This window comes from Pseudomonas sp. DSP3-2-3 (assembly GCF_049898225.1).
GTDB lineage: Bacteria > Pseudomonadota > Gammaproteobacteria > Pseudomonadales > Pseudomonadaceae > Aquipseudomonas.
Genome location: NZ_JAFCXH010000024.1, coordinates 1 through 57,671 on the forward strand (window position 1 = coordinate 1; position 57,671 = coordinate 57,671).

The 57,671-nt window shown below is 59.6% G+C and carries 47 protein-coding genes and 2 pseudogenes (1 of these 49 running past the window's edge); 14 read left to right on the forward strand and 35 right to left on the reverse strand.

The genetic code is table 11. The features are described from left to right. From ACP7E4_RS22850 to ACP7E4_RS22860, 3 genes and pseudogenes are all read right to left on the reverse strand, one after another. Positions 1–1,162: pseudogene (locus ACP7E4_RS22850) on the reverse strand (hypothetical protein); the annotation flags it as partial. A gap of 231 nt (positions 1,163–1,393) precedes the next feature. Then, on the reverse strand, positions 1,394–2,113 hold the full coding sequence (locus ACP7E4_RS22855; protein WP_426117877.1) for a 16S rRNA (uracil(1498)-N(3))-methyltransferase: 720 nt from the start codon (positions 2,111–2,113) through the stop codon (positions 1,394–1,396). 107 nt (positions 2,114–2,220) lie between these two features. Beyond that, complete coding sequence (locus ACP7E4_RS22860) at positions 2,221–3,627, reverse strand: adenosylmethionine--8-amino-7-oxononanoate transaminase (RefSeq protein WP_426117876.1); 1,407 nt, start codon at positions 3,625–3,627, stop codon at positions 2,221–2,223. Between the two features lie 211 nt (positions 3,628–3,838). Between ACP7E4_RS22860 and ACP7E4_RS22865 the strand changes: the two genes are divergently transcribed. After that, entirely contained in the window at positions 3,839–5,698 is a 1,860-nt protein-coding gene (locus ACP7E4_RS22865; RefSeq protein ID WP_426117875.1) for an FAD-dependent oxidoreductase, read from the forward strand. A gap of 123 nt (positions 5,699–5,821) precedes the next feature. Here ACP7E4_RS22865 and ACP7E4_RS22870 read toward each other — a convergent pair whose 3' ends face one another. Beyond that, positions 5,822–6,055, reverse strand: coding sequence for a hypothetical protein (locus tag ACP7E4_RS22870; protein WP_139110428.1), 234 nt, complete (start codon positions 6,053–6,055; stop codon positions 5,822–5,824). 601 nt (positions 6,056–6,656) lie between these two features. On the opposite strand from ACP7E4_RS22870, the gene ACP7E4_RS22875 reads away from it, so the two are divergent. Continuing rightward, positions 6,657–7,205: a cytochrome b gene (locus ACP7E4_RS22875; protein ID WP_426117874.1), complete on the forward strand. Its 549-nt coding sequence runs from the start codon at positions 6,657–6,659 to the stop codon at positions 7,203–7,205. Positions 7,206–7,231: 26 nt separating this feature from the next. Further along, positions 7,232–7,810: a YceI family protein gene (locus tag ACP7E4_RS22880; protein ID WP_331149509.1), complete on the forward strand. Its 579-nt coding sequence runs from the start codon at positions 7,232–7,234 to the stop codon at positions 7,808–7,810. A 284-nt stretch (positions 7,811–8,094) separates the two neighbouring features. Here the strand turns inward: ACP7E4_RS22880 and ACP7E4_RS22885 are convergent, their stop codons facing one another. The 20 genes from ACP7E4_RS22885 to ACP7E4_RS22980 all read right to left on the reverse strand — a co-directional run bounded on the left by ACP7E4_RS22885 (position 8,095) and on the right by ACP7E4_RS22980 (position 26,389). Then, positions 8,095–9,321, reverse strand: coding sequence for a beta-ketoacyl-ACP synthase (locus ACP7E4_RS22885; RefSeq protein ID WP_426117873.1), 1,227 nt, complete (start codon positions 9,319–9,321; stop codon positions 8,095–8,097). Continuing rightward, positions 9,321–10,049, reverse strand: coding sequence for a 3-oxoacyl-ACP reductase FabG (gene fabG, locus ACP7E4_RS22890; RefSeq protein WP_426117872.1), 729 nt, complete (start codon positions 10,047–10,049; stop codon positions 9,321–9,323). Before fabG ends, ACP7E4_RS22885 begins: the two co-directional genes overlap by 1 nt. Beyond that, entirely contained in the window at positions 10,046–10,501 is a 456-nt protein-coding gene (locus ACP7E4_RS22895; RefSeq protein ID WP_426117871.1) for a 3-hydroxylacyl-ACP dehydratase, read from the reverse strand. The genes fabG and ACP7E4_RS22895 overlap by 4 nt, the downstream gene beginning before the upstream one ends. After that, positions 10,498–11,694: a beta-ketoacyl-[acyl-carrier-protein] synthase family protein gene (locus ACP7E4_RS22900; protein WP_426117870.1), complete on the reverse strand. Its 1,197-nt coding sequence runs from the start codon at positions 11,692–11,694 to the stop codon at positions 10,498–10,500. The genes ACP7E4_RS22895 and ACP7E4_RS22900 overlap by 4 nt, the downstream gene beginning before the upstream one ends. After that, entirely contained in the window at positions 11,691–12,200 is a 510-nt protein-coding gene (locus ACP7E4_RS22905; RefSeq protein ID WP_426117869.1) for a hypothetical protein, read from the reverse strand. Before ACP7E4_RS22905 ends, ACP7E4_RS22900 begins: the two co-directional genes overlap by 4 nt. Beyond that, the gene (locus ACP7E4_RS22910; RefSeq protein WP_426117868.1) at positions 12,197–12,931 is read right to left on the reverse strand and encodes a class I SAM-dependent methyltransferase; all 735 of its coding nucleotides are present in this window, start codon (positions 12,929–12,931) and stop codon (positions 12,197–12,199) included. The genes ACP7E4_RS22905 and ACP7E4_RS22910 overlap by 4 nt, the downstream gene beginning before the upstream one ends. Then, a complete protein-coding gene (locus tag ACP7E4_RS22915; protein ID WP_426117867.1) occupies positions 12,928–14,175 on the reverse strand; it encodes an NAD(P)/FAD-dependent oxidoreductase in 1,248 nt (415 codons plus the stop codon). The genes ACP7E4_RS22910 and ACP7E4_RS22915 overlap by 4 nt, the downstream gene beginning before the upstream one ends. Next, entirely contained in the window at positions 14,162–15,334 is a 1,173-nt protein-coding gene (locus tag ACP7E4_RS22920; protein WP_426117866.1) for a sodium:proton antiporter, read from the reverse strand. The genes ACP7E4_RS22915 and ACP7E4_RS22920 overlap by 14 nt, the downstream gene beginning before the upstream one ends. Beyond that, entirely contained in the window at positions 15,331–17,691 is a 2,361-nt protein-coding gene (locus ACP7E4_RS22925) for an MMPL family transporter (protein ID WP_426117865.1), read from the reverse strand. Before ACP7E4_RS22925 ends, ACP7E4_RS22920 begins: the two co-directional genes overlap by 4 nt. Next, a complete protein-coding gene (locus ACP7E4_RS22930; RefSeq protein WP_426117864.1) occupies positions 17,663–18,247 on the reverse strand; it encodes an outer membrane lipoprotein carrier protein LolA in 585 nt (194 codons plus the stop codon). The genes ACP7E4_RS22925 and ACP7E4_RS22930 overlap by 29 nt, the downstream gene beginning before the upstream one ends. A 104-nt stretch (positions 18,248–18,351) precedes the next feature. After that, positions 18,352–18,777, reverse strand: a complete 426-nt coding sequence (locus ACP7E4_RS22935) for an acyl-CoA thioesterase (protein ID WP_426117863.1) — start codon at positions 18,775–18,777, stop codon at positions 18,352–18,354. Next, positions 18,767–20,314 carry an HAL/PAL/TAL family ammonia-lyase gene (locus ACP7E4_RS22940; RefSeq protein WP_426117862.1) on the reverse strand — a complete coding sequence of 516 codons (1,548 nt, stop codon included), beginning with the start codon at positions 20,312–20,314 and terminating at the stop codon, positions 18,767–18,769. Before ACP7E4_RS22940 ends, ACP7E4_RS22935 begins: the two co-directional genes overlap by 11 nt. Then, positions 20,295–21,239 (reverse strand): glycosyl transferase, encoded by a 945-nt coding sequence (locus ACP7E4_RS22945; protein WP_426117861.1) that lies wholly within the window; start codon positions 21,237–21,239, stop codon positions 20,295–20,297. The genes ACP7E4_RS22940 and ACP7E4_RS22945 overlap by 20 nt, the downstream gene beginning before the upstream one ends. After that, complete coding sequence (locus ACP7E4_RS22950; protein WP_426117860.1) at positions 21,236–21,970, reverse strand: glycosyltransferase family 2 protein; 735 nt, start codon at positions 21,968–21,970, stop codon at positions 21,236–21,238. Before ACP7E4_RS22950 ends, ACP7E4_RS22945 begins: the two co-directional genes overlap by 4 nt. Before the next feature lie 137 nt (positions 21,971–22,107). Continuing rightward, the gene (locus tag ACP7E4_RS22955) at positions 22,108–23,811 is read right to left on the reverse strand and encodes an AMP-binding protein (protein ID WP_426117879.1); all 1,704 of its coding nucleotides are present in this window, start codon (positions 23,809–23,811) and stop codon (positions 22,108–22,110) included. A gap of 14 nt (positions 23,812–23,825) precedes the next feature. After that, positions 23,826–24,386: a hypothetical protein gene (locus tag ACP7E4_RS22960; RefSeq protein WP_426117859.1), complete on the reverse strand. Its 561-nt coding sequence runs from the start codon at positions 24,384–24,386 to the stop codon at positions 23,826–23,828. Beyond that, positions 24,383–24,637 carry an acyl carrier protein gene (locus ACP7E4_RS22965; RefSeq protein WP_020291852.1) on the reverse strand — a complete coding sequence of 85 codons (255 nt, stop codon included), beginning with the start codon at positions 24,635–24,637 and terminating at the stop codon, positions 24,383–24,385. The genes ACP7E4_RS22960 and ACP7E4_RS22965 overlap by 4 nt, the downstream gene beginning before the upstream one ends. Before the next feature lie 9 nt (positions 24,638–24,646). Beyond that, entirely contained in the window at positions 24,647–24,907 is a 261-nt protein-coding gene (locus ACP7E4_RS22970; RefSeq protein ID WP_426117858.1) for a phosphopantetheine-binding protein, read from the reverse strand. Continuing rightward, positions 24,888–25,694 carry a lysophospholipid acyltransferase family protein gene (locus ACP7E4_RS22975; RefSeq protein WP_426117857.1) on the reverse strand — a complete coding sequence of 269 codons (807 nt, stop codon included), beginning with the start codon at positions 25,692–25,694 and terminating at the stop codon, positions 24,888–24,890. Before ACP7E4_RS22975 ends, ACP7E4_RS22970 begins: the two co-directional genes overlap by 20 nt. Continuing rightward, complete coding sequence (locus tag ACP7E4_RS22980) at positions 25,670–26,389, reverse strand: beta-ketoacyl synthase chain length factor (RefSeq protein ID WP_426117856.1); 720 nt, start codon at positions 26,387–26,389, stop codon at positions 25,670–25,672. The genes ACP7E4_RS22975 and ACP7E4_RS22980 overlap by 25 nt, the downstream gene beginning before the upstream one ends. A gap of 262 nt (positions 26,390–26,651) precedes the next feature. Here ACP7E4_RS22980 and ACP7E4_RS22985 point away from each other — a divergent pair, with 262 nt between their 5' ends. Next, the gene (locus ACP7E4_RS22985; protein ID WP_331151941.1) at positions 26,652–27,419 is read left to right on the forward strand and encodes a ParA family protein; all 768 of its coding nucleotides are present in this window, start codon (positions 26,652–26,654) and stop codon (positions 27,417–27,419) included. A gap of 199 nt (positions 27,420–27,618) precedes the next feature. On the opposite strand, the gene ACP7E4_RS22990 is transcribed toward ACP7E4_RS22985, so the two are convergent. Continuing rightward, positions 27,619–28,023 carry a PAAR domain-containing protein gene (locus tag ACP7E4_RS22990; protein WP_426117855.1) on the reverse strand — a complete coding sequence of 135 codons (405 nt, stop codon included), beginning with the start codon at positions 28,021–28,023 and terminating at the stop codon, positions 27,619–27,621. Positions 28,024–28,170: 147 nt separating this feature from the next. Further along, on the reverse strand, positions 28,171–28,605 hold the full coding sequence (gene trxC, locus ACP7E4_RS22995; RefSeq protein WP_426117854.1) for a thioredoxin TrxC: 435 nt from the start codon (positions 28,603–28,605) through the stop codon (positions 28,171–28,173). 394 nt (positions 28,606–28,999) lie between these two features. Here trxC and ACP7E4_RS23000 point away from each other — a divergent pair, with 394 nt between their 5' ends. The 3 genes from ACP7E4_RS23000 (at position 29,000) to ACP7E4_RS23010 (ending at position 31,264) form a co-directional block, all read left to right on the forward strand. Further along, complete coding sequence (locus ACP7E4_RS23000; protein ID WP_426117853.1) at positions 29,000–29,443, forward strand: hypothetical protein; 444 nt, start codon at positions 29,000–29,002, stop codon at positions 29,441–29,443. Between the two features lie 106 nt (positions 29,444–29,549). Further along, positions 29,550–30,371 carry a hypothetical protein gene (locus ACP7E4_RS23005; RefSeq protein WP_426117852.1) on the forward strand — a complete coding sequence of 274 codons (822 nt, stop codon included), beginning with the start codon at positions 29,550–29,552 and terminating at the stop codon, positions 30,369–30,371. A 53-nt stretch (positions 30,372–30,424) separates the two neighbouring features. Next, positions 30,425–31,264, forward strand: a complete 840-nt coding sequence (locus tag ACP7E4_RS23010) for a hypothetical protein (RefSeq protein ID WP_426117851.1) — start codon at positions 30,425–30,427, stop codon at positions 31,262–31,264. On the opposite strand, the gene selO is transcribed toward ACP7E4_RS23010, so the two are convergent. The 3 genes from selO to ACP7E4_RS23025 form a co-directional block, all read right to left on the reverse strand. Beyond that, positions 31,248–32,711: a protein adenylyltransferase SelO gene (gene selO, locus ACP7E4_RS23015; protein ID WP_426117850.1), complete on the reverse strand. Its 1,464-nt coding sequence runs from the start codon at positions 32,709–32,711 to the stop codon at positions 31,248–31,250. The genes ACP7E4_RS23010 and selO overlap by 17 nt on opposite strands. Before the next feature lie 188 nt (positions 32,712–32,899). Next, positions 32,900–36,307: a mechanosensitive channel MscK gene (mscK, locus tag ACP7E4_RS23020; protein WP_426117849.1), complete on the reverse strand. Its 3,408-nt coding sequence runs from the start codon at positions 36,305–36,307 to the stop codon at positions 32,900–32,902. A gap of 35 nt (positions 36,308–36,342) precedes the next feature. After that, positions 36,343–38,085, reverse strand: a complete 1,743-nt coding sequence (locus tag ACP7E4_RS23025) for a potassium/proton antiporter (RefSeq protein WP_426117848.1) — start codon at positions 38,083–38,085, stop codon at positions 36,343–36,345. A 205-nt stretch (positions 38,086–38,290) separates the two neighbouring features. On the opposite strand from ACP7E4_RS23025, the gene ACP7E4_RS23030 reads away from it, so the two are divergent. Both ACP7E4_RS23030 and ACP7E4_RS23035 read left to right on the forward strand, forming a co-directional pair. Further along, positions 38,291–40,918, forward strand: a complete 2,628-nt coding sequence (locus ACP7E4_RS23030) for a dermonecrotic toxin domain-containing protein (RefSeq protein ID WP_426117847.1) — start codon at positions 38,291–38,293, stop codon at positions 40,916–40,918. A 92-nt stretch (positions 40,919–41,010) separates the two neighbouring features. Then, positions 41,011–43,398 carry a dermonecrotic toxin domain-containing protein gene (locus tag ACP7E4_RS23035; protein WP_426117846.1) on the forward strand — a complete coding sequence of 796 codons (2,388 nt, stop codon included), beginning with the start codon at positions 41,011–41,013 and terminating at the stop codon, positions 43,396–43,398. Here the strand turns inward: ACP7E4_RS23035 and ACP7E4_RS23040 are convergent. From ACP7E4_RS23040 to putA, 3 genes and pseudogenes are all read right to left on the reverse strand, one after another. Next, positions 43,395–45,197: an acyl-CoA dehydrogenase gene (locus tag ACP7E4_RS23040; RefSeq protein ID WP_426117845.1), complete on the reverse strand. Its 1,803-nt coding sequence runs from the start codon at positions 45,195–45,197 to the stop codon at positions 43,395–43,397. The genes ACP7E4_RS23035 and ACP7E4_RS23040 overlap by 4 nt on opposite strands. A gap of 108 nt (positions 45,198–45,305) precedes the next feature. Further along, positions 45,306–45,561: pseudogene (locus tag ACP7E4_RS23045) on the reverse strand (DUF6124 family protein). 488 nt (positions 45,562–46,049) lie between these two features. Continuing rightward, a complete protein-coding gene (gene putA, locus ACP7E4_RS23050; protein ID WP_426117844.1) occupies positions 46,050–50,003 on the reverse strand; it encodes a trifunctional transcriptional regulator/proline dehydrogenase/L-glutamate gamma-semialdehyde dehydrogenase in 3,954 nt (1,317 codons plus the stop codon). Between the two features lie 450 nt (positions 50,004–50,453). On the opposite strand from putA, the gene putP reads away from it, so the two are divergent. Beyond that, positions 50,454–51,944 carry a sodium/proline symporter PutP gene (gene putP, locus ACP7E4_RS23055; protein WP_331151954.1) on the forward strand — a complete coding sequence of 497 codons (1,491 nt, stop codon included), beginning with the start codon at positions 50,454–50,456 and terminating at the stop codon, positions 51,942–51,944. A 176-nt stretch (positions 51,945–52,120) separates the two neighbouring features. Here the strand turns inward: putP and ACP7E4_RS23060 are convergent, their stop codons facing one another. Then, on the reverse strand, positions 52,121–52,792 hold the full coding sequence (locus ACP7E4_RS23060) for a polysaccharide lyase family 7 protein (RefSeq protein ID WP_426117843.1): 672 nt from the start codon (positions 52,790–52,792) through the stop codon (positions 52,121–52,123). 318 nt (positions 52,793–53,110) lie between these two features. Between ACP7E4_RS23060 and ACP7E4_RS23065 the strand changes: the two genes are divergently transcribed. Genes ACP7E4_RS23065 through ACP7E4_RS23075 form a run of 3 tightly spaced genes read left to right on the forward strand, consistent with a single transcriptional unit; the run spans position 53,111 to position 56,147 of the window. Further along, the gene (locus ACP7E4_RS23065; RefSeq protein WP_426117842.1) at positions 53,111–55,240 is read left to right on the forward strand and encodes a putative bifunctional diguanylate cyclase/phosphodiesterase; all 2,130 of its coding nucleotides are present in this window, start codon (positions 53,111–53,113) and stop codon (positions 55,238–55,240) included. A 53-nt stretch (positions 55,241–55,293) separates the two neighbouring features. Then, the gene (locus tag ACP7E4_RS23070; RefSeq protein WP_426117841.1) at positions 55,294–55,794 is read left to right on the forward strand and encodes a M48 family metallopeptidase; all 501 of its coding nucleotides are present in this window, start codon (positions 55,294–55,296) and stop codon (positions 55,792–55,794) included. A gap of 56 nt (positions 55,795–55,850) precedes the next feature. Further along, positions 55,851–56,147: a winged helix-turn-helix domain-containing protein gene (locus ACP7E4_RS23075; RefSeq protein ID WP_426117840.1), complete on the forward strand. Its 297-nt coding sequence runs from the start codon at positions 55,851–55,853 to the stop codon at positions 56,145–56,147. A 15-nt stretch (positions 56,148–56,162) separates the two neighbouring features. Here ACP7E4_RS23075 and ACP7E4_RS23080 read toward each other — a convergent pair whose 3' ends face one another. After that, on the reverse strand, positions 56,163–56,621 hold the full coding sequence (locus ACP7E4_RS23080) for a GNAT family N-acetyltransferase (RefSeq protein ID WP_426117839.1): 459 nt from the start codon (positions 56,619–56,621) through the stop codon (positions 56,163–56,165). A gap of 278 nt (positions 56,622–56,899) precedes the next feature. On the opposite strand from ACP7E4_RS23080, the gene ACP7E4_RS23085 reads away from it, so the two are divergent. Next, positions 56,900–57,637, forward strand: a complete 738-nt coding sequence (locus ACP7E4_RS23085) for a substrate-binding periplasmic protein (RefSeq protein WP_426117838.1) — start codon at positions 56,900–56,902, stop codon at positions 57,635–57,637. Here the strand turns inward: ACP7E4_RS23085 and yccS are convergent. Continuing rightward, positions 57,618–57,671 carry the 3' portion of a YccS family putative transporter gene (yccS, locus tag ACP7E4_RS23090; protein ID WP_426117837.1) on the reverse strand. 2,145 nt of this gene lie beyond the right edge of the window, so only the last 54 of its 2,199 coding nucleotides appear in the window; its start codon lies off the right edge, out of view — the gene reads right to left on this strand; the stop codon is at positions 57,618–57,620. The genes ACP7E4_RS23085 and yccS overlap by 20 nt on opposite strands.

Sequence of the window (57,671 nt, forward strand, 5' to 3'; positions counted from 1 at the left end):
GCAACACGTCGGGCGCAGGCGGTTGAGCCGTCCACAGGCCCGCATCGCCTTGGGTATTCGGATCGACAATGTGCTCAAGGCATTGTGCCCAGGCGCCGACTTCCAGTGGCAATGGCACGTAAGGCGCGGTCCCCGCCTCGCATTGCCGCACATGTTTGCGGGCAGCGCTGAAAGCGTCTGCCAGGAACTCTCCGCTCAGGTCGCACAGGTAGCGCGCAGGCTGGTCGAGCATCCATTCAAAACCGGTCTGCCGCGCGCGTTGTGGCGCCGGAATGGATAGCGGGAACGCGCTCCTTTTGAGGTTAAGCCACGTGACATGGGCTATGCTGGCCGTTGCCTGATTATCCTTGTCACGCACATCAAAATTGCTGAAAGCGTCCAGCATGGCCATGCCATCCGGTCGGTGGGCAAAGACGGTTTTGGAGCGTTGTTTCGAGACCCGCAAGTCCGGGCTTTGACAGCGCTGACGGCGCAACGCCGAGTCGCTTTCCAGACGCTGCAACCGAGCCCCGCTCAGTTGCACCTCGCTGAAACACAGCTGCGTGTCTACCGGTCGATCATTCCAGTTGGCGGGCAACCATATGTCGTCCAGGGCCTTGCCGGTGGCGAGCCGCGCGTCTTCAACGTATCCCTCGCCCTCGCGGAATTTATCCAGCTCGATATCGTGATACGTCGTGCGCTCGGCGCTGATCCGGACTTCCAGTTCCCGCCACAGCTTGCCGTCGACGAAGACATAGATAAACCCGGCGCGGCACAACACCGGAGTGCCATGATCGTAGGCGCTGTTGACGCCGGGCAGCGCCACAAAGGGCAGCACCGGGACGATCTGGTTCCACTGCTGATCCAGTTGCCGCGGCGTGATCCGGGTTTCAGGGAGCGGTAACAGAATCGGCTTGCCGTGCTCGGCCTCGATCTCCAGCATCAGGCGATGTTTGGGTTCGCCAGACCAGTCCCAGACATGCAAGGCGCTGGCCGCACACATGTAGGCGGTTACGGTTTCGGGACGGTCTTGCGCGGTCAGTGCATCCAGCCGTTTGCGGGCGTCCTCCTCGTAGAAAGCCAGGCGCTGGGTCGAGGGATGGTTCTTGCCGACTACCTGGACGATGAGTTTATTGATTTCGCAGCACGGGCCACGGCTCAGGGTGCCAACGGGATCAGGCATGTCAGGACTCCTGTCCTGTCACGAAATGCTGGCAGCGGGATTGGATGAGCACGGGCAAGTCCTTGTCCTTGGAAAAGGCAGGACTTTGCATCTTTATGGTTAAAGCGTAAGTCAGCGATGGATAGTCAAGATTGTAGGAAATTTCCGATATCAATGACTTCAAGTGCAAATGCGCCGCCAGAGCCTCAGCGGCGCATGTAGAGGCTGCTCAAGTAGCGTCAAAGATCAGGCTTAAAAATCCCCCCACAACTGCTGCGCCACGCTCAGCGCTACGACCGGTGCAGTTTCGGTGCGCAGGACGCGTGGGCCGAGGCGGGCGGCGTGGAAGCCGGCGTCCTGGGCCTGATCGACTTCAGCGTCGTTCAAACCGCCTTCCGGGCCGATCAGGAATGCCAGCGAGTTCGGCTTGCTGTGACTGGTCAGCGGTTCGGCGACCGGGTGCAGGACCAGTTTCAGGTCGGCTTCGGTACGTTTGAGCCAGTCGGTCAGGGCCATCGGCGGATGAATCACCGGCACCACCGAGCGGCCGCACTGTTCGCAGGCGCTGATTGCAATCTGTTGCCAATGCAGCTGGCGCTTTTCCGCGCGGTCGTCCTTGAGGCGCACTTCACAGCGCTCGCTGACAATCGGCGTGATCTGCGTGACGCCCAGTTCGGTGGCTTTCTGAATCGCCCAGTCCATGCGTTCGCCACGAGACAAACCCTGGCCCAGATGAATCAGCAGCGGCGATTCGGTCTGGCCGGCGAAGGTTTCATTGAGCTGCACGCGCACGCGTTTTTTGCCGACTTCCAGCAAGGTGCCGCGAAACTCCTGCCCCGAGCCGTCGAACAGTTGCAGCGCATCACCCTCGGCCATGCGCAACACGCGCCCGATGTAATGCGCCTGTGCTTCAGGCAGTTCGTGTTCGCCGAGGCTCAGGGGGGCGTCGATGAAAAAGCGTGACAGTCTCATGGTGGGTCTCTGAAAAATGTGAAGGTCTGCGTTATTGCCTTCGCGAGCAAGCTCGCTCCCACAAGGATTACCTTTTCCTGTGGGAGCGAGCTTGCTCGCGAAGATGCCTAACCCGGATCACGGAAGTCCGGGTGGAAGTTCTCACGCACGGCGACGCTGATGCTGCTACGTGTCGCAATGTCGATGCCCTCGGTCGCCACTTCAGCGAGGAAGTCGATCTGTTCCGGGGTGATCACGTACGGCGGCAGGAAATACACCACGCTGCCCAGCGGTCGCAACAGCGCGCCGCGTTCCAGGGCATGCTGGAAGACCTTCAAACCGCGGCGCTCTTGCCATGGATACGCGGTTTTGGTCGCCTTGTCCTGCACCATCTCGATGGCCACGGCCATGCCGGTCTGGCGCACTTCGGCCACATTCGGGTGGTCCGCCAGATGCGCCGTGGCGGTTTTCATGCGCTGGGCCAGGGCTTTGTTGTTCTCGATGACGTTGTCTTGCTCGAAAATATCCAGCGTAGCCAATGCCGCCGCGCACGCCAGCGGATTGCCCGTGTAGCTGTGGGAATGCAGGAAAGCCCGCAAGGTTGGATAGTCATCGTAGAACGCGTCGTACACGTCATCGGTGGTGATGCACGCCGCCAGCGGCAGGTAACCGCCGGTCAACGCCTTGGACAGGCACAGGAAATCCGGGCGGATGCCAGCCTGTTCGCAGGCGAACATGGTGCCGGTACGCCCAAAACCCACGGCGATTTCATCGTGAATCAGATGCACGCCGTAGCGGTCGCAGGCATCGCGTAGCAGTTTGAGGTAGATCGGATCGTACATGCGCATGCCGCCCGCGCCCTGGATCAACGGCTCGACGATGACCGCTGCAACCGTGTCGTGGTGCTCGGCGAGGGTGTGTTCCATGGCCGCGAACATGTTGCGCGAGTGTTCTTCCCAGCTCATGCCTTCGGGGCGGTGATAGCAGTCGGGGCTCGGCACCTTGATAGTGTCCAGCAACAGCGCCTTGTAGGTTTCGGTGAACAGCGGCACATCGCCCACCGACATCGCGGCCATGGTTTCGCCGTGATAGCTGTTGGTCAGGGTGACGAAGCGCTTTTTGTCCGGTTTGCCGCGATTGAGCCAATAGTGAAAGCTCATTTTCAAGGCAACTTCGATGCACGACGAACCATTATCGGCGTAGAAGCAGCGAGTCAGGCCGTCCGGCGTCATCTTGACCAGACGCTCGGACAGTTCGATCACCGGCTGATGGCTGAAACCCGCCAGAATCACGTGCTCCAGTTGGTCGACCTGATCCTTGATGCGCTGATTGATGCGCGGGTTGGCATGGCCGAACACATTGACCCACCAGGAACTGACTGCGTCCAGGTAACGTTTGCCTTCAAAGTCCTCCAGCCAGACACCTTCGCCGCGTTTGATCGGGATCAGCGGCAGGTTTTCGTGATCTTTCATCTGGGTGCAGGGGTGCCACAGGACCGCGAGGTCGCGCTGCATCCACTGATTATTCAAGCCCATTGGTTATCTCCGAGTGACGACTCGCATGGCGCGAGGACGAACAATCGCGCAAGCCTATGCAATGCCCGGCTGCGGGACAACCTCTTGTGCGTAATGGCATCGTGCTTAGAGCGCTGGCAGGCCCGCAATGGCTGGCGTATCCTTCGCGGCTCTTCGACGTCTCGGGCTTGGTTTTCCGAAACTTCCTACGTTTTATTTCGGAGTTCGCTGAATGCTTTCTGGTTGGCTGCGCGCCTGTGCGCTATTGGTAGTTGGGCTGGTCAGCGTTTCGGCGCTCGCTATTGAAAAACAACACACAGCCATCGTCGTCGGTGGCGGACTGGCGGGCCTGACGGCGGCCTACGAGCTGCAAGGCAAAGGCTGGCAAGTCACGCTGCTGGAAGCCAAACCCAACCTGGGCGGCCGCTCCGGTCTGGCCACCAGCGAGTGGATCGGCAACAGCAAGGCTCAGCCAGTGCTGAACCAGTACCTGAATCAATTCAAACTCAGCAGCGTGCCCGCGCCTGAATTTGTGCGCACACCGAGTTATCTGATCGACGGTGTTTATTTCACCAAGGCCGAACTGGCCCTCAAGCAACCGGCCACCGCCGAAGCGATGAAGCGTTACGAGGAAACTCTCGATAACCTCGCGCGTTCGATCAGCGATCCGGAAAATCCAGCCGCCAACAGCACGCTGTTTGCCCTGGACCAGATCAACGTAGCGAACTGGCTGGATCGTCTGTCCTTGCCAGCTACCGCACGTCAGCTGATCAATCAGCAGATTCGTACCCGCTATGACGAGCCTTCGCGCCTGTCGCTGCTGTATTTCGCACAGCAATCACGGGTCAATCGCGACATTGAAGACCGTGATTTCCGCGCCGCTCGTCTGCCCGGCGGCAGCGCTGTGCTGGTCGAATCGTTCGTGAAGCAGATCAAGGCAATCAAAACCAACTCGCCGGTTTCCGCGATCATCCAGGAAAAGGATGGCGTGACGGTCAAGGTTGGCGCAGTCGGCTACAGCGCTGACTACGTTGTCGTTGCGGTGCCGTTGCGCGCGTTGAACAAGATCCAGATGACTCCAGCGCTGGATGCTCAGCACATGGGCGCCATCAAGAGCACCAACTACGGCTGGCGCGACCAGATCATGCTCAAGTTCAAGACGCCGGTCTGGGACAGCAAGGCGCGCCTGTCGGGCGAGATCTACAGCAACACCGGCCTGGGCATGCTCTGGATCGAGCCTGCACTTAAAGGTGGCGCCAACGTGGTGATCAACCTGTCTGGCGATAATGCCCGCATCATGCAGTCGTTCGGCGACAAACAGCTGGTGGACCAGGTGCTGATTCGTCTGCACGCGTTCTACCCGCAGGCGCGCGGCGCTTATACCGGCTATGAAATCCGTCGTTACAGCGTCGATCCTTCGACAGGCGGCGCTTACCTGGCATTTGGTCCGGGGCAGATCAGCAAATACTGGCGCCTGTGGGAAAAGCCAGTTCAGCGTGTAGCTTTTGCTGGCGAACACACCGACACAATGTTCCCGGGTACGCTGGAAGGCGCCTTGCGCACGGGGCAGCGTGCAGCCAGCCAGGTGCAGGATCTGGCGGCTGGCAAGTCGTTCGAACCGGTCAAGATTGTTCCAGCGGCAGCTCCGGCACCGAAAGCGTCCGGCGGCAATTTCTTCAGCAACCTGTTTGGCGGTTCGTCTGACAAGGCTGAAGCGAAGAAACCAGAACCGGCCAAACCAGCCGACACCGCCAAGCCGCAAGAGAAGAAGGGCTTCTTCTCGCGTCTGTTCGGTGGATCCGACGAGCCAGTTGCTCAGCCTGTCGAGAAAGCGCCAGAGCCAGCACCTGCTCCAGTACCGGTAGCGCCAGTGGTTGCTCCGGTAGTTGAGCCGGCCAAGGCTGAGCCTGCGAAGGTCGAGCCGGCGAAAAAAGCGCCAGTGAAGAAGACGCCGACCAAAGAGCCTGCGAAGAAAGCACCGGCCAAGCCAGTGACGCACAAGGCTCCGGCCAAGACCGAAGCTGCCAGGAAGGCTCCGGCCAAAGCCAAGACCGAAGCAGCACCGGCGCCAGCGGCCGATCCGAAAAACTGATCTGCTGAGGCCTGTCCAAGTCCTCTCCCACCAAAGAGGGACAGCAACAATGAAAAGGGCGCGGTTTTCAGACCGCGCCCTTTTTTGTCTGTTCTGCACTGCATCACTGCTGCAACTGCACCATCATTTGGCTTCGGTGGTGATGAAGCTTTTATGCCCTTCAGTGCGCCGCGCTTCTTTCAACATCCACTGTGGCTCGCCTCGGCATTTGTATTTCACGCCCTTGCGGCGCGCCATGGCGCTGACTGTTTCCATACATTCTTCTTTCGACGCATAAGCCTCGCCAGGCCTACGCTCATCCACACAACCTTCCATTCCACTGCACATTGTCATAACGACAAAATAAACAGTCATCATCGCGGTGTTGCTCCATTGATCGCTGCGATCTAAACGTCCTGCGCCGGCCCTCGTTAACAGTCTGAGGCACTGATAGCAGTGATTGATTTGGCACGTGAAGGGCGGTGACAGGCGCTTCCCTTTGCAGGCCTGGGAAGAATGCTGAGGCTTATTAAGTGGCCTAACAATGGCCCAAGGCTTCCATCCGTCGGAATAACGTCACTATTATTGCTTTTGCTGGAGGGCGTCATTTTGGCGTTACAGGTTTACGCCATAAAATTGACTTTTCAAGAGTTTGCTAGAGTTGTAGCCTGACTGGCTCGCTGATGCCTGGCTGGCGGACCGGGAGAAAAAACAGGCGCGCGCTGCCGCTCATCTGGGCCGATTGGCCGATGGTCATGGCGTGGTTTTGTTGGATTCGATTTGTCAGGATGCTACATACCTGTAACAACGCTGAAGCGGTTGGAGCAGTCTGGAGGTGGTAAAGCGGGACAGGAAGCCTCTGTGAGCCGAATACGAATCAGGTAACAATCGTATTTCTCGATATTTCAGAGCGAAATTTTGCGCTTTCATTCGATAGATAAAAAGTTAGTCTGGTATCACTTCCTACAAGGTAATGGCAATGCAGCTACGCAACTCTTCCTCTCGCTACGGTCTGGTCAGCATGGCGCTGCACTGGGGTGTAGCTGTCGCAGTGTTTGGTCTGTTTGCGCTGGGGCTGTGGATGGTCGGGCTCGATTATTACGACAGCTGGCGCAAGGCCGGTCCTGATCTGCACAAGAGCATTGGCATCACGTTGTTCGCGTTCATGTTGATCCGCATCGTGTGGCGCTTACTCAGCCCACCACCGCCGTCGCTGGCCAGTTATGGCAAGTGGACCCGGATCGGCGCGACATTTGGTCATCTGTTTCTGTATGTCGGTCTGTTTGCCGTGATGTTCGCCGGTTACCTCATTTCCACCGCCGACGGCGTGGGGATTCCGGTGTTTGGCTTGTTCGAGGTGCCTGCTTTGATCAGCAGCCTTCCCGATCAGGCGGACAACGCGGGCACGGTTCATTTGTATCTGGCCTGGGTGCTCGTGATCTTCGCGGGGCTTCATGGTCTTGCTGCGCTGAAACACCACTTTATCGATCGCGATGTGACCCTCAAACGTATGTTGGGCCGCACCTGATTTCTCAACCAAGAAGGGAATACCGCATGTTGAAGAAGACTCTCGCCGCTCTGGCTCTGGGTACCGCATTATTGTCCGCCGGGCAGGCGATGGCCGCTGATTACACAATCGACAAAGAGCAGCAGCACGCTTTTGTCGATTTCAAGATCAGCCACTTGGGCTATAGCTTCATCCACGGTACGTTCAAGGACTGGAGCGGTACATTCAGCTTCGACGCCGCCAAGCCTGAAGCCAGCAAAATCAACGTTGATCTGAAGACTGCCAGCCTGTTCACCAATCACGCTGAGCGCGACAAGCACATCAGCAGCAAGGACTTCCTCGACGTTGCCAAATACCCGGACGCGAAGTTCGTTTCCACCGCGGTTAAATCCACCGGTGATAAAACCGCTGACGTAACCGGCGACCTGACACTGCACGGCGTTACCAAGCCGATCGTGATCAAGGCGACGTTCAACGGTGAAGGCAAGGATCCATGGGGCGGCTACCGTGCCGGCTTCAACGGTACTTCCACGCTTAACCTGAATGACTTTGGTATCAAAGGTCCAGGTCCAACATCGCAGACACTGGATCTGGACATCAGCTTCGAAGGCGTCCAAGCCAAGTAATTACTGGCTGCTTGAAAAAACGCCGACCTTTGGGTCGGCGTTTTTGTGTGTATCTATGTCTGGGGGCAACCGCCAGGCACCGCAGACGTATTGTCTGAACCTACGCCTTCCCGGCTAAAGCCGGTCCCACTGGATCGCGCTGATTTGTGGGATCGGATTTATCCGGGAAGACGGCATTCCAGTAGACGCAAATGGATTGGCTGTACATTGCAAATTCTGTTGGAGCGAGGCTTGCCCGCGAACATAGAATCTCCAACAGATCCTGCTTTCGAGCAATCTTGATCTCACCGCCACCGCTTAAAGATCAACGAGGTATTCACCCCGCCGAACGCGAAGTTGTTGTTCATCACGTATTCATGGCTCATGGCCCGGGGTTCGCCGCGCAGGTAGTCGAGTTCGCCGCATTGGGGGTCGATCTGGTCGAGGTTCATGGTGTGGATGTAGCGGTCGCGGTTGAGCATTTCGATGCAGAACCAGGATTCCAGCGCGCCGCATGCACCGAGGGTGTGGCCGAGGAAGCTTTTCTGCGAGCTGATCGGCATGCGTGGGCCGAACAGGCTGCTGGTGGCCAGGGTTTCGGCGATGTCGCCTTGTTCGGTCGCGGTGCCGTGGCCGTTGACGTAGCCGATGGCTTCGGGCGGCAGGTTGGCGTCTTCCAGGGCCAGCTCCATGGCGCGGCGCATGGTGACTTGCTCCGGGCGGGTGCTGTGGGCGCCGTCGGCGTTGCTGCCGAAACCAACCAGTTCGGCGTGGATATGCGCACCGCGCGCCAACGCATGTTCCAGTTCTTCAAGAACCAGCATGCCGCCGCCTTCGCCGATCACCAGGCCGTCACGGCCCGCGTCATAGGGGCGCGGGCTGGTCTGCGGCGCGTCGTTTTTCAGGCTGGTGGCGTACAGCGCGTCGAAGACCATGGCCTCGGTCGGACACAGCTCCTCAGCACCGCCCGCCAGCATCAACGGCAAACGGCCGAACTTGATCGATTCATAGGCGTAGCCGATGCCCTGGCTGCCGCTGGTGCAGGCGCTCGACGTGGGAATCAAGCGGCCAGTCAAACCAAAGAAGATGCTGATATTTGCCGCCGTGGTGTGCGGCATCATGCGCACGTAGGAGTTGGCGTTGAGGCCTTCGGCGACCGAATTGAGCAGCATGTTGCCGAACGCCTTGATCTCGTCGGTGCTGCCGGTGGACGAACCGCACGCGGTGCCCATGCGACCGTCACGAATGATCGGGTCGTTGAGCAGCCCGGCGTCGATCAACGCCTGCTCCGACGCGCCCACGGCCAGGCGCGAAACCCGGCCCATGCTGCGCAGTTGCTTGCGGGTCCAGTGCGTCGGCACCACGAAGTCATCGATAGGTCCGGCCAGGCGAGTGTTGAGTTCGGTGAACCGGTCCCACTCGTCCATGCGCCGAATGCCGCTGCGATTGGCGTTGAAGTTGGCTTCGATGCTGGCCCAGTCGCTACCCAGGGAAGTGATGCCGGACATGCCGGTGACGACGACGCGCTTCATCAACACAGACCTCCATTGACGGCCAATACCTGCCGAGTGATGTACGACGCTTCGGCCGACATCAGGAAATTCACGGCACCCGCGACTTCTTCCGGGGTGCCCATTCGCTGGGCCGGGATCATCTTCATCAGTTCATCCACAGGCACGTTTTCGTCGAGCATAGCGGTGTCGATCAAGCCCGGCGCGACGCAATTGACGGTGATCTTGCGCTTGCCCAGTTCGATGGCCAGCGCCTTGGCGGCACCGATGACACCGGCCTTGGACGCGCTGTAATTGACCTGGCCACGATTGCCGATCAACCCCGACACTGAGGTAATGCACACAATACGCCCCGCCGCGCGACGGCGGATCATTGGCATCATCACTGGATGCAGGACGTTATAGAAACCATCGAGATTGGTGCGCAGCACTTCGTCCCAATCGTCATCGGTCAGCGCCGGGAACGCGCCGTCGCGGGTCAGGCCGGCATTGAGCACTACGCCGTAATAGGCGCCGTGGGTTTCCACGTCGGCTTCGAGAATGGCTTTGCAGCTGGCGCGGTCGGACACATCGAATTGCAGGATGCGCGCCTGCCGCCCCATCGCATGGATTTCCGCCTGCACCGCTTCGGCTTCGCTGCGTCCGTTGCGGCAATGCAGGATCAGGTCGAAACCCGCCTGGGCCAGCCGTAAGGCAATGGCGCGGCCGATGCCACGGCTGGAGCCGGTGACCAGTATCGAGTCAGTCATGTTGCGGCTCCTTCGGCCAGGTACTTCGTAGGTTGCGGCGGGCAATACACGTTCAGGCGGGCGAACGCTTCGATGTCGGGGCCGGTCAGGCGGCATTCGAAAATGCCCATGCCGCTTTCGTCCTGCAGGGAGCGCAGGGCGTGGATGGTCAGTTCGCTGCCTGCGGGAAAGCAGTCGACGTTGCACTCGAACTTGCGGCTGCCGAGCAGGAAGCCGAGTTCAACGTTTTCGCCTCGGGTTCGCGCCCGATACCCCGCGTAGGCCGCGACACTTTGCGCCATCAGTTCGATGCCAACCCACGCCGGGATGCTGCCGTCTTCGCGGTTGAACAGGCCACCGGGCCGCACGGTCAGACGTGTCTGAATCTGTTCCTCATCAAAGCTGAGGATTTCGTCGATAAGAATCATGTCGCCAGCATGGGGGATCAACTCGGCGATGGGCCATTGCTTCAAGGGGCATCTCCGATAATCAGGCTGATATTGTTGCCGCCGAACGCAAACGAATTGCTCATCAGGCAACGCCGGTCAGTGTGCGCCAGACGTTCGCCGGGTGCGGTCCAGCGCAGCGCAGGCAATTGCGGATCGGCTTCGCCATCCCATAACTGCGGCGGCACCGCATGGGCGCTGTTCTCGGGTGCCAGGCTCAACCAGCAGAACGCCGCTTCCAGCGCGCCCGCTGCGCCCAGCGTATGACCGGTGAGCGGTTTGGTCGAGGAGCACGGCACGCCTGCGGGAAAGATTGCGTTGACGGCAAGGCTTTCCATGGCGTCATTGAGCGGCGTCGCGGTGCCATGCAGATTCAGATAGCCAATGTCCTGCGCCTTGAGCCCGGCGTTATCCAGTGCTTGCTGCATGGCCTGGCGAGCGCCGCGCCCGGTGGGCTCCGGCGCAGAAATATGATGCGCATCACAACTGGCCCCTGCGCCGAGCAGGGCGATGGCATGCACGCCGTCGGCTTCGCGGGTCATCAGGAACAGTACAGCGGCTTCGCCAATGTTGATCCCGTCACGATTGCGCGAGAACGGATTGCAGCGTTTGGTCGACATCGCTTCCAGCGCCGAAAAACCGTTCAGGGTCAGTTTGCACAAGCTGTCTACGCCACCACATAAAACCGCATCGCACAGACCTTGATCCAAAGCGCGGCGGGCACTGAGCAGGGCGCGGGCGCTGGAGGTGCAGGCGGTGGAAATCACGTAGGCCGGGCCGCTCAGTTGCAGCCAGTCGGCAAGAAAACTGGCCGGGGCGCTGAGTTCCTGTTGCTGGTAATCGTAGGTGTCGGGGAATTGCCGGTCGCGCAGCCAGGCGGCGATGCTGTCGCTGGCTTCGTCGATGCCCGACGTGCTGGTGCCGAGAATCACCCCAATGCGTTCAGGGCCGTGACGCTGGATTGCCTGACGAATCTCGCCTTCGATTTGCAATGCTGCGGCCAGCAACAACTGATTATTGCGACTGCTATGCGAGGCCAGATGCGCAGGAATCAACGGCAACCCGGACTTGACGGCACCCACCGGCAACACGCGCTCGGGCACCCAGCCGCTTTCGTCGTGCATGCCGCTGCCGTCCCCGGCAAACAAGCGACGGGCGATTTCTTCGCGGTCGTTGCCCAGGGCGCAAATCAGACCGAGGGCGTTGAGGTAGGCAGTCATGGAGCAATCTCGGTGTTCAACGGGCTGATGCGGAAGGTCGGCGTACTTTGGTCTTTGCTCTCGGAGCCAGTCCTCAGCCCAAGGGTAAAGACGTCAGCCGTGCGGTATTCGACACCCCAACGGTCGTCGAGGCTGCGCCGCAGACCCTGACGTCGCGCCGTGGGGTACGCGTCGCGCAATTCGGTGTCGGGGGTCAGCGCAAAGAGTAGTGCGGCGAACAGCTCCCGCGCCTCGGCATTGGGCGGCAACAAGCCATCGGCCTGCCATTGACCGTTGATCAACAGCTGGCGCGCCAGCGGGATACCCAGCGGGTCCATCAACGACCAGCGCAAACCTGCGGATTCCTGCTGAATCACCAGCAGCCAGTCTTGCCGTTGCTCGTCCTGTTGGCGCTGCACGTGCAATTGCATCGGCAGTTGCAAGTGCGGCATGGCGCTGGGCAGCGGTGCCTGGCTGGCGCAGGAGCTCAGCAGCAGGACGCAGGCCAGCAACAGCGCGCGGATCATTGGGCTGCACCGTTCAGGGGTTTGCGGGCCACAACATTGACCAGGGTTTCTTCCCGCTGGCCGACCGGCGCGGGTTTGCGCAACTTCAGGCGTTCGAGCAGGCCGAAATCCTTGGCGCGGCTCCACCACAAATACGGGTACGAAATGTTCTGCGCGCCGAACTCGAAGCCCCGCTCGCGCAGCATCTGCACATATTGCCCGGCACTTTTCTGCACGTGCATCGGATGGCGGAACAGCCAGCGAATCACCCAGGTATCGATATAGGCGTCGGTGGACTCGGCAAACAGCAAGTATCCGCCCGGTTTCAATACCCGATAGAACTCGGCGAGGGCTTGTTCCTGCTCCACCAGATGGTGAAAAGTCTGGTGACAGAACAGCAGGTCAACGCTGGCGTCCGGTACGTTCAGCGCCGCACAGTCGCTGCCAATCAGCTCGATATTGATCCCCAGTTGCCGGGCTTCGGCACGGCTGGTGGTCAGGCTTTGCGGATCGGCGTCCACGCCCAGCAGGCGCGACGGCGCGAATGTCCGGCACAAATGCTCGAACGACTTGCCCTGGCCGCAACCGGCATCCAGCAACACCGGCTGACTCGGCGGCGCGCTGTCGAACAGACTGCGCAGATCGTCGATGGCCACCCTCAGCACGCGGTGTTGCCAGGTGTAGCTGCGCAGAAACCACAGGCCGAAGCGGGTTTCTTCGACGTAGCTGTCACTCAGGAACGGACCGCTCATGAATCCATGCCAGCGCAGACTTCAGCCAGCATGCGCAGGCGCCGCTTGGGTTCGGTGACGAACGGGTTGCGCTCGTCCCATGCATAACCGGCGAGGATCGAGCAGATCATGCGGCGGATTTCCGGAGTCCCGCCTGCATAAAAGATCACGTCCTGAAAGATGCCGGTGTACCAGCCTTCGACATACGCCCGGAACGCATCGACGCCGCGTTTGAGGGGGACGGCAAATTCAGCTTCCCAGTCCACCGTTTCGCCTTGCAGTTGGCGATGCAGCGAGGCCGCGGCCATGCTTGCCGAGCGCATGGCGATGGTCACGCCGGACGAGAACACCGGGTCGAGGAATTCCGCCGCATTGCCCAGCAACGCGAAACCCGGGCCGTGCAGGGTTTTGACGTTGGCCGAATAACCGCCAATGGTCCGCGCCGGGGTATCCCACACGGCATCCTTGAACAGGCCTTTGAGGTTTGGGGTTTCGTCAATGAACGCACGCAGGCAGGCGTCGAGATCCTTGGGTTTGTCTGCGAATCGCTCGGCCGCCGCGACCACGCCCACCGAGCAACGGCCGTTGCTGAACGGGATCGACCAGAACCACACGTCGCGGTGCTCGGGGTGAATGCTGACGAGGATCTTCTCCCGGTCAAAACGCGTGCTGTCGATGTGATCTTCCACATGGGTAAACACCGCCTGGCGCACCGGGAAATTCGATGGCGCTTCAAGGTCCAGCAGGCGCGGCAACACGCGGCCATAGCCGCTGGCATCGAGAACGAACTTCGCCTGCACGCTGTATTCACTGCCGTCTTCGCGACGCGCGCGCAGGATCGGCTCGGCATTGCTGAAATCGGCGGCGATGATTTCCTGCTGATAGCGAATCTCGACGCCCTGCAACTCGGCCTGATCGGCCAGCAGCTTGTCGAAATCGCCGCGCAACACCTGAAAGGTCGTTGGCTTGCCATTGCTGAAGGTTTCGCCGAAGTCGAAAGCGCTGTAACGCTCGCCCCAGGCAAACGCCGCGCCGTTCTTCTTCTGGAAGCCCGCAGCCTGCACCGCTTCCAGCATGCCGGCTTCCTCGACGAAATCCAGGCAATGGGCAAGCAGGCTTTCGCCGATGGAGAAACGCGGAAACTGCTGGCGTTCGATGATCAGCACATCGTGTCCATTGCGCTTGAGCAATGCCGCCGCGATAGCCCCGGAAGGACCCGCGCCGATGACGACGACCGTGCGACGTTCCATATCAGTTATTGGCACAAGATTTCCTTACCTGTTCAGCAGTGTTCAAGGGGGTTCGCAACGGCACACGGCCCATGCCAGCCAAAGCGGGCAGCAAGGTCGCGATCAGGCCCATCAGCATCAGCGCAAAGTACAGCGCCGGACTGATGAGCTGTTGTTGCAGCAGCAGATTGAGGAAAACGATTTCACTCAAGCCGCGAATATTCAGCAGCAGGCTTTCCCGCCAACGGCTGGCGCCGGCAAACGAGACTGGCGCCCAACGCAGGCCCAGCCAGTTACCCAGCAGTTTGCTGACGATGGGCAGCAGGATCAGTGCGCCCAATTGCAGCCAACTCAGGCTGGACATGGCGCTGTGGACATTGATCTGCACGATGCCGAACGTCAGGATCAGCGGAATGGCGAGAGTGTTTTGCAGGCGCATGAACAGTTGCGGATCAAGCGGCGGCACCCAGGCCTGCTTGAGCCGGGCCATGCATAGCAAGTAACCGATGCCGAAAATCAGCGCGTTGAGCTTGTAGTGTTCAGCCACCACCAGCAGCGCGAAGAACGTCATGCTGTAGACCAGCGGCTGGCGCAGTTGCAGGGCGCGCAACAGCAGCGGCACGCAAGCGCCAAGCAACGGCAGCAGCAGGCTGGTCAGGTGCAGACTGCCTTGGGCGAGGGCGAACAGGCTCCAGCAGGTCAGATCGATCAAAATCGCAGTTTGCACCAGGCGCCGGGTCGCGGCGGGCGGATAGTCGATGTGCCGCAAATACAGGAACAGCACCGGAATCGCCGTGATGGCGAACACCAGGCCGATGGCCAGCGAACTGAGCCAGGCTTGTTCCGGCAGCAGCCAGACCGCGCAGACCAGCCCGGCAATAAACGGCACGCAGAAACTCGGCAAGGCGATTTTCAGGCTCTGGCGATCCAGCTTCAGCTCGATCACGTCGCTGAGGATATGCCCCAGCACCATGGCGAAACTCAAGCCGTACAGAGATTTCAACCAGACCGGCGCCACCAGTTGCGCGCCGCTCAGCTGCCAGCCCGGTTCGATCCAGAACAGCATCAACAACGGCAGGCCGAAGGTGGCGAGCAACAATTGGCTGACGATGGGAATCAGGCCCAAATGCCGACCCAGGCGAGTCGCCAGTGCGAACAGGATCAAGGCCATTAGCCAGAACAACAGGATCATCATGAGGCCGACTCGGTTGCGCTGGCCGCAGGCGCGTGCCCGGCGCGGTTTGCGGCCCACGGCGCGAGCATGAAGCTAAACGCCAGGCCGAGGCTGACCGACAAACCAAAGTTGCTGATGGCCGGTGTCCCGGAAACCGCCAGCAGGCCGAACGACAACCAGGTCGTGACCGCTGCCAGCAAGGTGCCCAACAGACTGACCGCCGCGCCGCCGATCTGCTCGCGCATCAGAATCGCGTAATCGACGCTGATCGCCGTCACCAACAACAGACCGAACAGGCTGAACAGCGTCAGCGGCTGACCGAGCCAACCGAGGCTGGCCAGGCTGCACAGCGCCGCCAGCAGCGGCAAGGCGACGATGCGCAACGCGCCGCTGAGGCCGAACGGCAAGATCAACAACAAGACGATCAGTACGCAGGACAGCAGTTTCAGTTCCGCAGCGCTGATTTGTGTCGCGGCAAACACCGTGTTCAGTTCGCCGAGCCGATCAACCAGTTGCACGCCTTCAAGATCCTGCGCCTGCACCCGCAGCAGCGCCGGGTTGTTCAAGCCTTGCAGGCTGACCAGTCCGGCGACGCCATCGTCGGTAGCGCCCAGCCAAAGGGTGCGCCAGGGTTCGCCGAGTGGTCCGGCCAATACCGTTTCGATGTCGGCATTGGGCAGCGCTTGCAGGCGATTCAATTCAGCCTGCAAGGCGGCCGCCGGCACGCCGAGATCGACCAATGGCTGCCATTGGCTCGCCAGTTGGGCCAGCGCGCGGCGGGTTGCCTCCTGATCGGAAGGTGCCGCGACCAGTTGATTGAGCGACATATAACCTTGCAGTTTCTCCATGCTCACCAGCTGATCAAGACGCTGACTCAGCGCGGTCTGGCGTTCGAGCAATTGCTGTTGATCCTTGCCGCGCACCAGGAAAAACTGGCTGGTGGGCTGGAAGCCGGTGATGCGCGCGATAGCCTGGGCTTCGTCGGTTAATGATTGCGGCGCGGCAACCCATTGGCGAATGTCGTTCTTGGTGGTCAATTGCCACAGACCGCCCGCGCAGAACGCCAGTAGCAGCGCCAGCAGAATTGGCGTGCAGATCCGCCGCAACAACGCTTCGCGGCAGGCCAGCATGTGTTCGGCCAGGTGCAGCGGCCATTGCGCGGGGCGCAGCTCGACATTCTTGAGCAAGGCGGGCAGCAGACAAACGGCGGTCAGGTACGCGCCGATCAAGCCCGCAGCCGAGAATACGGCGATCTGGGTCAACGCCGGAAACGGCGTCCAGGCCAGCGCCAGATAGCCGATGCAACTGGTGGCCAGACTCAACGTCAGGCCTGGCAGCGTCAGGCGCAGCGCCGGCCAGCTGCGCCAAGGCTTGAGGCTCCAGCTTTTCGACAGGTAATGCAGCGGGTAATCCACGGCCACGCCGATCAGGCTGGAACCGAGCACCAGCGTCATCACATGCATATGACCGAACAGCGCCACGCAGGCCACGGCACCAAACAGCATGCCGACCATCACCGGAACGAACGCCAGCAACACGCGCCAGCGGCGAAATGCCAACAGCAGCAACAACAGAATCCCCACTGTCGCGCCGCCGCCGACCCAGGTGATTTCGCGGCTGGCCTGACGCTGGCCATCGGCGGCGTACAGCAAACCGCTGGCGGCGAGTAACTGGCCGTTGACCTGCGCCGCCTGTTCGCGAGCGCTGCTGAGCAGGTCGGCGACTTGCAACGGCAGATGCATGTCGAACGCATTGCCTTGGGTCCGGGCGCGCAACAGCACCCAGCTTTTGCCGTCGGCGCTCGCAATCAATGCGCCGCTGCCGATATCCGGCTGCACCGAGCCGTGTTGCGGCATGCCGTTCTGGATGCGGCCGGTCAGCCCCAGCCAGTCATCCTGGCTTGGCACCAGGCTGAAACCGGTGAACGGATCGAACAGGCTTTGCACGCGCTGCTGAATGAACGCCTGGGGATGCTCGATCAATTGCGCACGTTCCGCTGCGGGCAGCATTGCCAGTCGCCCTTGCAGCAATTGCGTGCGCAATGCGGGCAAGTCGGCTTGCAGGCTCCATTGCACCTTCTCGAACAGGCCGCTGGCCTGCCATTGCTCGCTCAGGCGCTTCGCCAGTTCGATGGCTTGCTGGCGATCGGCATGCCCGACCAACACCAGCATTTCCCGATTGAGCGGTTCCTGCATGCGCTGTTCGGCGCGCAGTTCCAGCGCATCCGGGCTGGTACCCGGAACCAGCTCCATGAGGTTGGCGGACAACGGCGCACCGTCGCGCCATTGCCAGCCCGCCAGGGCCAGAACCGCCAGCAGGACAATCAGGAAAAAACGGGGCAACAGGCGTTCAGTCGGCAAAGTCGTGACGCTCCGCATCGCTCAAGGCTGGCACGCTCTGGCTGTCGAGCATCTTCAACAGGGTGCTGTCGCCCTGGGTTTCCAGCAGTTCGATGCGCTGCACCAAGGCGCCGCCATCGATATTGATCTGCTTGAACACTTGCTGCAGCAGCAACGAGCGCGGGATCAGCGTCAATTGCCATGCGCTTGCATCGCCCTTGAGTTGCAGCTCGAAATCGCGCTGCAAACCGCTGCTGTCGCCCTGCAGAACGGCGAGGAACAAACGGTTTTGTTCAGCGCCTGCGCTCTTGGTCGGCAGCATTTGCCAGCCAGTACCAATGCCTGCTTCACGCCGGGCAATGCCAGCCGGGCTGATCCGGTAATCCTGCTTGAGCGGCGTATCCAGCAGCCACAACAGGCCGAACTCCTTGGCCAGCACGAACTTGCCCTTGCTCACCAAGGGTTGCGGCAGGGCGCGCAGGTGTTTTTCCTGAATGAAGCTGCCGCGCACCACCACCGGTTTGGCCAGTTGGTCGCTCAGCTGTTGCAGGTCGAAGGCGTTCGCCAGGGGTGACAGGCAGATCAGTGCCAGCATGCTGAATACCGTGGGAGCGAGCTTGCTCGCGAAGAGGCCAGTGAGGCTGGTCCATCGCTTTCGCGAGCAAGCTCGCTCCCACAAGTAATATGGCTGCTGACTTTTCATGGCAAAACCCTTTCCACGGCATCGGTGAAGACTTTCGGCGAAGCCAGCTGCATCTCGCGGCTTTCGATATGCACCGCGACCTGGATCGAACTGGCGCGGGTCATGCGTTCGCCGGTTTCGGCGTCGCTGATCAGGTAATTGATCTTCAAGCGGCTTTCCCATTCCACGAGGCTGGCGCGCACGATCAGCCGCTGGCCGAAGGTCGCGCCACGCACGTAACGCAATTGCAGATCGATCACCGGCCAGCCGTAGCCCGAAGCGAGCATTTGCGTGTAGTTGTGGCCGATCTGGTCGAGCAACGCACAGCGCGCCACTTCGAGGTATTTCACGTAGTGGCCGTGCCAGACGACATTCATCATGTCGATGTCGAAAAACGGCACGACGAACTCGGTGTCGGCATGAATGACGCCTTTACTGCGCATGCAACCTCCAGTGGCGATCCGCGATACGTTGCAGGCACAGGCGCAGTTCGCCTTCCAGCGCGCGGTCTTCAATGACCGGCGCGAAGTCCACCGCCAATTGCTCGTGCATGGCGGCCAGCGCCGGTGGCAGCGGGCGCGCATCGGCCGCCTTGCTGCGCAGCCAGACGCCCTGATTGGCGGCGATCAACGTCGCGGCGGCGACTTGTTCGGTCAGTTCCAGGACCCGAATCGCGTCACGGGCAGCGATGGTGCCCATGCTCACTTTGTCCTGGTTGTGGCATTCGGTGGAGCGCGAAAACACGCTGGCCGGCATGGTGTTTTTCAGGGCTTCGGCGGTCCAGGCGCTGGTGCCGATCTGCACGGCCTTGAAGCCGTGATTGAGCATCGCCCGCTCGGCAGTGGCGCCGGACAGATTGCTCGGCAAACCGTGGTTGTAGCGTTCGTCGACCAACAGCGCGAGCTGGCGATCCAGCAGATCGGCGACGTTGGCGACCAGATTTTTCAGGCTGTCCATGGCGAAGGCGATGTGCCCGCCGTAGAAGTGCCCGCCATGCAGCACGCGCTCGGCTTCGGCGTCGATGATCGGATTGTCGTTGGCGCTGTTGAGTTCGATCTCGATGAACGAGCGCAGCCAGTTCAGGCTGTCAGCCAGCACGCCCAGCACATGGGGCGCGCACCGCAGGGAATAGCGATCCTGCAAACGGTGCAAGGGCGCGGTGGGCGCGTCGATGGCCAGATCCTTGCGCAACCAGGCGGCGACTTGCATCTGCCCCGGATGCGGTTTGGCGGCGAACAGACGCTCGTCGAAATGCTCCGGATTGCCTTGCAGCGCGACGACGTTCAGCGCGGTAATGCGCGTTGCCAGTTGCAGCAGGTAATCGGCGCGGGCGAAGGCCAGGCAAGCGAGGCCAGTCATGACTGCCGTGCCGTTCATCAAGGCGAGAGCTTCCTTGGGACGCAGCACCAAAGGCTGCCAACCCAACTCACGATGCACGTCGCTGGCCTGGCGGCGTTCGCCACGGAACATCACTTCGCGTTCGCCGGACAGCGTGGCGGCGACATAAGACAGCGGCGTCAGATCGCCACTGGCGCCCACCGAGCCTTCTTCCGGAATCAGTGGCAGCACGTCCTGGTCGAGAAACGCTTGCAGGCGTTCCAGCAACTCGACGCGCACCCCGGAAACCCCTTGGCACAACGACTGCAAACGCGCGGCAAGCACCGCGCGGGTGGCTTGCGCGTCCAGCAGTTTGCCCAGGCCGCAACCGTGAAAGGTGTACAGATGACGCGGCAAGGCCTCAACGTGATGCAGCGGCACAGCCACCACGCAGGAATCGCCGTAACCGGTGGTCACGCCATAAATCACGCCTTCCTTGTCCAGCAGCGAATCGAGAAACTGCGCGCCCTTGGCAATGCGCTGGCGAAAGGCGCTGTCACTTTGCAGGGTCGTCGGCACTTGGCGATTGGCCAGGGCCAGCACGTCTTCAATCTGCAACGGGCGTTCGCCGAAGGTAACCGGCTCAGGAACTTGATTCGTCATCGGACTTCCAGAAAGGATAGAAATTGAACCATTGTTGCGGGGCTTGCAGGCAATAGTGGCTGAGGCGGTCGGCGTAACGTTGGGCCCATTGGCCGATCACTTGCTGGCGATCACTGCGCCGCCATTCGATAGCGTCGGCGAAAGGTTCGAGAATCACCCGATAGCCGTTCGCGCCCTTGAGGCAGAAAATCAGATGGATCGGGCATTTCAGCAGCCCGGCCAGCAGCCACGGTCCTTGGGGAAACGCTGCTGTGCCGCCGAGAAAATCCACCTTGGCATTCCGTCCGCCATGCAGCGCGACGCGATCACCGGCAATCGCCAGCCATTCGCCACGATCCAGACGCTCGCTTAATTGGAGCATGATCATCGGGTTCAACTCGCTGACCTGAATCAGCCGCAAGTGCGTTGCCCCGGCTTCGCCCAGCAAACGGTTGAAACGCTCGGCGTGCTTGGTATGCACCAGCACGTTCATGGTGACTTTTTCACCGAGTTCGGCCAGGGCGCGACAGACTTCAAGATTGCCCAGGTGTGCGCCCACCAGCATTTGCCCGCGCTGGCCGCGCAATTGGGTGCGCAACCCGGCAGGGTCGACGATGTCGATTTGCTCCAGGCGCAACTTGCCGTTCCACACGTCCAGCTTGTCCAGCAACGAGTCGGCAAACGCCATGAACTGGCCGAATACGCGGCGCTGGGTCGGCAGTAATTCAGGGCGGGCGCTCCACTGGGCCAGACGTCGCTGGTATTCCCAGGCGCTTTTGCGGGCCTGACGACCAAACAGAAAAAAGTACAGCACGATGCCATACAACAGTGGGCTCAATACGCGGCGACCTAAACGTTTGGCGGCCCAGGCGGTGAGCTGCATCAGGATGAAACTGCCGCGCTCTTCGTGATCGGCCCAGTGTTTGTCCGGCTGCTGACTGCTCATGGCAACCACCGTCGCCAGAGGATCAGCGGGAAACGCGCCAGCATGCCGAAGAACAATCGGGTGTGCATTTTCGTGATCAGCACGTTGTCGTGGAACATGCGGAAGTGCGACACGCCGTCCTGCGGGTAATGCACCTTGACCGGTAGCCACTGCATCGGCAGGTTGCGCCACGCCAGGCGCACCAGAATGTCCGAGTCGAAATCCATGCGTTTGCCGATCTGCACGGTGTCGATCAGCTGCACCACGGGCCGCAGCGGGTAAATCCGGAAGCCGCACATGGAATCCTTGATCTGCAACGACAGCGTGTTCACCCAGACCCAGAAATGTGTCAGGTAGCGCGCGTACAACCGGCCTTTGGGCACGCTGGCATCGTATTGTGGATAGCCGCAGATAACCGCGTTCGGCTGTTCCCGGGAACGCTCGATGAACAGGGCGATGTCGCTCAGATCATGTTGGCCGTCGGCATCGACTTGCAGGGCGTGGCTGAAACCCATGCGCTGAGCCTCGCGAAAGCCCGCCATCACCGCGCCGCCCTTGCCCTGATTGACGGGCAGCGTGAGTAGGTGGACGTTGTCGCCTTCAGCCAGCGTGCGCAACACCGCCGCGCAATTTGGACTGCTGTCGTCATCTACCAACACACAGGGCAGACCCGCCGCCAACACCGCCGCCACCACAGCAGACACTGCGTGTTCATGGTCGAATACCGGAATGATTGCGCAGGGGTTATGCATGGGTTGAACAGCCTGTGGGAGCGAGGCTTGCCCGCGAATGCGATGTTGCAGATTCGGAAGATGCTGCGGATGTACCGGCCTCTTCGCGGGCAAGCTCGCTCTCGCAGGTTTTCTCGCTCCCACAGGCTTTGTCGCGCTTAAACATCCGGCACCTCCAGCAATATCCGCCCGCTGGAGCACGTGGCGTCGCTGTTGCGATAGGTGAAGTACAGTTTGCCGCGTTCGGCGTCGAAGCGCAGGGTCAGGCTGATGTCATCGCCGGGGCGGATCAGTTGTTGGAACTTGAGCACTTCCATGCCGGCGAACTTCGGCGGCAGATCCAGCAAACGCTGCCCCAGCGCCATCGCCCAATCCACCTGAACCACACCGGGCAACACTGGCGCGGACGGGAAGTGGCCGCTGAAATAGGCAAGGTCGGCCGGGACGTTAAGGTCCAGATGCAGCACGCCGTCGATCACCTGCTGATGGATCACCTCCGGCTGTCGCACTCGCGGCGCCAGCAGCAAGGCCTGCACATCCGCCTGAGGCAATTTGCCCTGCGCATTGAGTGGCAATTGCCGCAACAGACGCCAGCGGCGGGGCAAAGCGATGGCTTCGCAGTGCGGGCGCAGATGCTCGCGCAAGGTTTGGGTCAGGCTGCGTCGGCCCTGATTGCGCAATGCATTCAACCCCGCCGCATTGAGCACCACCAAGGCGCCCAGCGATGCGCGTTTTTCCTGAATGACCCCGAAACGTGTTTCGTTCACCCAAGGATGACTGGCCAACGCTTGTTCCAGCAATGGCAGTGAAATGCGCTTTTCTTCAAGTTTGACGATACGGTCCAGGCGACCCAGCAATTCGAAACGGCCGTCCTCGCTCATGCGTACCGCATCGGCGGTGTGTTCGATATGACCCGGTGGCATGTAGGTTGAACTGATCAGCAGCGCCCCGTCGCCATCCTGCTCCAGTCGCACACCGTCGAACGCCTGCCAGTGGCTTTCGCCCTGACGCCAGGCAATGCCGCCGGTTTCCGAACTGCCGAGAATTTCCGTCGGCCATTGCCCAAGCCGTTCATGCAGGCTGGCGGCGGCTTCGCCGGGCAATGCGCCACCCGAGGAAAATACCCGGCGCACCGCGCTCAAGGCCGACCAGTCGAGGTTGTCGCCCATGCGTTTGAGCAGCGCAGGGCTGGCAACCCAGGCAAACGCCGGGTGTTCGCGGCTGGCGCGTTGCAAGTCTTCCGGGAACGGCAATTGTTTGCGCACGAAACTGCGCCCCGCGCTCAACGGCCACAACACGCGAAACAGCAGGCCATAAATATGCTGGCTCGCCACGCTGCCAATGATGCAGGCCTGGCCGAGTTCCGCGCCCCACAGGGATTCCAGCGCCTGAATCTCGTTGGCCAGTTGCCGCAGGCGCTTTTCGATCAGCTTGGGTTCGCCGCTGGAGCCGGAGGTACACAGGCTCAGGCGGCATTCGTCCAGATCCAGCAGGGCGGGCGGCAGCGGATCGGCGTGCAGCTCGCGCAAGTGGAAGTCGCCGGGCTGGTCGGTAAGCCAGCCATCGACGTGATCGGCCCAGCGTTCGCGAGTCTGCGCTTGCAGGTCAGCGGGCAACAGCACGCTGACGCCCGCGCGCCAGGCGCCGAACAGCGCGACGGCCAACTCACCGGCATCTTCCAGATGCAGTGCCAGGCGCTCGATACCTCGGGCTTGCAGTGCGGCAGCGAAACTCAAGGCCTGGGTGCAGAATTGCGCGTGGTTCAGCGCGGGCGCCTGGGTCAGCTGGCGGCCGGCCTGGCCGTCGAGCAGCAGTTGCTCAGGCTTGATCCAGTCAGGTGCGATAGGGTTCATGGGGTTCATGGGGTTCATGGGGTTCAAGTGTTCCATTTGAATTCGCCGCTGCGGACACGCCGACGGACTATCCATTCGCCTGCAAACAGCAGGCCCATCAACCCGTAGGAAATAAGTCCGGTGTACAGCGTCCACCACGACAGCGGCGCCCACAGTGTCAGCGCCGCAGCCATCAAGCCATTGCCGAGGAAAAACCAGCACCAGACTTCGGTGACCTGCCGCGTGTAGCGCACCGCCACGTCAGGCAGAGCCGCTTCGCGCATGCGTGCCAGACGCTCGACGATCGGCGGGCCATAAATCAGGCTCAAGCCAAACAGGCCAAGCATTGAGGCGCTGATCAGCACCGGATACCAGCGCAGCAACAGCGGACTGTTGAATGCGCCCAGAAGCAGGCAAAAACCAATGGCGACCAGCGGCGTGATCAGGCTGCCGGGGCGTTTTTCGGCCGTCAGCGCACGACCCAGCCACAGACTGCCCAGCAGCAAGGCGAACTGCCATGGGGCGAAGTGTTCGGTGCCGTAATACACGGCAAATGGATACACCGCGCCCACCAGCAGCAGCCCTACGCCGATCAGCCGCTTCATGCGGCGGCGTTGACCAGACGGTAAACCGCCTCGACCACATCGTTGACGGTGCGTACGGCCTTGAACTCTTCGGCGGCGATCTTCTTGCCGGTCTTGCGCTTGATGTGATCGATCAGGTCCACGGCATCGATACTGTCGATTTCCAGATCCTGATAGAGATTGGCTTGCAGACTGACTCGCTCAGGCTCAAGTTCGAACAGCTCAACCAGCGCCTCGCGCAGGATTTCGAAGATGTCTTCACGGGTTTGCATGTTCAGTCCTCAGGCCACTTGCCGGGCGATGACAAACGCCGCAAGGCTGTTCACGCTGGTGAAATGATCGCGGGTGTCCTTGGCGTCGGCATCGATCTTGATGCCGTAGCGTTTCTGGATGGCCAGCCCCAGCTCCAGGGCGTCAACGGAATCCAGTCCAAGGCCTTCGCCGAACAGGATCTGATCGTTGCCGATGTCGTGGGTGCTGATGTCTTCCAGGCCCAGGGCGTCGATGATCAACTGTTTGATGTCACGGTGCAGATCGCTCATCTGAGGCGAGCTCCTTGATGAAATAGTGATGCAGGTAATCGTTGAGCTTGCGCGAGGCGACGGGCGCCGGGCCAAGGGCAGCAAAGGCTTGTGGATCTATATCGGGTCCGACGCAGAGGCTGAAATGCACACGACGCTGGGGGATGCGGTACCAGGGCTCGGCCTTTGTCAATGTGGTCGGGCTGACCTTGATCACCACCGGCGTCATCAGGCTGGCACCGCGCAGGGCAATAGAGGCCGCGCCACGGTGGAATTCCGGCGCCTGACCCGGCCGGGTGCGGGTGCCTTCCGGGAAAATGATCAGCGTCTGTCCGGCGCGCAAGGCGTCGGCGGCGTTGTCCAGCATGTCGACATTGCCGTCGTTGCTGAGGTACTCGGTGGCACACACCGGACCACAGGTGAACGGGTTTTTCCAGAGGCTGCGTTTGACCACGCAATTGGCGTCGCGCACCAGCCCGATCAGGAACACCACATCGATCAGCGAAGGATGGTTGGCGATGATCATCTGGCCCGGACGGCCCAGCCGTTCTGCGCCTTGAACGTCATACGTCAACACGCCAAGCCGGGCCATGATGCGAATGAACAGCCAGAACAGCCAGCCAATGGTGCGCCGGGCCCGCTGTCGGTGGGCGAGGGCATCGCCCGGCAACCAGCCCAGAACCGGGAAAACCACCAGGCGCAGGCACAATCCCCCGACCCCGAACAGGGCAAAGGACATCGCGGTAGCCAGCAGACGCCAATAGTAGGCGTCGCGGCCTCTATTCAGCGGTTGCGTTGCCAATTCCATAACCGGTTCTTCCAGGGATGTTGGCAGGCTGTCTGAGCGGTATTAAGCGCGCACAACAGATTCAGAGCATGGGGCCATGGGCTACGCGGAAGCTCTTGGGTATTGGCATTCAACGACAGCTGCCAGTCGTCGCCGGGAGTCAGCAACAGGCCCACGGCATAGGGAAACGGCACGTCGTCGATCCAGTCGGCGTAGGCCTCGGGTGGCTGTTCCTCGGTAATCACCAGCAATACCGCGGGCGCGCCTTCAGCCAGCAAGGCGGCGGCTTCGAATGCCCCGTGCTCCAGGCCATCGCCGGTGGCGGCCAGGGCGGTCATTTCGCTGGTTTCACCGCGCATGATCGACCACAGGCCAATCACCGAGTTGTGTACGGACAAGCTGAATTGCGTCGGCGACAGCGGCTGCTCGCTGGCGACATCGCAGAGAATTTCAAAGGTGCGAGGCGTTTCACCATGGCGTGAAACGAACACCAGCGGCAAATGCTCATGCCCTTCGGCCAATGGCCAGCCCACCGCAAAGGCCATGCGGGCCATACGCCCCAGCCGCCGACGCTGCATGGCCGGCAGGAATGACACGTCCGGAGCCTCATCGCTGCTTTTCAATAGCGTCGGTTGTTGGCTCCACTGCTGCCACTTTTCGACGTCCGCCAGGCCGGGGGCCCAGGCGCGCCATTGTGCGATGTTGAACGTGATCAATAATTCTCTTCCCGCCCCTGCGGGCTACTTCTCGCTGCGTTACTGCCAGGGATTGCCGACCAGCGTGCGACATCGGCCGAATGGTTGGCATTATCCCGGTGGGGGTGATGAGTAGCAATTTGTTAAGTAAGAAATATCCATTTGAAGTGTAGGTTTCGTCGACTTTCTGTGTCTGATTTGGTGAAGCGCTCGCCCTTGTCACACGCATTGCATAGACTCGTTCCATTCATCGGTTTTCTTCAACCTACCAGGAGGTCCGTCCATGCGTCGGGTGGTATTCAATCAGAAAGGCGGCGTTGGCAAGTCCAGCATTGCCTGTAACCTGGCTGCGGTCAGCGCCCAACAAGGCTATCGGACACTTTTGGTCGATCTTGATGCTCAGGCGAATTCAACCCAATACCTGACCGGCCTGACCGGCAACGATATCCCCATGGGAATCGCGGATTTTTTCAAGAACACCCTGTCTTCCGGGCCTTTCGCCAAGAAGAACCATGTCGATATCTACGAGACGCCGTTCGACAACCTGCATGTGGTGACGGCCACCGCAGAGCTGGCCGACCTGCAGCCCAAGCTTGAGGCGAAGCACAAGATCAACAAGCTCAGAAAGCTGCTGGACGAACTGGATGGCGACTACGAGCGGATTTATCTGGACACGCCGCCTGCGCTCAACTTCTACGCGGTTTCAGCGCTGATCGCGGCGGATCGCGTCCTGATTCCGTTCGATTGCGATAGTTTTTCCCGGCAGGCGCTGTATGGCCTTATCAAGGAAATCGACGAGTTGAAAGAGGACCACAACGAAGAACTGCAAGTGGAGGGGATCATCGTCAATCAGTTCCAGCCGCGGGCAAGCCTGCCGCAGCAGATTCTCGATGAACTGATTGCTGAAGGCTTGCCGGTGTTGCCGGTGTATTTGAACGCTTCGGTAAAAATGCGCGAGTCGCATCAGGCGAGCACCCCGCTGATCTACCTCGATGCACGGCATAAACTGACCCAGCAGTTCGTGGAGTTGCATACGCTGCTTGAAGCGTGAGTTCGGTAGGAGATCCCTCGTCGTCCAGACGCCGCGCTGTCGCGCAGCAAACAGTCCAGTGGGACCGGATTCATCCGGGAATAGGTCGGTACATCCACTGCATTTTTCCTCGTCTGGAATGCCGCTTTCCCGGATAAATCCGGTCCCACGGATCCTCGTCAGGCTAGATGGAGATGTGTTGTTTGATGTTTGCGTGCGCCTAAATGACGTCCGGAAGCGGCGCGAACAATTTGCAGCGCATGGTCCCGGCCTTGATCGAGCGGTTGATCCGCTCGGCGTTCGCTTTTGCCTGCTCGGCAAGGTCGGCGGGAATGGCGATGGCAGCGTCCATGTCAGCCTTGATGATTTCCTGCGTCGCGACGAGCGTGTTGGAGCCAGGCTTGCAGCCGCACTGCACCAAATGCCCGTGGGTAGCGACGGCGACGAATTCGTCAATGTAAGTGGGGTTGCCTTCGGCGATGTACCCGACGCGCTCACAGGCTGAGCACCAGACCGGATCGCCCATGCGGGCAAAGCGCCGCAGTTCCATCAACTCCGTGGCGGATGCGCTCAGGACAAAACCGCCGCTGGTGGTTGGATCGCCTTCCCTGACTACATATGACATGGCTTGTACTTCTCTCGACGCTGGCTGGAATGCGAATGCTAGGTCGAAAAGGCCGTGTCAGGGGCATCCAGATCGCGTTTAGGACAAGTCCTACGGCAAATTCGGCAACCCATCACAAGCTGGTTTGGCGCAGTCCTTCACGTTTGCTCAAATTCCCTGGCTTTTCAGCCAGGCGAGCAGTTGTTGCAAAGGGAAGGCGCCGCTTTGCCGAGCGACTTCCTTGCCGTTCCTGAACAGGATCAGGCTGGGAATCGAACGAATGCCCAGTTGTGCGGAAAGTTGCTGATTGGCTTCGCTGTCCAGCTTGGCCAGACGGCAGCGCCCGGACAGCTCGGCGGCCGCCTGCTCGAAGACCGGCGCAAACGACTTGCACGGCCCGCACCATTCAGCCCAGACATCCACCAGCAGCGGCAGATCGCCCTTGATCTGGCTGGCATAGTCGCCTTCAGTCAGGTTGAACGGCTTGCTTAGCAGCACCGGCTGCTTGCAGCGCCCGCATTTGGGCTGATCGCCCAGGCGCTCGGCGGGGATGCGGTTCAGCCCGTTGCAGTGCGGGCAGGGGATCATCATTGATTCGGACATGACGGCTCCAGTCATTGAGTTGCAATGCGCCGATTGTACCGCTCGGTTGATGGTGCCGAGATATGTGAAATGCAGTTCGTTGGAGCGAGGCTTGCCCGCGAACCGCTCATCAATTGCCCTCCCAGCTAAGGCCGGTCCTACAGCAAACCTTGCCAAGGGCCACGTTCGGCCTTAACGCCTACTCCATTAGAAATTGGCGGTCGAGAGTTACTTAATTATATTCCTGTAGGACCTCTCTTACTGCGGTTAGGTACTTATCTGAAAATCCACCATTGTTTGTCAGCTTTCACCCTGCAAATACAGGGCTTTGCGTAAAACCTATCCTTCCGAGTAGTTGTCAGCCCTTTTTAAAATGGGTACCGTTTTTTCATTGTTATTTGAAAGGTACTCAGAGATGAAAAATAAAAATGCGTTGAAAATTTGTGGTGTTGTCGTTGCTTTGACTATGGCGGGTTATGCTCAGGCAGGGCCCGAGGTGACAATTACGTTCAAGAATAACGGTACTGCTGCAGCGAGCTATGATGTAGTTGGCAGCAGTGCGTACAGTTATGCGGAAGCTCGACCGAAGCCCAAAGCTGAAATCAAGCCCGGTGAGTCAGACGTCTATGGTGTAAAAGGGGCGCAGTCTCCTGATGTGACAACCGTCGTTTTTCAATACAAGATGGGTTCTAAGACCTGTAAGTTCAAAACCAGCTATATCAAGTTGCCGAGTCGCAGCGGGGTTGTGCCGAAGTGGAACAAAAGCGAACAATCCTTGGGTGGTGCGCGCTGCGAAGCAAAGATCACCGGCACTAATTTCGCCACTCACGATTGGGCGGTGGAATTCTCAATGAAATAAGCCTTGCGTCATGCAGTCTGAATAGCCGCAGCCGCCATGGAAAGATACCTGTTCATGCCAGCGGGCTATTCGGACTTCTTATTCTGTCCGTTATAAAGGTCTGATTATGATCAACAGTATTCCCGGCAGCATGCGCGTTACACATGCCTCGACTTCACAGGTCGCTCATTCTCCCGCTGTAGCCTCCAGTCAGCCTGGGGTGGCATCGCCTGTCGGTTCTGAAGGTGCTCCGGTATTGTCCGGCCTTTCTCTCCAGTTGGCGGCGAGTGCCAAGCGCGCCGAAGTGCGGGATCAGACGCTCGACCGACAGCAGCTTAGAGTCGAGGCGCAAAGGCTGAGGCACCAAATCCTGGGCGACGCCTATCAAGCACAAAAAGAAATACACAATTCCGAGATTCCCAAGACGACCGATCCGGACTTGCTGGAAAGGGCGAAGCAGGCAACCCTCCATGTGGTCCACTCTGATCGACATGATCGAAGCGTCAAAAATCCATTTGCAGGGTTGTCGAGAGAACATTTGAATTTTATTGTTTATGATGAATCAGGCGCCTACACCATCAACGAACGACGCGCTGCCTGGTATCAAGTAAGTGATATCGAGACTGATTGGAATAGGGGGCTTTGGGGGCCGGCAGAAGCAGAGAAGGCCGCCACGGGCGGCCGTAAACCAGGGTTCTACACCGAAGTGCTAAACCATTATAAAACCCTTCCTCTTGTCGAACAGGCCGACTACCCAGAAGACTATGAAACACGTCTTCTGGCCAATATAAAAGAAGACAGCGACCCCAGCACCAAAAAACCCAAAGACTTCGAACTCCTGACCCTGTTTGAAGTTCTGGCCAAACTTAAAGCGTTCGGCAATCAAGAGGCAGCTGGCGGCGTCGGTGCAAACGCTGGTGCAGCTCCGGTCAAGGATACTGATAACTAGCTATTCAATTTGCAAAGAGGTGTGCATATGGTCATTCAATTCAAGGTCCCGCTATGTCCGTTGTTTCTAAAACTCCATCAACAGTAGAAAGCCCATCCCCGGTTACCAAGTCAACTAATCCGGTAAAGGTCCTCGGTGAAAACTCGGACAAGGCCAGCATGTCTGCTCTTTCCCGCCAACTGGGTGAAAGTGCGGCTCGCGCGGAAAATCGTGATAGAACGCTCAGCCGCAGTGAGTTGGGTACAGAGGCGGGCAGGATATTGGTATCGCTGGTGGATAATTACGAGGGGCTGAAAAACATTCACAATCGCGAAGTGCCCAAAACTGACGACCCTGATCTGCTCAATCGGGCTGAACAGGCCACAGCGTTTCTGACCAAGAGATTCGCGGGTGACGAGGGCGGCAAAAGTCCTTTCTCCGGGTTGTCGAGGGAACAGCTGGTGCTGATCGCCTATGACGACAAAGGGCCGTATACCGTCAATGAGAGGCGCGTCGCGTGGGGGGATGAGAAGATCGAATCCGATTGGAGGTTCAAGACCGTAGCGCAAGGAAGCTTGGAGGCCAGCGTTACCGGGAAGTATCCCAAATTTCTGACTGAGGCTCTGGAGCATTACCGAGCCCTGCCCGCAATCGAGCAGGCCCAATACGACGAGGGTTATGAAACCCGCTTGTTGGACAACATCAAAAACGACGGCGGCATCCCCAAACAGGATGACCACCTGCCTAACCTGTTCGAAATCCTTGCCGGTCTTAAGCGACCGGAGAGGAAATCTGAGACGCAGCCGACCAAGGACACTGCTGAAAAAATCGACACGCCCGTCAAGGCCAAAGCCAACACGCAAGCAACTCCGGCCGCTGTCGCCCCTGAAACAACCCTCAAGACGAGCAGCTAATCTCCAGATGTTTCCCCCACTCCGGCGGGCGTTCGGCGTAGTTAGCCATGCCGGGTTGTTCGGTGAAGGGATTGCACAGCACGGTGTGCAGGCGGCGGACTTCTTCGTAGTTGCCATCTTCGGCGGCATCGATGGCTTTTTGCGCCAGGTAGTTGCGCAGGATGTACAGCGGGTTGACCGCGTGCATGCGGGTCTGGCGTTGTTGCTCGGTGCCGTTGTTCTCCCGGGCGCTGCGGGCGGTGTAATCCTGGCCCCAGGCGTCGAAACCTTTGATGTCGATGAAATCGTCGCGCAGTGAAGCCAGGGCTTGGGCGGCAGGATCGTTGCCCAGGCGACGGAAGAACAAGGTGTAATCCACGCCGCTGTTCTGCATCAGCTTGAGCAGGTTGCCGATCAGTTGTTCGTCACCATCTTCGGCGCTGGTCAGGCCCAGGCGGCGGCGCATCAGGTCCAGGTAGTGCGCCTGATACAGCGGCAGAAACAAGCCGAGCGTCTCGCGCAAGGCTTCGACGCTGATGAACGGCGTCAAGGCCTGGGCCAGCGCGCTGAGGTTCCACTGCCCGATGGGCACTTGATTGCTGAAGGAGTAGCGGCCTTCGTGATCGGAGTGGTTGCAGATGAAGTTCTGGTCGAAGTCATCAAGAAACGCGAACGGCCCGAAATCGAAGGTGATGCCCAGGATCGACATGTTGTCGGTGTTCATCACGCCGTGGCAGAAACCATAGGCTTGCCATTTGGCGATCAACTCGGCGTTGCGCTCGACGATTTCCCGGAACATCGCCAGATAGGGTTCGGCCTGTTCAAGACACTGCGGAAAATGCATGGCCAGCACGTGCTCGCCCAGCTCCTTGAGCTGTTCCGGCTGCTTGGTGTAGTAAAAGTATTCGAAGCTGCCAAAGCGGATATGACTCGGCGCGAGACGCAGAACCATCGCTGCACGCTCCTGTTTTTCCCGCCAGACCGGCGTGCTGGAGCCGATCACGCAGGCGGCGCGGCTGCTGGGGATGCCCAGCGCGTGCAGCGCTTCGGACGCGAGAAACTCGCGGATCGAGGAGCGCAGCACCGCGCGGCCATCGCCCATGCGCGAATACGGCGTCTGGCCAGCGCCCTTGAGGTGCAAGTCCCAATGCTCGCCGGCGTCGTTGTACACCTCGCCCAGCAGCAGGCCGCGACCGTCGCCCAGGCGCGGGTTGTAGGAACCGAACTGATGGCCCGAATAAACCATCGCCCTGGGATCGGCGTCGGCCCAGACCTTGTGGCCGCTGAAGATTTCGGCGAAGACCGGCTGTTCGGCCTGGGCTGGATCGAGATCGAGCAACGCCAATGCCGCATCGCTGGCAACCACCAGGCGCGGATCGGCGATGGGCTCGGGGAGTACCGAAGTGGAGAACGCATCGCCCAGACGGGCAAAGCGGTTATCGAAGGTCAGTTCGTCGAGGGCTTTCAAGGGCCATCTCCAGCAGAATGTCCGACCATTCTGCTGGGTTACCCGCTATGCGTCCAGTTGCAGGGTTACCTGTGGGACTACCTGTGCAGACTGTGTGGGACCGGCTTCAGCCGGGAAGAGGCGGCATATTCGCTGCATCTTAGTCGACTTGTAAGACGCCTTCCCGGCTAAAGCTGGTCCCACATTATTCAATCCAGACGCAGTTCCGGAGGCTCGGGAGCATCTTTCGGTGCCGGTTTGATCGGCGTGGTGGTCTTGACAGGTGCGTCGGTAGATTCCTGATCGAGCTTGAGCGGCCCGCTTGGATTCGTCGGTTCGTCCTCGACCGGCACCAGTTTGTATTCCTGGCCGTGCAGGTTTTTCAGGTACACCTCCATCTGCCGGAACGAGATGTTGATGTGCTGCTTCTTGAACTCGCTGTTGATGTAGCGGTTGATCTCGTCGAGCACCGGGTTGCGGTCGCCCAGATCGCGCACGTGCATGCGCAATTCGTGATCCAGCGTGCTTTCGCCAAAATTCAGGAAGTACACCAGCGGCGCCGGGTCCTTGAGGACGCGCGGGTTGTCCTGGGCAGCCTTGAGCAACAGGCGGCGCACCAGATCCAGATCGGAGCCGTAATCGACGCCGAGCTTGAGGGTCACCCGGGTAACGGTGTCGGTCAGCGACCAGTTAATCAGTTGCCCGGTGATGAACGTCTTGTTCGGAACGATGATGTCCTTGCGATCAAAATCGGTAATGGTCGTGGCGCGGATGCGGATCTTGCTGACCGTGCCCGACAGGTTGCCGATGGTGATGGTGTCGCCGATACGCACCGGGCGTTCGAACAGGATCATGATGCCGGAGATGAAGTTGGCGAAGATTTCCTGCATGCCGAAACCCAGGCCGACCGACAGCGCCGCCACCAGCCATTGCAGTTTGTCCCAACTCACGCCGAGTGCCGATAAAGTCGAGACGAAACCGATGCCGGCGATGGCGTAGGACAGCAGTGTGGTCGTGGCATAAGCGCTGCCTTGGGCCAGGCTCAGGCGCGATAGCACCAACACTTCCAGCAGACCGGGCAAGTTGCTGGCCAGCACGAAGGTGATGACGATGATAACCAGTGCGCCGATCATGTCGCCGAGGCTGATCGGCACCATGCTCATGGTTGCGCCGGTGCCGCTGGTGTATTCGTACAGGGTGATGTTGTCCAGGTACGAGAACACGGTGATCAAATCGGACCACACCCAATACAGCGCGCCGATGAAACCGGCCAGCAGCGCCAGACGAATCAGGCGCAGGGATTGCTGGTTGACCTGCTCGATGTCCAGCGTCGGCTCTTCAACCACCATATCGCCATCGCCGCTTTCCTTGGCGGCCTGCCGTTTGGCGAGTGCCCGCTGATAAGCCAGGCGCCGCGCCGCAACCCCGAGACCGCGCACGAACGCAGCCTCGACCACCAGCCAGAACATCAGCAGATACAGCGTGTCGATCAAGCGATCACTGAGTTTCAGCGCGGTGTAGTAGTAGCCGAAGCACACGGCGATAAACAGCGCGATAGGCAGGGCGGTAAATGCCAGGCCGACCGCTCTGCGAAACAGCGAGGCGTTGTGGTGGGTCGGGCTGACCAGCAACAGGCGGCTGAGCAGCCAGGCCATCAGGCCGTAACAGGTCAGGACCACGCCGATCCCCAGTACATCGTCGGCCAGCGCGGCGGGTTGATGCTCGGCGACGGCAACCACCGCCACCAACGCCAGCACCACCAGGCCCAGGCGGCGAATCCAGCGTTGCAGGAATTCGACCTGAGCCTTTTCCCAACGGAAATGCAGCTGCGCCACGCCACCTGGTGCCAGTACGCGATAAGCCGTATAGAACACCAGCCACGCCAGGGCAATTTGCAGCAGTGCCGCACCCAGATTGGTGTTTTGCCCACGTGCATCGATTTGCAGCGCATAGCCGCACAGCGCCAACGCGAGCGCCAGCGGCATGGCCAGCAGAATATTGATCAGGATTGCCAAGGGCGTTTGCCACTGGCTGTCACGCTTGAAGTGGCCAATGTCGGCGTGCAGGCGGTTGAGCTTGTGGTACAGCGCCTTGCGTTTCCACATCAGCACGCCGATCAGCAACAGTAATGGCAGGAACAGCAGCGGACGCTGGGTCAGGCCATCGCTCAGCTCGCTGACGCTGGACGCCCAAGGCAAGGTCGTGACCTGTTTTTCCAGGCGCGGCCATATCCCCTGAAACCATTCCAGGTCCAGCGGTTTGTTGCTGGGGATCCAGAACATCTGCTCATCCAGCGTCTCGCGCAGGCTCATGGCGGTGCTGACCAGCTGCTTTTGATTGAGCTGCAGCGTGATGGATTCGTTGAGCAGCGAACTCAGTTCGCGGTTCAGGCGCTCCAGCAGATCGCTGCGGGTCACGGCCATATCCAGCAGGGTTTTGCGCAGTTGCGGGGTGATTTCCTCAGGCGGCTGCGTCGCGAGGAGCTTTTCCACGTAGGCTGCCGGGCTGCTCATCTGCTCGCGCTGCTGATTGACCTCGAATTGATACAGGCGAATGTCGGCGATTTCGTCGGCCAGGCCTTTGTCCAGTTGCAGGTGCGGCAGTGCCTGTTTCTGCTTGTAGAGGATTTTAGACAGCAGCAGGCTGCCGCGCAGCACGTTGATCTGTTCATCCAGCGCCTGATCGCTCTGGGTCAGGTTATCCAGCTGTTGCTTGGTCTTGAGGTTCTGCTGGGTCAGCTCATTGAGGCGGTCGGTGCCGCGCAGCAAATAGTCGGAAAGCTTGAGGTTGGCGGCGCTTTCGGTGGCCAGCAGGCTGCTGCTGCCGGCTTTTTCCGCTGCCAGGGATTGCTGCGTCACGGTCTGTTGCGACTGGGCGCGGCGCTTGTCGTTGATCAGGGTTTGCAGCTCCTGGATTTCCTGCTCCTGACGCGCGACCTTTTCGGTCAGCAAGTCATGCTGGCTGTTGCCCAGGTCCTGCAACTGGCTGTTGCCCGCCAGCTCCTGACGACGCAATACCGTCAGCGCATTGATCGCCGCCAGTTCCGCATTGAGCAGGTTGCGCTGTTCAGTGCTGAGGCTTTTGCCGTTGTCCTTGCCCATTTTCAGCAGCGTGTTGATTTGCTGAATGCGCGTCTGGTTGGTGCTGATTTCGGCCTGGGCGCGCTCGGGACGGGTCTGGGCGGTGATTACCAGACTGCTGGCGTCATTCAGGGCCTTTTGCAGATCGCTTTGCTGGGTGCTGCGCTGACTCAGCAGTTGTTCGAGCTGCGGCACGTCCAGATTGTTATAGCGTTGGGCCACCGGGATGACTTTGCTGGCCTTCAGGCGTACCAGTTCACGCTGGTTTTCGCTGGTCTGCTTGGGCGCTTCGGCCAGTTGCTGCTTGAGCGACGTCAGCTTCTGCTCGCTTTCGCGCTTGTTGGACAGGAACGTCAGGGTCTGTTCTAGCACCTGCTGCAAGGCTTTTTGATCGGCGTCCGGCAGTTTGCGGTCGGCGATCTTGTCCAGGCTTTGCTGCACCGCTTCGCTGGTGGGCGGGTCGGCAGCCAGAACAGGGAGTGAAGACAGGCACAGGCCGAGCAGAATGGCAGCAAAGAAAGTACGCAGGGGCAACATAGACACCGGTCGAGCTGATCGAATAGAAGGGCAGTTTAGAGGAACAACCCGGGACCCGGGCGGCTTCCTTCGGGGAATCTGACGCCAACTTTGAGGATCTTGTTCCCCTCCATCACGGCAACAGTCCAAATAGTTCCATTCCATTCAATCTGGTCGCCGACCACCGGCTCGCCACGATTCTTCTGCACGATGAACTTGCTCAGCGGCATGTTCGAATCCAGGCCGTCGAGTTTCAGACCATACAAAGCCGCTACAGCGCCCAGCTGTGCGTCGCCTTCGAGAACGAAGTCGCCGAAAAAGCGCAGGTCGAGACCCCGTTGTGGAGCCTGGCTGAACAGTTTGCCCAGCGCTGCCAAGTCGTGTTCATGGCCGATTACGCAGAGCAGATCGCCCACTTCCAGAGTGGTACTACCCGACGGATGGAGCAGTTGCTGGCTGCGAAACAGCGCCGCAATGCGCGTGCCTTCGGGCATTTTCAGTTCTCGCAGGGCCGCGCCGATGCACCATTTTTCCGCGCCGAGGCGATAAACGAACAGCTCCCACTCGCTGGTGGGGTGAACCTCCAGCGGCGCACGGGAAATCGGCGCGGGTTCTGGTGGCACCGTGACTTTCAACAATTTGGCCATCCACGGCAGGCTGGTGCCTTGCAACAGCAACGACACGAGCACGATGAAAAACGCCAGATTGAAGTACAGCTGCGCGTTCGGCAGGTTCGCCATCAACGGGAACACTGCAAGAATGATCGGCACCGCGCCACGCAAGCCGACCCAGGCGATAAAGGCTTTTTCGCGGCCATGAAAGGCCTTGAACGGCAGCAGGCCGACCATCACCGACAACGGCCGCGCCACCAGAATCATCCACAGCGCCAGGCCCAGAGCGGGCAGGGCGATGGGCAGCAAGTCGTGGGGCGTGACCAGCAGGCCCAGCACCAGGAACATGCCGATCTGCGCCAGCCAGGCCATGCCATCAAGCATATGCAGGATGCCGTGGCGGCTGCGGATCGGCCGGTTGCCCATGACCAGGCCGCAAAGGTACACCGCCAGGAAGCCGCTGCCGTGGATGGCGTTGGTCAAGGCAAACACGGCCAGACCGCCGGAAATTACCAGGATCGGATACAGGCCGTTGGCCAGATTGATGCGGTTGACCAGTTGCAGCATCAACCAGCCGCCACCCAGGCCGATGATGCCGCCAATCCCGAACTCGCGAATCAGATGAGTCAGCAGGCTCCATTCCAGGCCGGTCTGGCCGCTGGCGAGCATGCCAATCAAGGTGACGGTAAGAAACACCGCCATCGGGTCGTTACTGCCGGATTCGATTTCCAGGCTGGCGGTCACCCGCTCGTTCAGGCCTTTGCCGCCCAGCAGGGAAAACACGGCGGCGGCATCGGTCGAGCCGACGATGGCGCCGATCAGCAGGCCTTGAATCATGTTCAGGTTGAACAGCCACGCGGCCATCATGCCGGTCAAACCGGTGGTGATCAGTACCCCAACCGTGGCCAGCGACAGCGCCGGCCAGAGCGCGACCCGGAAACTGGAAACCCGCGTACGCAGCCCGCCGTCGAGCAGGATCACCGCCAGCGCGAGGTTGCCCACCAGATACGCCGTGGCGTAGTTGTCAAAGATGATGCCGCCGCCGTCGACGCCCGCAACCATCCCCACCGCCAGGATGATCACCAGAATCGGGATGCCCAGGCGTGACGACAGCGAGCTGACCAGGATGCTTGCTCCAACCAGCAACGCGCCGATCAAGAACACGCTGTTGATGGTCGCAGCATCCAAGGGCGGTACTCCAGACGAAATATGACGATAAAAAAGATGAGGGCGCGAAATGACCATGCAGTCCGCGTGCCAAGGATTCTAACCTGTTGAATTGGCTGGCTGTCAAAAAAGGTTACAACATTAAAGCGCACTAAATATATAGGGGCTCGCATCCGCTGTTTTTTGATCACGTGCATGACTTCTCTTTAACCATGGAACGAATGTCATGCCTGCGATTGGCACCTCTACCCCGACTGCGACTGTCGAGAACCCCGCGCTCACCGATGAACTGCGCCTGAAGAAAATTGCCCGTCAGTACATCGAGGATTACCCGGATGCCCACGGCCTGGCTTATGCCGCCGCGCTGCATATCCTGAAAAAACATACGAACAAACGCCTCAATCCCGCCAAGGTTTACTGGCATCGCTTCAGCGGTGCCGTGAGCAGCAGCAGAGCTTTCACCGGTTGGGAGCATTCAGGGACGCCGATCGAGTCGATGAGCCTTGTCGAATTGGTCATGCATCGCTTCAGTGCCAAGGATCAGGAAGCCTCCGATGAGTTGCAACTCTACGGCGGCTTCTACACCGACGGGCCGCAGCACGGGATTTATGACGAGCGCAACGAGGTAGCCATGCTGCCGCAGGCCGTCTTGCGCGATTTCTGGGACCTGGACTTCGGTGCGGTTTACAAGCGCAAGGTCGACCAGTTCTGGGCCAGCCACAGCGAGAACTTCCGCACACTGAGCAAGGCGCATTGTCTGGCGGCAGCAGGGCACGCGCAGCGCAATGGCAATTTGTCTGACGCTGACTATCAGACAGTCATCCGCGCCATTGCCGGATCGCTGCCCTCCGCCATGACCTTGAGCACCTTGCAGGCACGGGTTGCGCCGCAAGCGGGCATCAGCGTGCGCAGCTTCGATATCGGCAAATACGTCGCCCATGACGTGGTGCGTATTGTCGACAGCCAGGGCGTGCAGATTCTCTACGTGCCAGGCGAAGAGCCGGTGTTTCATCGGTTTGCCAACGCTGATCAATTGCGCACCTGGGTGCTGGAGCGCTGCGCAACCGACGCATCACGAACGGCCTTCACCTTGCACTTTTTCCCCTCGCAGACGGCCAAGGAGCAGGATGGCGGCGCGTTCGACCGCTGGATCGGCCAGCTGCAACGCAATGAATGGTCTGACGAAAAGATCATCAATCGCCTTGATAAGGTCATTACCGGCGATGTGTTCGACCATCTGCGTGAACTGGCGCGACACAACATGCAGGTCCAGGCGCAACGGCTGATTTCCAATGCCAGCCTGAACAAACAGATGTGGATCGGCTATCTGAATGCTTTCATCCGGGTGTCCGGTGCTGCCGCCCCGCTGGGTTGGCCGGTTGCGCTCACGCTGGTGGGCGCGGGGCTGGCCAATGTCGGCATGAACATTGATCAAGCCGTTAATGGCAATACGCCGGGCCTGCGCAAGGCGGGTGTGCTCGGTGCGGTATTCAACTCGGTGTTCGTGGCGTTCAACCTGCCGATGCTGGGCGCAATCGGTGCCGAGGCGTCCATCGAAGACTGGGTGCCGGTGGCCGACAGCGACGAGTCGCTTGGCGGGCTGGAGGGCAACCTGATTCTGCCCGCTGAAGTCCCCAAGACGGTTGGCCGCTTGCAAGGCGTGCATTTCCTCGCCAACGGCGAAACCTGGATCGATCTGCGCGGCGTGCCTTATCGCGTGCTTTTTCGCGAAGAGCTGCGCAGCTGGACCATTGTGGATCCGCAGAACCCTTTTGCGTTCTACGGCGCGAAACCGGTGCGGTTCAACACGCAGGGCGAATGGGAACTGCTGGCACCGCCCAGACTCGAAGGCGGCGCGCCGATGCAGGAAACTGCCGGCCCGTCGTCAACCCAAGGCGTGTCAGGCACGCCGCATCCGACGACTAAATCGTCATTCTGGGACGTTTACATGCGCTTCAATCTGGCCGATGAGCTGCGCCTGTCCAAGCTCGCCCGCGTCCGGCAAGAGGCGGTGGTGGATGAAACGATTCGGGAACTCTATTCAGATTCGGACTCCGATTCAGACCTGGAAGCCGATGAGTTCGTCACCACCGACGATGATGGCGAAAGGTTGCTTGTCGATGCATGGGGCGATCAGCATCGGCTGTTCAAGACTGGCGACGAGTACATCGGCGGCCGTATCGCGGATTACACGCAATACGACGAGAGATTCAACACATACCTGCGCACGGGTCAGCCTCAATCCGGGAATCAGGTGCAGCTGATAGAAGAACTGGTCGAGGATCTCGACAGCGTCGGTTACAACAACGATGTGGACTTGTATCGCGGCGGTAGCGGCCATCGTGGCACGTCGGGCGTTGCCTTTCGTTCCGGGCAGCTCAAGGTCGGCGATATTCTGGTCAACACCGACTTCACTTCATTCAGCGAAAACCCTTACCTGGCGCGAGTGTTTGCCAGCAGCCAGGCTGGTACGCAGTCGTATTCTTTTGAAGGGGAAATGCTCGACGGCGCGAAGATTACCTTTGACGACACTGCTGTGGTGTTCGAACTGCCGAAAAAGACCTACCGCAGTGCAACGCCGATTGCGCCGTTTTCCGGTGACTGGCAAGAGGCCGAATCACTCTTCAAACCCGGCAATTGGTTCCAGATCGACAACATTGAGGAAGTGGCGGGCGAGCATTTCAAATTCATCAAAGTACGGATGAACGAAAACCACCCGGCACAGACACGATCAGGTCAGTGGGTCGGCAAGGCCTTCGATCTGCGCACCGGCGAGCCTTTCAGTCGCGAGCAATACGCAGCAAGGCTCGGGCCGCCAGGTGAGGTGCTGGTCGATTTGTTCTTCCCTTTGTGAAGTTTGCCGGCCGACGCCGATAAATAATTAACCCCTACGGTTTTTCAGACCTGCTCACGTGCATGGCTTTCTCCCATCAGGACAGGAAAGTCATGCAGACACCCAACCAGAATTTTCGTCAAAGCACCGTTGCCAATCGCCACGCCACTGACCAGGAAAGACTCAAGAGCATCGCCCGCGCCTTCATCAAGGATTACCCGGATATTCACGGCCTGGCCTATGCCGAAGCCCGAAAGTTGTTATTCAGGCACACCGGCAAATGGCTGAATCCGGAAAGCGTCTACTGGCATCGGTTTGCCAGCGCCGCCACTAGCCTGGCCACGTTCACCGGCTGGCGACACCTTGGGCCGCCCATTGAATCGATGACTTTTGTCGAGTTGATGCTGCACCGCTTCAACGTGCACGATCAGCTTGTTGCCGATGAATTGCAGCTGTACGGCGGTTTCTACACCGACGGCCCGACGCATGAAGAGTTCGACGAGCGCAACGAAGTTGCCCTGCTTCCCCGGCAGATTCTGGATGACTTCTGGGCGCTGGATTTCAGCGCCATGTTCATGGCCCGGATAGAGCGCTTCTGGACGCTGCACAGTGGGAATTTCCGTACCCTGGCGCGTAGCGGGTTGCTCGCCGCCGCCGCTTTGCAATTACGCAAAGGCGGCCTGACCGTGGAGCAATTCAAGGTCATCAATCAGGCCGTCATGGGCGAGTTACGACCGGTCATGACGCTGGAAGCCCTGCAATCGGATGTAACGCCGGATTCAGGATTGACCCTGTATACCTTCGATATCGGCGGCTATGTGTGCCCCGAAAGTGTTCGCATCGTGGAGAGCAGCGGGCGGCAGTTTGTTTATCTGCCGGGTGAGGCCACGGCCTTTCATGTGTTTGCGTCCGAACAGGCGCTGTACGCCTGGGTTCAAGGCCGTCTGGGCAACGCATCGGCAAGAGCGGCGTTCACCGCGTTGTTTCTTCGTTCTGTTGCAAGCCGGCAATTGCAGGGCGCGGCATTTGAGCAAGCAGCAGAGCAGATCGTGAACATACCCTGGGTCGCGGGACAGTCCCTGATCAATCACCAGGACGTGGCCATTCGCGGGGACATATTCGTTTATTTACGCGCGATTGCCCGCCAGCAAATGCAGGACGACGCGCAGACCTTGCTGACCTCCAACGCCAGTCTGCGCAAGCAGATCTGGATCGGCTATCTGAATGCGTTCCTCAATGTGTTCGGTGCGCTGGGTCCGTTGGGCTGGCCAATGGCGTTGACGCTGGTGGGCGCGGGCATCGCCAACCTCGGCCTCAACACTGATCAGGCGATCAATAGCCGTGACGCAAGGCAACGCAAGGCCGGGCTGATCGGCGCTGTTTTCAATGCGGTGTTTGTGGTGTTCAACCTGCCCATTCTGCTGGGCCTGCTCAGGGCCGGTGATACGGGGCTTGCGGCTGTCAGCAGCGTCGAAACGGCCAATGCTTCAGGCTCTGGCGAGCTCGTTCCAATGGTCGACCTTGCCCCGCGTCCTCAACCTGTAGTCGAGGGTGAAGTGCTTGACGAGGTGGTTAACGAAGTGACGACGGGGCAACTACTGACCGTTCGCTCGTCTTTCTGGGATCGGTATATGAGTTTTGATCTCGAAGAAGAACTGCGCGTGTCGCGGATCGGCCTGGCCCGGCAAGCGGCAGTCATGAACGTGCCGGAGCTGAGCGCCGACGACCTGATCATGCGCGATACCCAAGGCACCCGATTCTTCGTCGATGAGTGGGGCGACGCCCATCATGTCTTCAGGAAAGCTGATGGCACCTATGTCGGCGGGCGGATCCCGCTGTATACGACCAGGGATTCGAGCTTTAACCAGTATCTGCGCAGCGGCGTTTCCCAGGGGGTGAGCCAGGTCGAGCTCATCGACGAACTGGCCGATGACCTGCAAACGGTCGGGCTTGATAACAGCGTGACGCTGTATCGCGGGGGCAGTGATCTGCGTGGCACCTCGGGGCGTTATTTTCGCAGCGGCCAGATCAGGGCGGGTGATGTGCTGGTCACCACTGACATCACCTCGTTTAGCGAGAACCCTTATATTGCGCGGGCTTTTTGCAGCAGTCAGGCGGGAGATCATTCCGCAACGTTCGCAGGCACGGGGGCTGCTGTCGGGTTCAGTGGCTCGTCCGTGGTTTTCGAATTGCCGGCCAGAAACTATCTGGGCGCATCGCCGGTTGCCGCTTTCTCCAACGAGCCTGAGGAAGTCGAATCGATTTTCATGCCGGGTCGCTATTTCCTGATCGATGGCATTCAGGAGGTGTCAGGGCTCAATTACAAATTCATCAAAGTATGTCTGACGGAGGTTCCAGAACCCAAAAGCTGGCATCGGCTTTACGACCTGCGCACCGGCGAAGCCTTCACCCGGACCCGCTTTGCCGCGAAACTGGGTGAGGAGGGCAAGCCGTTGGTTGACCGCTTCTTCCCGGTAAACCTGCGCGGCCTGAGGGACTAGAACCATTCATCCTGCATCGTCAGGCACGTGTCATCACGGGCTTCGAGAATCGCCAGCTCGTGATGGCAGCCGGGCACTTCCCAGGTCAGGAAATACCGGGCTGCCTGCAGCTTGCCTTTATAGAAATCCGCATCCGCTGCGTTGCCTGTCGCCAAACCCTGCCCGGCCCGGATGGCTTGCTCCAACCAACGCCAACCGATCACCGCATGACCGAAGGCTTTCAGGTACAGCGCCGAATTTGCCAGCGTCGAAGTGACCTTGCCTTGGGCCAGATCGCTCAGCAAACCCAACGTCACCGTTTGCAGGCGTGCCACCAATTGCTCCAATGGGGTGCGCAACGCATTCAGGCTTTCGTAGGATTTGGCCTGTTCACAGGTTTCGGCAATCAACCGGATTAACTGCTTGAGCCCGGCACCGCCATTTTGCGCGAGCTTGCGGCCGAGCAAATCCAGGGACTGGATGCCATGCGTGCCTTCATGAATCGGGTTCAAACGGTTATCGCGGTAATACTGTTCCACCGGGTATTCGCGGGTGTAGCCATGACCGCCGAGAATCTGGATCGCCAGTTCGTTGGCCTTCAGGCAAAACTCCGAAGGCCAGGATTTGACGATGGGTGTCAGCAGGTCGAGCAGTTCCTGGGCCTGCTCGCGGGCCTCGGCAGTTTCGCCGGTGGTGGTGTCATCGAATAAACGCGCGGCGTACAAACCGAGGTCGAACGCGCCTTCGACGTAGGCTTTCTGGGTCAGCAACATGCGCCGCACATCAGCATGCTCAATGATCGCAACCGGCGCGCTGTCGGGGCTTTTGTTATCCGGCAGGCGACCTTGCGGGCGTTGCCGGGCGTAATCCAGCGAATACAGATAACCCGCGTAACCGAGCATGACCGCGCCCATGCCGACGCCGATCCGTGCTTCGTTCATCATCTGAAACATGTAGCTCAAGCCCTGATGCGGTTTGTCCACCAGATAACCGACACACGCGCCGTCATCGCCAAAGTTGAGCGCCGTGGACGTCGTGCCGCGCCAGCCCATCTTGTGAAACAGCCCGGCCAGCAGCACATCGTTGCGCGGGCCAAGGCTGCCATCGTCGTTGACCAGAAACTTGGGCACGATGAACAGCGAAATGCCCTTCACCCCGGCGGGCGCATCCGGCAGCTTGGCCAGCACCATGTGCACGATGTTTTCCGACAGCTGATGATCGCCGCCGGAGATAAAAATCTTGTTGCCGCGCAGGCGATACGTGCCGTCTTCGGCAGGCTCGGCGCGGGTGCGAATGTCCGACAGCGATGACCCGGCATGGGGTTCGGTCAGCGCCATGGTGCCGAAGAACCGGCCTTCGATCATCGGCTGTAAAAAACGCTGCTTCTGTTCATCGCTGCCGAAGCTTTCAATGAGATTGGCTGCGCCCATGGTCAGAAACGGATACGCCGTCGATCCGGCATTTGCGGCCTGGAAATGCGCAAAACAGGCTTGAGACAGCAGTGTCGGCAACTGCATGCCGCCCGCTTCGAAGCTGCGCGTCGCATTGAGAAAACCCGCGTCGAGAAACGCATCAACAGCCGGTTTGACCTCGGGAATCAGCATCGCCTCGCCCTGTTCATAACGCGGCTCGTTTTCATCCGCCTTGCGGTTGTGCGGCGCGAAAAACTTCTCGGCAATCGTCCGCGCCGTACTGATGGCCGCGTCGAACGTCTCACGATTGTGCTCGGCAAACCGCTCGCGCCGGGTCAAGGCTTGGGCGTCGAGCACTTCATACAGCTCGAAAGCCAGATTGCGCGAACAAAGCAGCGTCTCGGACATGGCGGCAGACCTTTGATTGGAATGCGTCGAGTCTAGGTTTGACGGGCAGGGGTGAACAGCAAGATTGATTTGAGTGATGGTGGTAAAGAAGAGCCTGTGGGACCGGATTTATCCGGGAAGGCGTCTTCCCGGATAAATCGCCGACCCCGTTGGAGCGCGCTTTATTCTGCGTGCTTCGACGCTCACCAACGACCGATCCAGCTCGGTGCGGGCCATTTCAATCAGGTGCACGGCCGAGAAGGCCAGGTCGCGTTTCGGGCCGTTGAGGCTGTCGCCGGTTTCATAAGCTGTTGCAGCAGCGCAGCAGGTCGCTGATGTGGAGCAGGGATTGTTCGAGGGTTGTTTCGGATGTTGCTTTGATCATTTTGATGCTCCTTGGATTTAGCGGAGCCACCGGATATTCGCTGCTAACCGAATGAAAGGTGGCGGCTTTGACGCGGGTTAGCAGACCAGGTATCCAAGGCAACCCAGCGCACTCGAAAGTGCCCCGCGCAAAGCCGCCATAGAGCGGCACTTGCGATCCTCGGAAATTGGACAGGCTGCTAAACCCGATCACTGATGTTCAGCGACCGACGCAGCCTAGAGCCTCAAAATCCCCGGCGCAAGCGCTCAGGATTCTCTCGGAAACTTCACGCAGAAGAAAGGGAAAAGGCCGCGGAAGGGGGGTGTAGGAAGGGGTGTTTTATTAGCAGAAGTAACGGTTTTTCAGATCGGGATCGAAGCCCGTTGGGGCGAGGTTTGCCCGCGAAGAGGCCGGTACATCCGCTGCATCTCTGCCGGATGAACAATTGCTTTCGCGGGCAAGCCTCGCCAACGGATCCCAAGATCAGCGGTGAAGGTCTTCCAAACGGTTTAACCGATAGTCATCAAACTCGCATTACCACCCGCAGCAGCCGTGTTGACGCTCAATGCGCGTTCGATCACCAGACGCTCCAGTGCCACGTTGGTTTCGCCGTGGGACAGGCCGTTGACGCCGATGATGGCGCCTGCACGTTGCGCCACTTGCTGGCAGACCGAACGCAGTTGATCGGAATCACCGTGGTGCAGAACCGCGTCGATGATCACGTCGTCCTTGGTCCAGTCGGTAACCAGCTTGATCCGCGCCTGCACGTCTTTGGGCAGGCGAGTGCGCAGGGTTTTGCTCAGCTCGTTGTCCGGCCAGATCGCCGTACTGCCAACGGCCAGAACCGCAGCCAGTTGCGTCAGCAAATCGCTCTCGACTTCCGCCAGGCACAGCACGTGTTCCCGAGGCAGGATGCTGTAGCTGTTGCGCTCGCCGGTCGGGCCGCTCAGCAGGCGGGTGATGCCGCTTTGCGATTGCTCGGCAAACTGGCTGCACAGCGCGTCCAGTTCAGGCTGCTGAGTGCTGGAAGCCCAGGTTTTCAAGGCTTGCAGCGGTTTGCCCAGCACTTCGCGCATCCGCGTGTCCGGCGCCGTCAGAGCATCGCCGCGCACGAAGGATTGCTCGATGGCATCCACCGGACGCGTCGACAGCAGGCGATACAGGTACAACGGCCCGCCGGCTTTCGGCCCGGTCCCGGACAAACCTTCGCCGCCAAACGGCTGCACACCGACCACGGCACCGACGATGTTGCGGTTGACGTAGACGTTACCAGCGTTGACGTTGTCGATGACCTTGGCGATCGTCTCGTCGATGCGGGTATGCACGCCGAGGGTCAGGCCGTAACCGGACGCGTTGATCTGGCCGATCAGCTGATCGAGCTCTTTACGCTTGTAGCGCACCACGTGCAGCACCGGGCCGAAGATCTCCCGTTGCAGTTCGTCGAAGCTTTCCAGTTCGATCAGGGTTGGCATCACGTAGGTGCCGCGCTTGATTTCGGCGCTGTCGGCGATGGCCACCTGATACACCGTGCGGCCTTTGTCGCGCATGGCCTGGATGTGTTTTTCGATGCCCGCCTTGGCTTCGGCGTCGATCACCGGGCCGATGTCCACGGACAAGCGTTCCGGGTTGCCAAGGCGGCATTCAGCCATGGCACCTTTGAGCATTTCGATGACGCGATCCGCGGAATCTTCCTGCAAGCACAGCACGCGCAGGGCAGAGCAGCGTTGGCCGGCACTGTCGAACGCCGAGGACACCACGTCGATGACCACTTGTTCAGTCAGCGCCGAGGAATCGACGATCATCGCGTTCTGACCACCGGTTTCAGCTATCAGCGGGATCGGACGACCTTGTGAGTCCAGACGACCGGCGACGTTGCGTTGCAGCAGCCGCGCTACTTCGGTGGAACCAGTGAACATCACGCCTTTGACCCGATCATCACCGACCAGACGGGCGCCGACGGTTTCGCCGCGACCCGGCAACAGTTGCACGACGCCTTCAGGAATACCGGCTTCGAGCAGGATACGCACGGCCTGAGCCGCTACCAGCGGAGTTTGTTCGGCAGGTTTGGCCAACACCGGATTACCGGCGGCCAGCGCTGCGGCAACCTGACCGCTGAAAATCGCCAGCGGGAAGTTCCACGGGCTGATACAAACCACCGGGCCCAGCGGACGGTGCGCGTCATTGCTGAAATCGTTGCGCGCCTGCACGGCGTAGTAGCGCAGGAAATCCACGGCTTCGCGGACTTCGGCGATGGCGTTGGCGAAAGTCTTGCCGGCTTCGCGGGCCAGCAGGCCCATCAATGGCTGGATTTCGGCTTCCATCAAGTCGGCGGCGCGCTCCAGAATCGCGGCGCGTTCGGCTGGCGGCGTGGCTTGCCAGATGGGACCTGCGCTCAGCGCGCATTGCAACGCGGTATCGACGTCTTCCAGGCTGGCTTCCTGCACATGACCGACCACGTCACGCAAATCGGACGGGTTCAGCACGGCAGCCGAAGCGCCTTCGCTGGCGGCGCTGCCCAGCATCGGGCCGGCTTTCCAGTCGTTGTGTGCAGTGGCCAGCAATGCCGAGGACAGCGAACCCAGACGGTGTTCGTTGGCCAGGTCGATGCCGCTGGAGTTGGCGCGTTCGGCACCGTACAAGTCACGCGGCAGCGGGATACGCGGGTGTGGCAGGCCGAAACCGCCTTCCTGCGTCGCCATCTGCTCGATCTGGTTCACTGGATCGGCCACCAGCTCCTGAATGGAGATGGATTGATCGGCGATGCGGTTGACGAACGAGGTGTTGGCGCCGTTTTCCAGCAGACGACGTACCAGATACGCCAGCAGTGTTTCGTGAGTGCCGACCGGAGCGTACACGCGACACGGACGGTTCAGCTTGCCATCGGAGACTTTGCCTACAACCTGCTCGTAAAGCGGCTCGCCCATGCCGTGGAGGCACTGGAATTCGTACTGGCCGGGGTAATAGTTCTGACCGGCAATGTGGTAAATGGCCGACAAGGTATGAGCGTTATGCGTGGCGAACTGCGGGTAGATGACTTCCGGCACTGACAACAGTTTGCGTGCACAGGCAATGTAGGAAACGTCGGTGTACACCTTGCGGGTATAGACCGGATAGCCTTCCAGACCTTCAACCTGCGCGCGTTTGATTTCGCTGTCCCAATACGCGCCTTTCACCAGACGAATCATCAGGCGATGGCGGCTGCGACGGGCCAAATCAATCACGTAGTCGATCACATACGGGCAACGCTTCTGATACGCCTGGATCACGAAGCCGATGCCGTTCCAGCCGGTCAGCTGCGGCTCGAAGCACAGGCGCTCAAGCAGATCCAGCGACAGCTCAAGACGGTCGGCTTCTTCGGCGTCAATGTTCAGGCCGATGTCATATTGCTTGGCCAGCAGCGTCAGCGACAGCAGGCGCGGGTACAACTCTTCCATCACGCGCTCGTACTGGGCGCGGCTGTAGCGCGGGTGCAGTGCCGACAACTTGATGGAAATGCCCGGGCCTTCATAGATGCCACGGCCATGGGACGCTTTGCCGATGGAGTGGATCGCTTGCTCGTAGGACGCCAGATACTTCTGCGCGTCGTGTTCGGTCAGCGCCGCTTCGCCGAGCATGTCGTAGGAATAACGGAAACCTTTGGCTTCGAACTTGCTGGCGTTGGCCAGGGCTTCAGCGATGGTCTCGCCGGTGACGAACTGTTCGCCCATCAAGCGCATGGCCATGTCCACGCCTTTGCGGATCATCGGCTCGCCGCTCTTGCCGATGATGCGACTCAGGGAGGACGTCAGGCCCGCTTCGTTGTGGGTGGCGACCAGTTTGCCGGTCAGCAGCAAGCCCCAGGTGGCGGCGTTGACGAACAGCGACGGGCTGTTGCCCAGGTGCGGATGCCAGTTGCCGGTGCTGATCTTGTCGCGGATCAATGCATCGCGGGTGCCTTTGTCCGGGATACGCAACAACGCTTCGGCCAGGCACATCAACGCCACGCCTTCCTGGGACGACAGGGAAAATTCCTGCAGCAAACCCTGGACGATACCTGCACGACCGCCGGCGCTTTTCTGATTGCGCAGTTTTTCCGCAATCGAAGCAGCCAGCTTGTTCGTTGCTTCGGCCATCGACACCGGCAGACGCGCCTGCTCAATGAGCATCGGCACGACTTCCTGCTCAGGGCGGCGATAAGCAGAAGTGATCGCGGCACGCAATACGGATTGCGGCAGGATGCTTTCGGCAAATTCGAGGAAGCACTGATGCACCGCGTCGGCTGGCAGCTCGCCATGGTCGTCGCCGTCTTTGCTGATCAGGCCGTTGAGTTCAGAAAGGGTGGCGCCACCTTCGAGCTTTTCCAGGTAATTGAAAATCGCCTGCTTGATCAACCAGTGCGGCGTGCGGTCGATGGAGTGGGCGGCGGCTTTCAATCGCTCGCGGGTCGGGTCGTCGAGTTTGACACCCAGAGTGGTGGTCGCCATGTGCTGTCCTCATTATCGCCACTGTGGGTGTGGCCGTGGTTGTCGGACAAGATTAGCGATGCAACGGCTGAGGTGCAACCGGGTGCAACCCTTTTTCCATTGATTATTTCTGCGTTTGTCAGGAAAACAAATTTGCCCACTTCCCGATGCGCGGTAGCGGTGCTTTTCATCAGGAAAAATCTGTTGATTGCGCCAAAGCAGGGCGTAAAAGGCGTTAATTGCCTACTGGTCGAAAAGGTGCAACTTATCTGAAAATAAGGGTTGCACCTGATTCCCGTTCTTGAATAGCATTCGTGGCCTCAGTGCAACCGCGCTGGAAGCCGCAAGAACGGGCTGCTTTTTTTCCACGAAGCGCAGTCAGCACAGCCGTCTGCAATCAATGTCCTGAAGCGGGTGCATTGATCACGAGATCAGTCGGCGTCTATAAAAACAATGCCAGGGCAGAATTCAATGAGTGTCAGCAATCCCACCCTCATCACCTTCGTGATCTACATCGCTGCAATGGTATTAATTGGCCTTATGGCTTACCGCTCCACCAATAATCTCTCGGATTACATCCTCGGTGGTCGCAGCCTGGGCAGTTTCGTTACTGCACTTTCGGCTGGCGCATCGGACATGAGCGGCTGGTTGCTCATGGGCTTGCCCGGTGCTATCTACATGTCCGGCCTGTCGGAAAGCTGGATCGCCATCGGCCTGATCGTCGGGGCCTACCTGAACTGGTTGTTCGTCGCCGGTCGTCTGCGCGTGCAGACCGAGCACAACGGCGATGCCTTGACCCTGCCGGATTACTTCACCAGCCGATTTGAAGATACCAGCGGTCTGCTGCGCATCATCGCTGCCGTCGTGATTCTGGTGTTCTTCACTATTTATTGCGCTTCCGGGATTGTCGCTGGCGCGCGGTTGTTCGAAAGCACCTTCGGCATGTCCTACGAAACTGCCTTGTGGGCAGGCGCTGCGGCGACTATTGCCTACACCTTCGTCGGTGGTTTCCTGGCCGTAAGCTGGACTGACACCGTTCAGGCGACCCTGATGATCTTCGCCTTGATCCTCACGCCAATCATCGTGTTGCTGGCCACCGGCGGCATCGACGCGACCTTCCTGGCCATCGAAGCCAAGGACCCGGGCGCGTTCGACATGTTCAAGAACACCACCTTCATCGGCATCATTTCCCTGATGGGCTGGGGCCTTGGCTACTTCGGTCAGCCGCACATCCTGGCGCGCTTCATGGCTGCCGATTCGGTGAAATCCATCGCCAGCGCCCGTCGCATCTCCATGACCTGGATGATTCTCTGCCTGGGCGGCACCGTGGCTGCCGGTTTCTTCGGTATCGCTTACTTCTCCGCGCATCCGGAAGTTGCCGGTCCGGTGACGGAAAACCACGAGCGGGTATTCATCGAGCTGGCCAAGCTGCTGTTCAACCCGTGGATTACCGGCGTGTTGCTGTCGGCGATTCTTGCTGCCGTCATGAGCACCCTGAGCTGCCAGTTGCTGGTGTGCTCCAGCGCCCTGACCGAAGACTTCTATAAAGCCTTCCTGCGTAAAAAAGCGTCTCAGACCGAACTGGTCTGGGTTGGCCGCGCCATGGTGCTGCTGATTGCAGTGATCGCGATTCTGTTGGCGGCCAATCCGGAAAACCGCGTGCTGGGTCTGGTGAGCTACGCCTGGGCTGGCTTCGGTGCTGCGTTTGGTCCGGTGGTGCTGATCTCGGTACTGTGGAAAGGCATGACCCGCAACGGCGCACTGGCCGGGATCCTGGTGGGTGCCATTACCGTGATCGTCTGGAAAAACTTCAGCATCTGGGGACTGTACGAAATCATCCCCGGCTTCCTCTTCGCCAGCATCGCCATCGTGATCTTCAGCCTGATGGGCAAAGGTCCATCGGTTGGCATGCAGACGCGTTTTGCACTGGCTGAGAAAGAGTTTCAGGATGCAACGCGTTAATCCGCTGACGTAAAGACAGTAGGGGCCAACAAGTTGGCTCCTACCGTTTCATCAGCAGCGCCACAATTCCAGCGTGGGACCGGATTCATCCGGGAAGAGGTCAGTGCGGCCAACTCATAACGTCTGGTTGGAGCTGACCTCTTCGCGAGCAAGCTCGCTCCCACAACCGCGATTCCTCAAGTCTTGTTGTGATCAATATCCAGGTTATAGAAGGTGGCCTTGCCGCCTTCATTGCTATAGCCGGAATGATCCTGCGTATACACGCCTGCTTTGAAATACAACGGTTTGTCGCGCCAGGTGGCGCTGATCGGGGTGCTCCAGTTCATGTTTCTGGCGCTGATGCTCAGCTCGCCGCCGGGGCTGAGGTGGATGATGTATTTGAATTTCTCGTTCAGCGGTACGCCTTCGGCGATCTGGACGACGCGGCTTTTCTTGTCGTCGAAACGGTTGCGCACCTTGGCGACGATATTCCCCGATCCGGTGCTGTCCTTGTACTGATACTCGACCTTCAACATGGGCTCGGTGCTGTTATAGGCGTGGATCTGGCCGATGACGATTTTGCCCGAGGACGGAACCTGATTGACTTCCAGGGTGGCGTTCAAATAGTTGTCGGCGTCGGGATACAGCCAGTTGTGCAGTGAGCCGTCCGCCCAGGTTTCACGCAATTCGCTGCGCGGGTAAATGGCATTGGCGGTGCGTGCGCCAGTGACCGGCGCCCAGAAGAAAATCGAGCCGGAACCCGAGTTGAAATACTTGCCGTCGTAGCCTTTGACCAGCTGTGCGGTTTCGATGGTTTTCGGTGGCGAGCCTACCGGGATGCTCAGGTTCCAAGAAGAAAGATCAATCATTTTTTCAGTCGTCCACTATGTCTCATTGCCAGCACCAAGCGTCTAGCTCGCGGCTTTGGGGTTATTGGTTATACGGTCTGAAAAACTGTTTGTTAATGGAATTTTGTCGAACGGCTGACGTCAAAGTGCCGCCATTAGCGCCGCGCGGCTGACAGGGTAAGGGTTACAGCGACCTACCGTTAGTCGGGTGGCGTTCAGTTTATAGGTGGCATTTGGCTAGCTCGCTTCTGGTTTTTCCCGGACGGGGCTAGAGTGAAAGCCATTCGGATAAGGGGTGCCCCCCGATTCCCTGGCGTCAGGCCACAAAAGAGAAGCAGCATGGAATGCGCGCAACCCAAGCCAGGCGATGGCTGTTCGGTTTTGTTAGTCGTCGATGACTATCCGGAAAATCTGGTGACGATGCGTGCCGTCCTCAATCGTCAGGATTGGTGCATTGTTACCGCAAGTTCCGGGATAGAAGCGCTGACGATCCTTCTCGAAAGAGAGGTGGATCTGGTGCTGCTCGACGTGCAGATGCCCGGCATGGACGGCTTCGAAGTGGCACGCCTGATGCGCGGAAGCCATCGAACGCGGCTGACGCCGATTATCTTTCTCACCGCCAATGAGCAATCACGGGACGCCGTCCACAAGGGCTATGCCAGTGGCGCGGTGGATTACCTGTTCAAACCCTTCGATCCCCATGTCCTCAAGCCCAAAGTGCAGGCATTGCTGGAGCAGCAGCAGAATCGCCGCGCCCTGCAAAAACTGTCGCTGGAGCTGGAGGAGGCCAGGGCTTTCAATGCGTCGGTGCTGGACAATATCGACGAAGGCATCCTGGTCATCGATGAGAAGGGCCTGATCAACTTCGCCAACCCGGCGATTTGCGGTTTGCTCGGTGCCGACGTCGAACAGCTGTGCGGGACGTCGCTGCTCGATTACCTGATTGAACCGAAGGTCGTGGACTGGCACGAGTCGGGTTTTTATCGCCACTATCGCAGCGGCGAATCCTACAGATTGCATGACGCGAATCTGCGCACGACATCCGGTTGCCAGCTGCCGGTGGCAATGTCCTGCGCGCCATTGCCGGTGGAGCGCAAAGCCATGGTATTGAGTATTCGGGATATGTCAGTGGTGCGCGACCTGTATCGCCAGCTGGAACAGCAGGCGGTCACCGATACCTTGACCGGGCTGCTCAATCGCCGTGGTTTCTATCAGACGGTCGAAGGCATGCTGTTGCGCAACGAGCAGGCCGGCAAGTTTCTGGTGCTGCTTTACCTCGATCTGGATGGCTTCAAACGCATCAATGATTCCCTTGGCCACGATGCCGGTGATCAGGTGTTGCTCTGGGTTTCCCAGCAGCTCAAGGAATGCATGCGGCCGTATGACGTACTGGCGCGCATGGGCGGCGACGAGTTTACCGTGGTCATCGACGGCCTGGACTTTCCTGAGCACGCCGCCAAAGTCGCGGAAAAACTGATTGAGCGTGTCTCGCTGCGCCGGCAGGTCGACGGCCTGGACATTACCTTGGGCGCGAGTATCGGCATTGCCACTTTTCCGGACTGCGGCGCCAATCTGGACGGACTGCTGCGTGCGGCGGATATCGCCATGTATGAAGCCAAGCGCGCCGGACGTCAGCAATACCGTTTCTTCGACCAGGAAATGAACGGCCGCGCCCGTTCACGGCTGATGCTGGAGGAAAGCGTGCGCACCGCCATCGATGGCAAAGATTTTTCCATGGTCTATCAGCCTCAGGTCTTCATTGAGGGTGGTCGCCTGCGCGGATTCGAGGCGTTGTTGCGCTGGCAGCATCCGAGCGCGGGCGATGTGCCTCCGGGGCTGTTTATTCCGTTGTTGGAAGAAACCCGTTTGATCAGCAAACTTGGTGGCTGGATTTTCGAGCAGGGCGCGGCGCAGCGTAAACGCTGGAACGAAGTCTTCGATGCCAATCTGGTGCTGAGCGTCAGCGTCAGTGCCACGCAGTTCAGCATGCCCAACCTGGCGTCTGAATTGCAGCGGGCGATGCAGCGCTTTGATCTGAAACCGGGTCAGCTGGAGGTCGAGATCTCCGAAAGCTCCCTGGTGCACAACCTGAATCACAGTCGCATGCAGATCCAGTTGCTGCATGACATTGGCGTTCGAGTGGCGCTGGATGACTTTGGGGTCGGCGAGTGTTCGCTGTCGCATTTGCGCAATCTGGACATCGACACCTTGAAGATCGACCGGCATTTCATTGCCAGCATGCTGGGCTCGGTACGCGACCTGGCCGTTGCCAGAAGCATCATCGAGCTGTGTCGCAATCTGGATGTGCTGGTGATTGCCGAAGGCGTGGAAACCATCGAGCAATACCAGTGGCTCAAAGACAATGGCTGTCAGTTGATTCAAGGGTTTCTGGTCGCGCATCCGATGATCGCCGAAGACGCCTTGCGCTTCCCGCAGCCGTTCGACTGGCAAGGGCTAAAACGCCGTTGAGTTCTGTACACTGCTGTCTTTGCATTTTGCCTTCGAGATCAGTAGCACCGCTCATGACAGCTTCCGCTCCGCTTAAATACCTTCAGGCTTACCCGCCCGCTCTTCAAGAACAGGTGCGGCAGCTGATTGCCCGGGACAAACTTGGCGATTATCTCCAGCAGCGCTATCCCCAGCGCCATGCGATTCAGAGCGACAAGGCGCTTTACGCCTACGCCCAGGCAATCAAGCAGGAGCACCTGCGCAATGCGCCGAATATAGACAAAGTGCTGTTCGACAATCGCCTGGACCTGACCCATCGCGCGCTCGGCCTGCACTCGACGATTTCCCGCATCCAGGGCGGCAAGCTCAAGGCCAAGAAGGAAATCCGCGTCGCCGCGCTGTTCAAGGACGCCGCGCCGGAGTTCCTGAAAATGATCGTTGTGCATGAACTGGCGCACTTCAAGGAATCGGATCACAACAAGGCGTTCTATCAGCTGTGCGAACACATGCAGCCGGGGTATCACCAGTTGGAGTTCGATCTGCGGATTTACCTGACGTGGCGGGATATGCAGTAGCGGTATCGTTCTTCGCGGGCAAGCCTCGCTTCAACAGGCAATTGAGGATTCGGACCATGGACGTCAGCAAGACCAAAAGCAGTTTCTACCGCCGACTCTATGTGGCGTATCTGATCGACAGCCAGCTTGCCAGCAACGTGCCCGCGTTGATCGAGGCGACCGGCATGCCGCGGCGCACCGCGCAGGACACCATTGCGGCGCTGGCCGATCTGGATATTCAGTGCGAGTTCGAGCAGCAGGACGGCGCGCGCAATCACGCCGGGCATTACCGGATTCGTGACTGGGGCGCCATTGACCGGGACTGGATCACCCAGCATCTGGCGCAGATCAAATCGGTGCTCGGCTATCCCTGACAGCAACGGCGGGCGTTATTCCAGGTCGCGACGCATGCCGATGTGCGGAATTTCATCTTCCAGATACACCTCGCCCACCGGCTCGAAGCCGTAGCGGCTGTAATAGCCTTGCAGGTGAGCCTGCGCCGACAGATAGATCGGCTGGTCGGGCCATTTCTTCTCGGCATTCTCCAGCGCTTGCTCCATCAGCTCGTGACCAATGCCCCGGCTACGAATCAAAGGCGCGGTCACGACGCGGCCGATGGTCACGTCACCGCCTTGCTGAATCGGATCGAGCAGGCGCAGATACGCCACCAGCTTGTCCTCGCGCCAGGCCATCAAGTGGCAGGTATCGCCCATCAGGTCCAGCCCGTCCACGTCCAGATACACGCACTGCTGCTCGACCACGAACACCTCGGCGCGCAATTGCAGGATCGCATACAGCTGTTCTTTGCTGAGGTCGGTGTGATGTTTGCAGATCCATTTGATAGACATGTGGCTGACTCGAAGAAGAAACCTGACGCGAATACTAAACGCATCCGCGGGGTTGCCCAATAAAGTTACCCAAAAAACCTGTGCCCCCTGCCTGAACCTCAGGTTTTTGCAAGATACCAGCGCCGAATATTCATTGAACAACCGCACAAATGCAGCATTCATATCAGTTGTGAAAAGGCCTCAATCAGTCTTCAATACAGGCAACTCGCCAGTAGCTGTGCGACGCTACCCAGACGCACGTTTCGCGCGATTGCCTCGCCTATCTCAGGGAAATGAGCATGCCGTGTTTGCTTCGAGCCGTGAGTTTGCTGGGATGGTTGCTGGTGGCGCAGGCCGGAGCGGGGGAAAGGCTTCGCCTGGTGGCCGACGTCTGGCCACCGTTCACGGACAGCACCTTGCTCAATGGCGGGCTGGCGACTGATCTGGTCAGTACCGCCCTCAAGCGCGCCGGGTATGACACCGATTACCAGCAGGTGCCGTGGGCCAGAGCGTTGAATGGGGTGAACGAAGGGCGCTACGACGTGCTGGTCAACGCCTGGTTCAACCAGGAGCGCACCAAACTGGGCCTGTTCTCCGCCGAGTACTTGCTCAACCGAGTGCGTTTCGTGAAACGCAGCCGGTCCAGCGTCGAGTATCGGGAGCTGTATCAGCTCTATGGACGGCCTATTGCCGTGGTGCGCGGTTATACCTATTCGCCGGAATTCGACAGCGACGAGATGCTGGAGAAAGTCCCGGTCAACGACTTTTCCATGGCCGTGCGCATGGTGGTCGCCGGACGTGTCGATCTGGCCGTGGAGGATGAGTTCGTCGCCCGCTTCTACTTGTCCCAGGAATCCAAGGCCGTTCGTGACTCTGTTGAATTCCTGCCCAAATCATTGAGCGAGAACAGCCTGCACATTTTGGTCAGCCTGAAAAATCCGCATCGGGAAGAGATTGTCGCCAATTTCAATCGCGAGATCGCGGCGATGAAAGCTGACGGCAGTTACGATGCGTTATTCAGGCAGCATGGCTTGTAGCTTCTTCCGGGGCTTTGATCAGGTGCGCCGCCAG

Bases quoted from the DNA above. Each gene is read 5' to 3' on its own strand.
- fabG (WP_426117872.1), bottom strand. From the start codon at position 10,049: ATGACTGACTCGATACTGGTCACCGGCTCCAGCCGTGGCATCGGCCGC.
- ACP7E4_RS22920 (WP_426117866.1), bottom strand. From the start codon at position 15,334: ATGATGATCCTGTTGTTCTGGCTAATGGCCTTGATCCTGTTCGCACTG.
- ACP7E4_RS22960 (WP_426117859.1), bottom strand. From the start codon at position 24,386: ATGAAGCGGCTGATCGGCGTAGGGCTGCTGCTGGTGGGCGCGGTGTAT.
- ACP7E4_RS22975 (WP_426117857.1), bottom strand. From the start codon at position 25,694: ATGGAATTGGCAACGCAACCGCTGAATAGAGGCCGCGACGCCTACTAT.
- ACP7E4_RS23060 (WP_426117843.1), bottom strand. From the start codon at position 52,792: ATGATTGATCTTTCTTCTTGGAACCTGAGCATCCCGGTAGGCTCGCCA.
- ACP7E4_RS22985 (WP_331151941.1), top strand. From the start codon at position 26,652: ATGCGTCGGGTGGTATTCAATCAGAAAGGCGGCGTTGGCAAGTCCAGC.
- ACP7E4_RS23075 (WP_426117840.1), top strand. From the start codon at position 55,851: ATGGACGTCAGCAAGACCAAAAGCAGTTTCTACCGCCGACTCTATGTG.
- ACP7E4_RS23070 (WP_426117841.1), top strand. From the start codon at position 55,294: ATGACAGCTTCCGCTCCGCTTAAATACCTTCAGGCTTACCCGCCCGCT.
- ACP7E4_RS22900 (WP_426117870.1), bottom strand. From the start codon at position 11,694: ATGACTGCCTACCTCAACGCCCTCGGTCTGATTTGCGCCCTGGGCAAC.
- ACP7E4_RS22870 (WP_139110428.1), bottom strand. From the start codon at position 6,055: ATGATGACTGTTTATTTTGTCGTTATGACAATGTGCAGTGGAATGGAA.
- ACP7E4_RS23035 (WP_426117846.1), top strand. From the start codon at position 41,011: ATGCAGACACCCAACCAGAATTTTCGTCAAAGCACCGTTGCCAATCGC.
- ACP7E4_RS22965 (WP_020291852.1), bottom strand. From the start codon at position 24,637: ATGCAAACCCGTGAAGACATCTTCGAAATCCTGCGCGAGGCGCTGGTT.
- ACP7E4_RS23065 (WP_426117842.1), top strand. From the start codon at position 53,111: ATGGAATGCGCGCAACCCAAGCCAGGCGATGGCTGTTCGGTTTTGTTA.
- ACP7E4_RS22910 (WP_426117868.1), bottom strand. From the start codon at position 12,931: ATGAGCGGTCCGTTCCTGAGTGACAGCTACGTCGAAGAAACCCGCTTC.
- ACP7E4_RS23040 (WP_426117845.1), bottom strand. From the start codon at position 45,197: ATGTCCGAGACGCTGCTTTGTTCGCGCAATCTGGCTTTCGAGCTGTAT.
- putA (WP_426117844.1), bottom strand. From the start codon at position 50,003: ATGGCGACCACCACTCTGGGTGTCAAACTCGACGACCCGACCCGCGAG.
- ACP7E4_RS23030 (WP_426117847.1), top strand. From the start codon at position 38,291: ATGCCTGCGATTGGCACCTCTACCCCGACTGCGACTGTCGAGAACCCC.
- ACP7E4_RS23085 (WP_426117838.1), top strand. From the start codon at position 56,900: ATGCCGTGTTTGCTTCGAGCCGTGAGTTTGCTGGGATGGTTGCTGGTG.
- ACP7E4_RS22865 (WP_426117875.1), top strand. From the start codon at position 3,839: ATGCTTTCTGGTTGGCTGCGCGCCTGTGCGCTATTGGTAGTTGGGCTG.
- ACP7E4_RS22875 (WP_426117874.1), top strand. From the start codon at position 6,657: ATGCAGCTACGCAACTCTTCCTCTCGCTACGGTCTGGTCAGCATGGCG.
- ACP7E4_RS22970 (WP_426117858.1), bottom strand. From the start codon at position 24,907: ATGAGCGATCTGCACCGTGACATCAAACAGTTGATCATCGACGCCCTG.
- ACP7E4_RS23005 (WP_426117852.1), top strand. From the start codon at position 29,550: ATGATCAACAGTATTCCCGGCAGCATGCGCGTTACACATGCCTCGACT.
- ACP7E4_RS22940 (WP_426117862.1), bottom strand. From the start codon at position 20,314: ATGACGAATCAAGTTCCTGAGCCGGTTACCTTCGGCGAACGCCCGTTG.
- ACP7E4_RS23010 (WP_426117851.1), top strand. From the start codon at position 30,425: ATGTCCGTTGTTTCTAAAACTCCATCAACAGTAGAAAGCCCATCCCCG.
- ACP7E4_RS23080 (WP_426117839.1), bottom strand. From the start codon at position 56,621: ATGTCTATCAAATGGATCTGCAAACATCACACCGACCTCAGCAAAGAA.
- mscK (WP_426117849.1), bottom strand. From the start codon at position 36,307: ATGTTGCCCCTGCGTACTTTCTTTGCTGCCATTCTGCTCGGCCTGTGC.
- ACP7E4_RS22880 (WP_331149509.1), top strand. From the start codon at position 7,232: ATGTTGAAGAAGACTCTCGCCGCTCTGGCTCTGGGTACCGCATTATTG.
- ACP7E4_RS22885 (WP_426117873.1), bottom strand. From the start codon at position 9,321: ATGAAGCGCGTCGTCGTCACCGGCATGTCCGGCATCACTTCCCTGGGT.
- ACP7E4_RS22925 (WP_426117865.1), bottom strand. From the start codon at position 17,691: ATGCGGAGCGTCACGACTTTGCCGACTGAACGCCTGTTGCCCCGTTTT.
- ACP7E4_RS22905 (WP_426117869.1), bottom strand. From the start codon at position 12,200: ATGATCCGCGCGCTGTTGCTGGCCTGCGTCCTGCTGCTGAGCTCCTGC.
- ACP7E4_RS23000 (WP_426117853.1), top strand. From the start codon at position 29,000: ATGAAAAATAAAAATGCGTTGAAAATTTGTGGTGTTGTCGTTGCTTTG.
- ACP7E4_RS22855 (WP_426117877.1), bottom strand. From the start codon at position 2,113: ATGAGACTGTCACGCTTTTTCATCGACGCCCCCCTGAGCCTCGGCGAA.
- ACP7E4_RS22990 (WP_426117855.1), bottom strand. From the start codon at position 28,023: ATGTCATATGTAGTCAGGGAAGGCGATCCAACCACCAGCGGCGGTTTT.
- ACP7E4_RS22935 (WP_426117863.1), bottom strand. From the start codon at position 18,777: ATGCGCAGTAAAGGCGTCATTCATGCCGACACCGAGTTCGTCGTGCCG.
- ACP7E4_RS22930 (WP_426117864.1), bottom strand. From the start codon at position 18,247: ATGCTGGCACTGATCTGCCTGTCACCCCTGGCGAACGCCTTCGACCTG.
- ACP7E4_RS22860 (WP_426117876.1), bottom strand. From the start codon at position 3,627: ATGGGCTTGAATAATCAGTGGATGCAGCGCGACCTCGCGGTCCTGTGG.
- ACP7E4_RS22950 (WP_426117860.1), bottom strand. From the start codon at position 21,970: ATGCATAACCCCTGCGCAATCATTCCGGTATTCGACCATGAACACGCA.
- trxC (WP_426117854.1), bottom strand. From the start codon at position 28,605: ATGTCCGAATCAATGATGATCCCCTGCCCGCACTGCAACGGGCTGAAC.
- ACP7E4_RS22955 (WP_426117879.1), bottom strand. From the start codon at position 23,811: ATGAACCCCATGAACCCTATCGCACCTGACTGGATCAAGCCTGAGCAA.
- putP (WP_331151954.1), top strand. From the start codon at position 50,454: ATGAGTGTCAGCAATCCCACCCTCATCACCTTCGTGATCTACATCGCT.
- ACP7E4_RS22945 (WP_426117861.1), bottom strand. From the start codon at position 21,239: ATGAGCAGTCAGCAGCCGGACAAACACTGGGCCGATCACGAAGAGCGC.